Origin of the sequence: Bradyrhizobium jicamae (genome assembly GCF_001440395.1) — a bacterium.
Lineage (GTDB): Bacteria > Pseudomonadota > Alphaproteobacteria > Rhizobiales > Xanthobacteraceae > Bradyrhizobium > Bradyrhizobium jicamae.
The window spans coordinates 1-40,560 of record NZ_LLXZ01000161.1; the positions used below are offsets into that span (position 1 = coordinate 1).

At 64.4% G+C, this 40,560-nt stretch carries 39 protein-coding genes; 23 read left to right on the forward strand and 16 right to left on the reverse strand.

The window, feature by feature from the left end; genetic code table 11:
• The 7 genes from CQ12_RS26865 to CQ12_RS26895 all read left to right on the forward strand — a co-directional run.
• The coding region (locus CQ12_RS26865) for a chromosome segregation SMC family protein (protein WP_157088529.1) at nucleotides 1-1,256 on the forward strand (1,256 nt) is incomplete at its 5' end.
• Nucleotides 1,257-1,387: 131 nt separating this feature from the next.
• Nucleotides 1,388-2,356 (forward strand): small ribosomal subunit Rsm22 family protein, encoded by a 969-nt coding sequence (locus CQ12_RS26870; RefSeq protein WP_057838305.1) that lies wholly within the window; start codon nucleotides 1,388-1,390, stop codon nucleotides 2,354-2,356.
• 247 nt (nucleotides 2,357-2,603) lie between these two features.
• A complete protein-coding gene (locus CQ12_RS26875) occupies nucleotides 2,604-3,164 on the forward strand; it encodes a LemA family protein (protein ID WP_057838306.1) in 561 nt (186 codons plus the stop codon).
• Nucleotides 3,165-3,194: 30 nt separating this feature from the next.
• Nucleotides 3,195-4,379, forward strand: coding sequence for a M48 family metallopeptidase (locus tag CQ12_RS26880; RefSeq protein ID WP_057838307.1), 1,185 nt, complete (start codon nucleotides 3,195-3,197; stop codon nucleotides 4,377-4,379).
• Nucleotides 4,380-4,544: 165 nt separating this feature from the next.
• Nucleotides 4,545-5,294: a P-loop NTPase family protein gene (locus CQ12_RS26885; RefSeq protein ID WP_057838308.1), complete on the forward strand. Its 750-nt coding sequence runs from the start codon at nucleotides 4,545-4,547 to the stop codon at nucleotides 5,292-5,294.
• A gap of 59 nt (nucleotides 5,295-5,353) precedes the next feature.
• Complete coding sequence (locus tag CQ12_RS26890) at nucleotides 5,354-6,022, forward strand: P-loop NTPase family protein (protein WP_057838309.1); 669 nt, start codon at nucleotides 5,354-5,356, stop codon at nucleotides 6,020-6,022.
• A gap of 90 nt (nucleotides 6,023-6,112) precedes the next feature.
• Nucleotides 6,113-6,445, forward strand: coding sequence for a GIY-YIG nuclease family protein (locus tag CQ12_RS26895; protein WP_057838310.1), 333 nt, complete (start codon nucleotides 6,113-6,115; stop codon nucleotides 6,443-6,445).
• A 237-nt stretch (nucleotides 6,446-6,682) separates the two neighbouring features.
• On the opposite strand, the gene CQ12_RS26900 is transcribed toward CQ12_RS26895, so the two are convergent.
• Nucleotides 6,683-7,222, reverse strand: a complete 540-nt coding sequence (locus CQ12_RS26900; RefSeq protein WP_057838311.1) for an adenine phosphoribosyltransferase — start codon at nucleotides 7,220-7,222, stop codon at nucleotides 6,683-6,685.
• A gap of 16 nt (nucleotides 7,223-7,238) precedes the next feature.
• Entirely contained in the window at nucleotides 7,239-9,401 is a 2,163-nt protein-coding gene (locus CQ12_RS26905) for an anthranilate synthase component I (RefSeq protein ID WP_057838312.1), read from the reverse strand.
• 344 nt (nucleotides 9,402-9,745) lie between these two features.
• Here CQ12_RS26905 and CQ12_RS26910 point away from each other — a divergent pair, with 344 nt between their 5' ends.
• Complete coding sequence (locus tag CQ12_RS26910; protein ID WP_057838313.1) at nucleotides 9,746-10,747, forward strand: VOC family protein; 1,002 nt, start codon at nucleotides 9,746-9,748, stop codon at nucleotides 10,745-10,747.
• Between the two features lie 177 nt (nucleotides 10,748-10,924).
• On the opposite strand, the gene CQ12_RS26915 is transcribed toward CQ12_RS26910, so the two are convergent.
• From CQ12_RS26915 to petA, 4 genes are all read right to left on the reverse strand, one after another.
• Nucleotides 10,925-11,827, reverse strand: a complete 903-nt coding sequence (locus tag CQ12_RS26915) for an NAD-dependent epimerase/dehydratase family protein (RefSeq protein ID WP_057838314.1) — start codon at nucleotides 11,825-11,827, stop codon at nucleotides 10,925-10,927.
• Nucleotides 11,828-11,973: 146 nt separating this feature from the next.
• A complete protein-coding gene (locus tag CQ12_RS26920; protein ID WP_057838315.1) occupies nucleotides 11,974-12,648 on the reverse strand; it encodes a dienelactone hydrolase family protein in 675 nt (224 codons plus the stop codon).
• Nucleotides 12,649-12,815: 167 nt separating this feature from the next.
• A complete protein-coding gene (locus CQ12_RS26925) occupies nucleotides 12,816-14,888 on the reverse strand; it encodes a cytochrome c1 (protein WP_057838316.1) in 2,073 nt (690 codons plus the stop codon).
• A 66-nt stretch (nucleotides 14,889-14,954) separates the two neighbouring features.
• Nucleotides 14,955-15,485 (reverse strand): ubiquinol-cytochrome c reductase iron-sulfur subunit, encoded by a 531-nt coding sequence (gene petA, locus CQ12_RS26930; protein ID WP_057838347.1) that lies wholly within the window; start codon nucleotides 15,483-15,485, stop codon nucleotides 14,955-14,957.
• A gap of 279 nt (nucleotides 15,486-15,764) precedes the next feature.
• On the opposite strand from petA, the gene CQ12_RS26935 reads away from it, so the two are divergent.
• From CQ12_RS26935 to CQ12_RS26965, 7 genes are all read left to right on the forward strand, one after another.
• On the forward strand, nucleotides 15,765-16,250 hold the full coding sequence (locus tag CQ12_RS26935) for a tRNA (cytidine(34)-2'-O)-methyltransferase (protein ID WP_057838317.1): 486 nt from the start codon (nucleotides 15,765-15,767) through the stop codon (nucleotides 16,248-16,250).
• Nucleotides 16,247-16,879 (forward strand): 7-carboxy-7-deazaguanine synthase, encoded by a 633-nt coding sequence (queE, locus tag CQ12_RS26940; RefSeq protein ID WP_057838318.1) that lies wholly within the window; start codon nucleotides 16,247-16,249, stop codon nucleotides 16,877-16,879. The genes CQ12_RS26935 and queE overlap by 4 nt, the downstream gene beginning before the upstream one ends.
• 31 nt (nucleotides 16,880-16,910) lie before the next feature.
• The gene (locus CQ12_RS26945) at nucleotides 16,911-17,276 is read left to right on the forward strand and encodes a 6-carboxytetrahydropterin synthase (protein WP_057838319.1); all 366 of its coding nucleotides are present in this window, start codon (nucleotides 16,911-16,913) and stop codon (nucleotides 17,274-17,276) included.
• A gap of 111 nt (nucleotides 17,277-17,387) precedes the next feature.
• Nucleotides 17,388-18,275: an oxygen-dependent coproporphyrinogen oxidase gene (hemF, locus tag CQ12_RS26950; RefSeq protein ID WP_057838348.1), complete on the forward strand. Its 888-nt coding sequence runs from the start codon at nucleotides 17,388-17,390 to the stop codon at nucleotides 18,273-18,275.
• A 67-nt stretch (nucleotides 18,276-18,342) separates the two neighbouring features.
• On the forward strand, nucleotides 18,343-18,618 hold the full coding sequence (locus CQ12_RS26955) for a YodC family protein (RefSeq protein WP_057838349.1): 276 nt from the start codon (nucleotides 18,343-18,345) through the stop codon (nucleotides 18,616-18,618).
• Nucleotides 18,619-18,759: 141 nt separating this feature from the next.
• Nucleotides 18,760-19,488, forward strand: a complete 729-nt coding sequence (locus CQ12_RS26960; protein ID WP_057838320.1) for an HAD family hydrolase — start codon at nucleotides 18,760-18,762, stop codon at nucleotides 19,486-19,488.
• A 162-nt stretch (nucleotides 19,489-19,650) separates the two neighbouring features.
• Nucleotides 19,651-20,712 carry a hypothetical protein gene (locus CQ12_RS26965; protein ID WP_057838321.1) on the forward strand — a complete coding sequence of 354 codons (1,062 nt, stop codon included), beginning with the start codon at nucleotides 19,651-19,653 and terminating at the stop codon, nucleotides 20,710-20,712.
• Nucleotides 20,713-20,818: 106 nt separating this feature from the next.
• Here the strand turns inward: CQ12_RS26965 and CQ12_RS26970 are convergent, their stop codons facing one another.
• From CQ12_RS26970 to CQ12_RS26990, 5 genes are read right to left on the reverse strand one after another with little or no spacing between them, the layout of a single operon-like run.
• The gene (locus CQ12_RS26970) at nucleotides 20,819-21,580 is read right to left on the reverse strand and encodes a sulfite exporter TauE/SafE family protein (RefSeq protein WP_057838322.1); all 762 of its coding nucleotides are present in this window, start codon (nucleotides 21,578-21,580) and stop codon (nucleotides 20,819-20,821) included.
• The gene (locus tag CQ12_RS26975) at nucleotides 21,577-22,836 is read right to left on the reverse strand and encodes a CCA tRNA nucleotidyltransferase (protein WP_057838323.1); all 1,260 of its coding nucleotides are present in this window, start codon (nucleotides 22,834-22,836) and stop codon (nucleotides 21,577-21,579) included. Before CQ12_RS26975 ends, CQ12_RS26970 begins: the two co-directional genes overlap by 4 nt.
• Nucleotides 22,833-23,096, reverse strand: a complete 264-nt coding sequence (locus CQ12_RS26980; RefSeq protein WP_057838324.1) for a DUF6111 family protein — start codon at nucleotides 23,094-23,096, stop codon at nucleotides 22,833-22,835. Before CQ12_RS26980 ends, CQ12_RS26975 begins: the two co-directional genes overlap by 4 nt.
• A complete protein-coding gene (locus CQ12_RS26985; protein WP_430642279.1) occupies nucleotides 23,093-23,755 on the reverse strand; it encodes a CoA pyrophosphatase in 663 nt (220 codons plus the stop codon). Before CQ12_RS26985 ends, CQ12_RS26980 begins: the two co-directional genes overlap by 4 nt.
• 8 nt (nucleotides 23,756-23,763) lie before the next feature.
• On the reverse strand, nucleotides 23,764-24,375 hold the full coding sequence (locus tag CQ12_RS26990; RefSeq protein ID WP_057838326.1) for a DUF1285 domain-containing protein: 612 nt from the start codon (nucleotides 24,373-24,375) through the stop codon (nucleotides 23,764-23,766).
• Nucleotides 24,376-24,632: 257 nt separating this feature from the next.
• Here CQ12_RS26990 and CQ12_RS26995 point away from each other — a divergent pair, with 257 nt between their 5' ends.
• From CQ12_RS26995 to CQ12_RS27025, 7 genes are all read left to right on the forward strand, one after another.
• The gene (locus CQ12_RS26995; protein ID WP_057838327.1) at nucleotides 24,633-25,634 is read left to right on the forward strand and encodes an AAA family ATPase; all 1,002 of its coding nucleotides are present in this window, start codon (nucleotides 24,633-24,635) and stop codon (nucleotides 25,632-25,634) included.
• Entirely contained in the window at nucleotides 25,634-26,578 is a 945-nt protein-coding gene (locus tag CQ12_RS27000; protein ID WP_057838328.1) for a DUF58 domain-containing protein, read from the forward strand. Before CQ12_RS26995 ends, CQ12_RS27000 begins: the two co-directional genes overlap by 1 nt.
• Nucleotides 26,578-29,388 (forward strand): DUF4159 domain-containing protein, encoded by a 2,811-nt coding sequence (locus CQ12_RS27005; RefSeq protein ID WP_057838350.1) that lies wholly within the window; start codon nucleotides 26,578-26,580, stop codon nucleotides 29,386-29,388. The genes CQ12_RS27000 and CQ12_RS27005 overlap by 1 nt, the downstream gene beginning before the upstream one ends.
• 3 nt (nucleotides 29,389-29,391) lie before the next feature.
• Nucleotides 29,392-31,455 carry a hypothetical protein gene (locus CQ12_RS27010; RefSeq protein WP_057838329.1) on the forward strand — a complete coding sequence of 688 codons (2,064 nt, stop codon included), beginning with the start codon at nucleotides 29,392-29,394 and terminating at the stop codon, nucleotides 31,453-31,455.
• Nucleotides 31,456-31,624: 169 nt separating this feature from the next.
• Entirely contained in the window at nucleotides 31,625-32,050 is a 426-nt protein-coding gene (locus CQ12_RS27015) for a DUF2946 family protein (protein WP_057838330.1), read from the forward strand.
• A 106-nt stretch (nucleotides 32,051-32,156) separates the two neighbouring features.
• On the forward strand, nucleotides 32,157-34,529 hold the full coding sequence (locus CQ12_RS27020; RefSeq protein WP_057838351.1) for a TonB-dependent receptor: 2,373 nt from the start codon (nucleotides 32,157-32,159) through the stop codon (nucleotides 34,527-34,529).
• Nucleotides 34,530-34,659: 130 nt separating this feature from the next.
• Complete coding sequence (locus CQ12_RS27025; RefSeq protein ID WP_057838331.1) at nucleotides 34,660-36,459, forward strand: cation:proton antiporter domain-containing protein; 1,800 nt, start codon at nucleotides 34,660-34,662, stop codon at nucleotides 36,457-36,459.
• A gap of 39 nt (nucleotides 36,460-36,498) precedes the next feature.
• On the opposite strand, the gene CQ12_RS27030 is transcribed toward CQ12_RS27025, so the two are convergent.
• From CQ12_RS27030 to CQ12_RS27045, 5 genes are all read right to left on the reverse strand, one after another.
• Entirely contained in the window at nucleotides 36,499-37,011 is a 513-nt protein-coding gene (locus CQ12_RS27030) for a GNAT family N-acetyltransferase (RefSeq protein ID WP_057838352.1), read from the reverse strand.
• A gap of 73 nt (nucleotides 37,012-37,084) precedes the next feature.
• Nucleotides 37,085-38,020: a glycosyltransferase family 2 protein gene (locus CQ12_RS27035; protein ID WP_057838332.1), complete on the reverse strand. Its 936-nt coding sequence runs from the start codon at nucleotides 38,018-38,020 to the stop codon at nucleotides 37,085-37,087.
• A 46-nt stretch (nucleotides 38,021-38,066) separates the two neighbouring features.
• Entirely contained in the window at nucleotides 38,067-38,432 is a 366-nt protein-coding gene (locus CQ12_RS46750; RefSeq protein ID WP_245310180.1) for a hypothetical protein, read from the reverse strand.
• Nucleotides 38,433-38,461: 29 nt separating this feature from the next.
• The gene (locus CQ12_RS27040; protein ID WP_245310181.1) at nucleotides 38,462-39,217 is read right to left on the reverse strand and encodes a hypothetical protein; all 756 of its coding nucleotides are present in this window, start codon (nucleotides 39,215-39,217) and stop codon (nucleotides 38,462-38,464) included.
• Nucleotides 39,218-39,280: 63 nt separating this feature from the next.
• Complete coding sequence (locus CQ12_RS27045; RefSeq protein WP_083519503.1) at nucleotides 39,281-39,697, reverse strand: NUDIX domain-containing protein; 417 nt, start codon at nucleotides 39,695-39,697, stop codon at nucleotides 39,281-39,283.
• A gap of 167 nt (nucleotides 39,698-39,864) precedes the next feature.
• Here CQ12_RS27045 and CQ12_RS27050 point away from each other — a divergent pair.
• On the forward strand, nucleotides 39,865-40,560 hold a 696-nt coding region (locus tag CQ12_RS27050), incomplete at its 3' end, for a metallophosphoesterase family protein (RefSeq protein WP_057838353.1).

Below are 40,560 nucleotides of genomic sequence, written 5' to 3' on the forward strand. Positions count from 1 at the left end.
ACCTGCCGCCGACGGACGAGGCGGAAGCCAGACTGAACACCGTTCGCACCGACATCGAGGGCCATCGCCGCTTCGCCGCGCAGGTGCGCGCCGAGGCCCAGGCGCTGGCGCGCGAAGCCGAGCTGGCCGACCGCCGGGTGCAGGCCATCATCGCCGAGCGCACCGAATGGCAGAACCGCAAGCAGAGCTCGGCCTCGCAGGTCGCCACCGTCGAGGCGCGCATCACCGAAGTGACCGCCGAGCGCGCCGAGCTTGACAACGCGCCTGCCGTGTTCGCCGAGAAGCGCCGCTCGCTGATCAACGAGATCGAGTCCGCCGAGAGCGCCCGCCGCGTCGCGGCCGACGCGCTCGCCGCCGCCGAAAGCGTGATGGCGCAAACCGACCGTGAAGCCAAGGCTTCGCTCGAAGCGCTCTCCTCCGCCCGCGAAGCCTGCGGCCGCGCCGAGGAGCGCATGGAAGGCACCAAGCGCCGGCTTGCCGACATCGAGCGCGAAATCCACGACATGCTCGAAGTCGAACCGCACGCGGTTGCTGCTCTCGCCGAGATCGAGCCGGGCGCGGAACTGCCGCCGCTCGGCGAGATCGAGGAAAGCCTCGAAAAGCTGCGCCGCGACCGCGAGCGGCTTGGCGCCGTCAATCTGCGCGCTGAGGAAGAACTGAAAGAGGTCGAGACCCAGCATACGGCACTGACGACCGAGCGCGACGATCTGGTCGAAGCCATCAAGCGGCTGCGCCAGGGCATCCAGAGCCTCAACAAGGAGGCGCGCGAGCGGCTGCTCGTCTCGTTCGAAACCGTCAACGCGCACTTCAAGCGACTGTTCACCGAACTGTTCGGCGGCGGCGAAGCGGCGCTTCATTTGATCGAAAGCGACGATCCGCTGGAAGCCGGCCTCGAAATCATTGCAAAGCCGCCCGGCAAGAAGCCGCAGACGCTGTCGCTGCTCTCCGGCGGCGAGCAGGCGCTGACGGCACTGGCGCTGATCTTCGCGGTGTTCCTCACCAACCCGTCGCCGATCTGCGTGCTGGACGAAGTCGACGCGCCGCTGGACGACCACAACGTCGAGCGCTTCTGCAACCTGCTCCACGAGATGACCTCGTCGACGGAAACCCGCTTCATCATCATCACGCACAACCCGATCACGATGGCGCGGATGAACCGGCTGTTCGGCGTCACCATGGCCGAACGCGGCGTCTCGCAACTGGTCTCGGTCGGCCTCGACGACGCGGTGAAGATTTTGGATCAGCACGTGGCGTGATACTTGGTCCGTCATTCCGGGGCGATGCGAAGCATCGAACCCGGAATCTCGTGATTCCCCGATGCGCAATTGCGCATCTGAGGTCTGGTCCTTCGGACCATCCCGGAATGACGTGTAGGACGGACGGATAGATGACCTCACCCGACCTCCCCGCTGAGCTGAAAGCCGCGCTCGACGGCAAGCTGCGCGGCTTTTCCCGCAGCGACGCCGCGGGCCGTGCGGCTTCAATCTCGAAGACCTATCGCGGCGGCGGCAACTCCGGCGCAATCCGTTCGGAAACGGACGCACTCGCCTATGCGCTGGCGCGGATGCCTGCGACCTATGCTGCTGTGACAGCCAGCCTCAACGCGCTCGTCGAGATCAGGCCGGACTTCGCTCCCAACAGCTTGCTCGATGTCGGCGCGGGGCCGGGCACGGCGACCTGGGCGGCGGCGGAAGCATTCCCGTCTCTGCAACGCTTTACTCTGCTCGACTCCAACGACGCATTGCGCACGCTGGCGCTCGACCTCATCGCCGACGGCTTTCGCCTGCGTGACGCAAGCTACCAGCGCGGCGAGGCGCGCGCTGCGCTGGTGAATGCGGAGACGGCCGACCTCGTCGTGGCGAGCTACATGATCGGCGAGATCGGCGACGCCGAACAGCGCGCACTTGCCGAACTCATGTGGCAGAAGACCCGCGACACGCTGCTCGTGATCGAACCCGGCACGCCCGCCGGCTATGCCCGGATCATCGCGCTGCGTGCGCAGCTGATTGCGCTCGGCGCGCATGTCGCTGCCCCCTGCCCGCATGACGGCCCATGCCCGCTGCTGCCGCCGGACTGGTGCCATTTCACCCAGCGCCTGCAGCGCTCGCGCGCGCACAAGCAGGTCAAGGGCGCGGAGCTGCCGTTCGAGGACGAGAAGTTCAGCTATGTCGCGCTGACCCATGCGCCGGTCGATCAACGCTTGTCCCGGGTACTGGCGCAGCCGATCGTCACCAAGGTGGAAGTAACGGCCAAACTCTGCACGCCGGAAGGTCTCTCCCTGACAAAGGTTCCCCGCCGCGCCAAGGCAGATTACGCCAATGCCCGGCGCTGGAGATGGGGCGATGCTGTTAATTGAGCCCGTCATTCCGGGCTGGTGCGCTAGCACCAGACCTCAGATGCGCAATTGCGCATCGGGGAATCTCGAGATTCCGGGTCGATGCTTCGCATCGCCCGGAATGACGGCGGAGTGCTCTTGAACTTATCCCGCCCCATTCCCGACTAAAGCCAAGCCCCAAGTTTCCTCCCACCTCGCGGGCGGGCTGCCGCACGCCCCGGTTTTCGTCTAGATTCGCTGTCTTTCGTCCCATTAGGAGTTGTCCGTCATGTCGACCGGCTGGATCGTTCTCGGCGTCATCGTCATCATCGTGCTGTTTGCGTTCGGCGCGTATAACCGCCTGGTCGCGCTCAGCCAGCGCGTCAGCCAGGCCTTTGCCGACATCGACGTGCAGCTCAAGCAGCGCCACGACCTGATCCCGAACCTGGTCGAGACCGTGAAGGGCTATGCCCAGCACGAACGCGGCACGCTCGACGACGTCATCAAGGCCCGCAATTCGGCGATGTCGGCGCAGGGGCCGGCGCAGGTGTCGGCGGCGGAAAACCAGCTCAGCGGCGCGCTCGGCCGCCTGATCGCGCTGTCGGAGGCCTATCCGGACCTCAAGGCCAACGCCAATTTCCAGCAACTCGCCGGCGAACTCTCCGACCTCGAGAACAAGATCGCGGCGAGCCGCCGCTTCTTCAACAATGCCGTCCAGGAATACAACACCGGCATCCAGCAGCTTCCCGCGGCGCTGTTCGCCGGCATGTTCGGCTTCACTCGCAAGGAATTCTTCGACCTCGGCGCCAGCCGCGCCGAAGTCGAGACGGTGCCGAGCGTGAAGTTCTAAAGCTTCAGGGACTCGGCAGAGCAGCCCATCATGGCCGCGTACGGTCTCTACACGCATATCGCATCGAACAAGTTTCGTTCGATGCTGCTGCTCGCCGGCCTGTTCCTGCTGATCTACGTGCTGGTATTTGCCGGCGCGCTGGTGGCGGAAGTGGTGCTCAACAGCGGAGCGTCGCTGAACTATTACCTGACACGCGCCTCGCGCGACCTGATCGCGGCCTTGCCCTACGCCACGATCGTCGCCGCCGTGTGGATCGTGATCGCCTATTTCTTCCACCAGAACATGATCGACGCCGTGACCGGCGGCGAAAGCGTGACGCGGCAACAGCAGCCGCGGCTCTATAATCTGCTGGAAAACCTCTGCATCTCGCGCGGCATCCCGATGCCGAAGCTGAAGGTGATGGACAGCCCGGCGCTGAACGCCTTCGCCAGCGGCCTCAACCGGCGGCAATATTCCATCACGGTGACGTCGGGCCTCCTCAAGGCGCTCAACGACCAGGAGATCGAGGCCGTGCTCGGCCACGAGCTCACCCATATCCGCAATGGCGACGTGCAGTTGATGGTGGTCGCCGTGATCATCGCCGGCGTAGTCGGCTTTTTCGGCGAATTGTTCTTTCGCATGTTCACCAACCTGTCGTGGAATTCCAGCGGCAGCGGCTGGTCGTCGTCGCGTTCATCGTCCTCCTCGTCCGATCGCGACAGCAAGGGAGGCGGCGGCGCGGTCCTCGCCATCATCATCGCGGTGGCGCTGATCCTGCTGGCGTGGCTGTTGTCGCAGGTGGTCAAGCTGGCGTTGTCGCGCTCGCGCGAACTGCTGGCCGATGCCGGCTCGGTCGAACTGACCAAGAATCCCGACGCCATGATCACGGCGCTGCGCAAGATCGAGAACCGCGGCGAGCTCGAAGGCGCGACGTCGGCGGTGATGGAGCTCTGTGTCGACAATCCGCGCGAAGGCTTTGCCGACCTGTTCGCGACCCATCCCTCGGTCGATGCCCGCGTCAAGGCCCTGGTGCAGTTTGCCGGCGGCCGAGATCCCGGCCCGTTGGCCCTGCCGTCCGAGACGGCGAGCGAAGCCGATGAGATCCAGGAATCAGCCAGCGAGCAGCTTCCGCCGCCGCCGGTTCCCCGCGGCCCCTGGAGCGACGCCGGCGCGCCTGCCGGCGTCCCGGGCACCCGTTCGGCCCCCTCGGACGGCCCGTGGGGCCCGCACCGGTAGGCAGCCGCCCCTTTCGCCCGCCGGATTAACGAATTCGGTATGAATAATGGCGATGGCTGTCCAAGAGATTGAATTATCCCTTGTTTCTGCCATGTTCGCGCCCAAAGCAGGGATTGGGGCCTCCCGGTCGCTCCCGCGATCGGAACTGCTGTTCAAGGGAATTTCATGGGAAAGCCAGTCGTGATTGTGGTGGGCGCGGACAAGGGCGGGGTCGGCAAGACGACCGTGTCACGGACGCTCCTGGATTACTTCAGCGCCAACAACGTGCCGACCCGGGCATTCGATACCGAATCGCCGCGCGGCACCCTGAAGCGCTTCCACCCTGACATTACCGAGATCGTCGACATGACGACGACATCGGACCAGATGAAGATCTTCGATACGCTGAGCGCCGGACCTTCGGTGACCGTGATCGACGTCCGCGCCGGACTGCTGTCGCCGGCGCTCGCTTCGCTGCGCGACATCGGTTTCCTCGATGCGGCGAAGGCCGGACAGATCACCTTTGCCGTGTTCCATATCCTGGGACCCTCGATCGCCTCGCTGGACGAAATCGCCGAGACCTCGGGTTTCATGCAGGGCGCCAAATATTTCCTGGTGAAGAACTTCATCAATGACACCCAGTTCTTCCAATGGGACCAGGCGACCTACAACTCCTACTTTCACCGTATCAAGGACGCCACCGACCTCACGATCCCCAAGCTCAACGAAATGGCCTATGAGCAGGTCGAGGTTTCCTCGGTGCCGTTCCTCAAATTCGTCGCCAACAAGGGCAAGGATGATGAGGCCGCGAACTATTCGTTCGTGCTGCGCGGCTACGTCCGGCACTGGCTCGCCAATGTCTGGAGCGAGTTCGACCGCATCAAGCTGACCGATCTCGTCGGCGCCAAATCGACCACGCGCGGCGGCGAAAAATAGTGGCGCAGCCAGCGCGACAGGGCTGGATTAGCCGAGAAATTCCTTTGATATAGCAGGTGATGAGCGCCACACCTGTCTACATCATCTGCTCGCCCCGGCCCCTCGTCGGCAAGACGTTGCTCGCACGACTGTTGAGCGAGTTCCTGCTGCTGAAGAATGGTTCGGTGTGCTCCTTCGACATCAATCTGAAGGAACCATCGCTGCTCGAATATCTGCCGCGCCTCACCGAGACGGCCGATGTCATGGACACCTATGGCAAGATGCAGCTGATGGACCGCCTGATCGTCAACGACGATATCGCCAAGGTCGTCGACCTCGGCTTTCATGCGTTCGACGAGTTCTTCAAGATGATTCACGAGATCGGTTTCCTGAAGGAGGCCGCGCGGCGGGGCGTGGCGCCGACCGTCCTGTTCATGGCCGATACCGACCGCGTTTCCGCCCGCAGCTATCCGACGTTGCGGGAGCAGATCCCGCTGAAAGCGCTGATTACGATCGACAACGAGTATGTGGTGCGCGGCGAACTGCCCGAGGCGATGAGCTTCGGGCGGGTGCTGCGAATATCGGCGCTACCCTCGTTCCTGAAGACCTATGTCGACCGGGTGACCTTTTCCTTCACCGACTATCTGCGCAACGAGCGGGATTCCTCGACCGAGTTGCACCAATGGATCCGCCGGAACTACACCAGCTTTCGCGAGCTGGAGTTCAGCCTGCTCACGCAGTGGCCGTGACGCCGGCTTTATTTTACCCGGATAATATTGACGACGGGGACCCGGTCTGTTAGAGGGCACTTCAGACCCTGAACATTCCCGCGAGGTCCCGTGACATCAGCCAGAAAGGCCGCCATCGCCGCCTACAAGGAGCGGAAGACCTTCGCCGGGATATTCCTGATCCGCTGCAAGGCGACCGCCGAGACATGGGTCGGCCAGACGCCCAATCTCGAAAAAATCCAGAACCGGATCTGGTTCTCGCTGCGCCAGGGCAGCCACCCCTGCCGCAGCCTGCAGACGGCATGGACCGCGCATGGGGTGGACAGCTTCACGTTCGCGGAGTGCGAGCGGCTGGAAGAGGAAGAGACGCCGTATGTCCGCGACGGGCTGTTGAAGGAGCGAGCAGTGCATTGGCGGGAGACGCTCAACGCAGAAGCGGTGTGACGAAGGTCTTCACCCGCCCCTTGAGGCGGCGGGTCGGCTCACATGGAGCGCAGCGCAATGTGAGGCGGGGTGGGATGATCTCTCAACACGGGCACTGTCAGATGCGGAAAGACCGTCACCCCACCTCGGTTCGCATTCATGCGAACCGATCCACGAGCGAGCTTCGCTCGTCTCGGACCCCTCCAGGGGAGGATGAAGGAAACGCACGCCGCTGCACTCATTTGGGCTACGAATATCTCAATGCCCCTCGAACGACATCAGCGTACGTACCGGCACTTCCATCGCGCGCAGCTTGGCGGCGCCGCCCAGATCCGGGAGGTCGATGATGAAGCAGGCGGCGACCACGTTGGCGCCGATCTGGCGCAGCAGTTTTACAGCGCCTTCCGCGGTGCCGCCGGTGGCGATGAGGTCGTCGACCAGGATGACGCGCTCGCCGGGCTGGATCGCGTCGACATGCATTTCCATTTCATCGATGCCGTATTCCAGCGAATAGGCGATCCGCACGGTGGTGTGCGGCAGCTTGCCTTTTTTCCGGATCGGCACGAAGCCGGCGGAGACCTGATGCGCCACGGCGCCGCCGAGGATGAATCCCCGCGCCTCGATGCCGGCAACCTTGTCGATCTTCAATCCCGCCCAAGGCTGCACCAGTTCGTCGACCGCGCGGCGGAAGGCACGCGCGTCCGCCAAGAGCGTGGTGATGTCGCGAAACAGGATGCCCTTCTTCGGGTAGTCCGGAATGGTGCGGACGGTGGCCTTGATGTCGTGATCGAATGTCATCGGTATCTCGCAATCCTCAATTGACTGGTGCATTCAGCCGAAACGCATTCTCGACGATCCGCAGCCCCACCTCGCCACCGAGTGACATCAGCGACTCCGGATGAAACTGCACGCCGCCGACCGGCAGGGTCTTGTGCTCGATCGCCATCGCGACGCCGTCCTCGGTGGTCGCGGTGACTTCGAGTACATCGGGCACGCTGTCGCGCTCGACATAGAGCGAATGATAGCGGCCGATCACGATCTCGTTCGGCAGGTTCTGCATCAAGCGCCCGCCGCGCACCTGGATCCGCGACGGGCGACCGTGCGCGGGCTGGGTGAGCTGGCCGAGCTGGCCACCAAAATATTCGCCGATCGCCTGCACGCCAAGGCAGACGCCGAAGATCGGTAGATTTCGGTCGAGCGCCGTCCCGATGGTCCTGGAGATTGCAAAATCCTCCGGCCGGCCCGGGCCCGGCGAGAGCACCAGCAGATCCCAGTTCTTCTTCAGCATCTCCTGCGCATGCACGTGGCGGACCACGGTGACGTTGGCGCCGACCTGTCGGAAATAATCCGCCAGCATATGCACAAAGCTGTCGTCGTGATCGATCAGGAGCACCTTCCGGCCCGAGCCGGTTGCGTCGGGCGCAAACGTCGAGAGTGGTTTTGGCGCGTCGCCGCGCAGCGCCTGGAACAGCGCGGCAGCCTTGACCTGGCACTCGCGGTCTTCCGCAGCAGGATCCGAATCGAAAAGACAGGTGGCGCCGACGCGCACTTCGGCCAGTCCATCCTTCATGCGGATGGTGCGGATGGTGAGCCCGGTATTGATGTTGCCGTCGAAGTTCACCGCACCGATCGCGCCGGCGTACCAGCGCCGCGACGAGCGCTCATTGTCCTCGACGAACTGCATCGCCCACAATTTCGGCGCGCCCGTTACCGTCACCGCCCAGGCGTGGGTGAGGAAGGCATCGAGTGCATCGAAGCCGGGGCGCAGCATGCCCTCGACGTGATCGACGGTATGGAACAGTTTCGAATAGGTCTCGATCTGCCGCCGCGCGAGGACCTTGATGGTGCCGGGGACGCAGACGCGCGCCTTGTCGTTGCGGTCGACGTCGGTGCACATATTGAGTTCGAACTCGTCCTTTTCCGAGTTCAGCAACTGCCGGATCTGCTCGGCGTCGCCGATCGCATCGACGCCGCGCGCGATCGTGCCCGAGATCGGGCAGGTCTCTACCCGGCGGCCGTCGGAGCGCACGAACATTTCCGGCGAGGCCGACACCAGAAACTCGCCGTCGCCGAGATTCATCAGCGCGCCATAGGGCGACGGGTTGATGCGGCACAGCCGCTGGAACACTTCCGCCGGCGAACGCTCGCAGGGCTCGGCGAACAACTGCCCGGGCACGGCCTCGAACAGATCGCCGCGCGCAAACGCCGCGCGCGCGACCTCCACCGTCGCCTGATATTCGCCGGGCGCGTGATCGGCAAAACCCTGCCGCGGCGTTTTGGCGTAGACGCTCTCGGCGGTGTCGCGCGGCAGACCTTGCGTGGATTTTCCCTTCCAGGAGAAATCATAGCTCAGCACCACGCCGCGGCCGGTGGCGCGGTCGTAAGCCAAGAGGCGATCCGGCACATAGAGCACGATGTCGCGCTGGTCGGCTTCGCGGGCGCGCTTCTGCACGAGGTCCTCGATCTGGAACACGAGATCGTAGGCAAAGGCGCCGAACAGGCCGAGCAGCGGATCGTCATTGGCCGACAAGGCAGCGATGAGATCGCGCACCAGCGACATCACGCTGGCACGTCGGGTGCGCTGATCTTCCTCGACCGGCGCGGCGCCGCGGATGATATGGCCGGCGAGCCGCGTCGGGCTTTTTTCGGAGATGACGACGCAGGGCTCGCGCAGCACGTCGCCCAGGAACGCGATCAGCACCTCGCCGCGCGCGTTCAGCGCGGTCAGCGAGAAGTTCGCGCCGACGGTTTCCAGCACCAGCGGCGGATCGGCAAAGCCGAGGTCGAAACTCTCGTAGCGGCCCGGCACCGTGGTGCCCGAGGACAGCACGACACCACGGCGGCGATCGAGCAGTTCGATCAAATCGTCGAGGCGCTTGGCATTGCCGGTGAACTGCTCGACGACGCGCGAAATCGCCAGGCCGCCGCTGGTCCGGTATTCGCTGTGCTCGGGCAGGGAGAAGGCTGTCCTGTTCATGTGATCCTCTTACGAAACCTCGCCAGGGGGCGCCACACAGGACAAACGAAGGGCAAATAAACAAACCATCGGTCGCACTGCGATGGCGACCTTCGACGATTGAAAAAATGAAATCGCACCGGCCACCTCTTTAGGAGGTGCGCCACCAGAGACGGGAGGGGGTAATGACGGTGCTCATGGGAACCTAATCACCATCCGGCGGGGACGATGTCAAGGGAGGAGCGGGTCGGGCTACCCGCCCCGGGGTCCATCTTTGGGTGTCGGATGGCGTCAAACTTGCGTAGGATTTGAGCAAAGCAGCGGCGCATTTGATGCGCAATGATTGCAGATGGCGGAGGCAAGCGATGGCATTGCTGGGTCTGGGATATGCCGGCTTCGGATCAGCGGACCTCGAGGACTGGCGGCAGTTCGGCACGGGCCTTGTCGGCCTGCAGGCGGTCGAGCGCGGCAATTCGCTGCTGGCGTTCCGGATGGACGACCGCAAGCAGCGCATCGTCATCGACCGCGCGATGGGCGAAGGCACGCGTTTCTTCGGCTGGGAGGTCGCAGACGCTGCCGCACTGGATGCGCTGGCGGCGCGGCTGGAAGCGGCCGGCGTGCATGTCGTGGCCGAGCCGCAGACGCTGGCCGATGCCAGGCGCGTGCGCCGCCTGATTTCGTTCCACGATCCCGCCGGCAACCGGCTGGAGGCATTTTACGACGCCGAGATCGACGACATGCCGTTCGTGCCGGGCCGCTCGATCTCGGGCTTCCGCACCGGTCCGCTGGGGCTTGGGCATGCCGTGCTGACGGTCGAGAATATCGAGCCGGTCATGGCGTTCTATGTCGGCGTGCTCGGCTTCGGTCTCTCCGACTACATCTCAAAACCGTTTCGCGCCTACTTCTTCCACGTCAATGCGCGGCACCACAGCCTCGCACTGATCGAGACCGGCAAAAACGGCATGCATCATCTGATGGTGGAGCTGTTCTCGCTCGACGATGTCGGCCAGTGCTACGACATCGCGCAGACGGAGGAAGGCCGCGTCGGCGTCACGCTCGGCCGCCACACCAACGATTTCATGACCTCGTTCTACGCTCACACGCCGTCGTCCTTCATGATCGAATGCGGCTGGGGCGGCCGCGAGATCGATCCCGCGACGTGGCAGCCGGTGGAGATGCATGACGGGCCCAGCCTGTGGGGCCATGAGCGCGTCTGGCTGCCGCCGGAAGACCGCGCAGTCGCCCGCGAGATGCGGATGCGTGCAGCGGCCTCGGGCCTGCGCGCGCCGGTGCAGGTGATGGAGGGGAATTACAAGCTGATGTCGGGCACGTGCGCGTGGTGGGATGGGGTGCGCGGCCAGGGTTAGTCAGAAGTGTCGCCCAACAACCGGCGTCGTCCCTGCGAACGCAGGGACCCATAACCACAGGGGTTGTTGTTGCGCGAGGTTGTCGAACAGCCTTAAACGATAAGCCGCGGCGTATGGGTCCCTGCGTTCGCAGGGACGACGGCGCCGCAAGCATATGGGACCAAACGAACAGCTCACCTACTCCCGATAACACTCCTGCTCGATCTCCTCGATCAGACCACGCGCCTTCGGCTGCCAGCCGAGTTCGTCTCGCGCACGCTTGGCACGCACGCGGCTGTTGGAAGCCATCGTGTCTTCGGTCGTCCCCTCGCCCCATTCGGCGGCGGCCTCCTGTATCGACATCGCCGTTGGCGGCCCCGCGAAACCCAGCATGCGGTTGATGGCCACGCACGCCTCGCGCATCGAGTTCTCGCCATTCTCGGCGAAATAGAAGCTGCCTGCCGGCGCCTTCTCGATCGCCAGCGCGTAGAGCGTCACGAGATCGTCGATATGCACGTTCGACCAGATGTTCTCGCCGGGTCCGGCATGCGCCGCGTTGCCGCGCTTTCTGGCGAGCTTGATCAGCAGCGGCACCTGGACGCTGTCGCGCCCTGCCCCGTGACCGATGCCGTAGATCAGGCTCGGGCAGACGATGACCGGGCGGCAGCCCTCGTCACGGTATGAAAGGATGAACTCGTTCAGCGCGACCCGCGCCGCGCGCGCGGGCGACGGCGTAACCGGCGTGTCCTCGTCGAACACCGCATCGGTGCGTTCGCCGCGGGCACGGGTGCCGACGATGCTCGATCCCGATGTATGGATCAGCGGCTTGCCGCTTCCGCTGAGCGCATCGAGCAGCGCGACGACGGCGTCCCTATGATCGGCGCTCGCAGCGTTGACCACGATATCGGCGGCCCATGCCGCTTGCGTCAGGACTTCTCCGTCGTCGAGTGTTCCCAGCAAGGGCTGGATACCTCGCGCGCGAACCGCCTCGGCCTTTTCAGGCGAACGAACCAAGCCCGTCACTTGGTGACCGGCGGCCACAAGATGCGCGGCAACCGACCCGCCGATATAGCCCGATGCGCCCGTGCAGAAGATTTTCATTTTACCATTCCTTACCCGCCGTCATTGCGAGCGAAGCGAAGCAATCCATCGCACCACGAGCGGAGACATGGATTGCTTTGTCGCTTCGCTCCCTTGCGCAAACGCTTCGCGTTTGTCGCAGGCAATGACGAGAAAAGCTCTTCAGCCTAACCCAGATGCTTCTTGAAGAATTCCGTCGCCCTTCCCCAGGCCAGCTCGGCGGCCTGACGGTCGTGCACCGATTGGCGCTGCTCGTTGACGAAGGCGTGCTCGGCGTCATAGCGGAAAATCTCGAGCGATTTGCCGGCGGCCTTCATGCCCTGCTCGAAGGCATTGACCACCTCCGGCGTGCACCAGTCGTCCTTGTTGGCGAAATGCGCCTGCAGCGGAATCTTCACGTCCGCGGGCTTCGCCGCCTGCTCCGGCGGAATACCGTAGAACACCACGCCGGCCGCAAGCTCCGGAATTTTGGTGGCGCCGATGATCGTCACCGCGCCGCCGAGACAGAAGCCGGTAAGCCCCACCTTGGCGCCGTTGCGCGACAGATATTGCGCCGCGCCGCGCACCGTCTGCGTGGTGGCGTCCATGAAATCCAGCGAGTTCATCTCCCGGCCGGCCGCATCCGTGTCGTGATACGGCACCACCGTGCCCTTGTAGAGATCCGGCGCCAGCGCATCGAAGCCCGCCACCGCAAAGCGGTCGCACAGACCCTTGATCTGGTCCTGCAGGCCCCACCATTCCTGGATCACGACCACGCCCGGCGCATTGCCGCGCGCCGCATTGGCGAGATAGCCGCTGGCTTCCTTGCCGTCCGGGCGCTTGAAGGTGATGCTGGTACCCATGAGTTCCTCCGCAATGATGTTGGGCCGATTTGGCGGCCATCTTGTCCGCTGTGAGGTCAGGAAGCAATCGGCTGCGCCGCCGGCCGCACGCCCATTTGAAGACAACAAAAAAGCCCCCGCAGGGGCTTTTCCGAAAACGCATGCACCATGAGATCAATGGGCGGAGATCAGTGGGCGTTGGCCCAGACCTTCTTCTTGGTGAAGTACAGGAGCACGGTGAGCAGGATCAGGAACACGAACACCTGCAGGCCGAGCTGCTTGCGCGCCTCCATGTGCGGCTCCGCAGCCCACATCAGGAACGTGGTGACGTCCTTGGCATACTGCGCGACCGTGGCCGGCGCGCCGTCGTCATAGGTGACCTGGCCGTCGCTCAGCGGCTTCGGCATCTTGATGGCGTGGCCGGGGAAGTAGTTGTTGTAGAAGGAACCCGACGGCAGATTGAAGCCAGCCGGCGGCTTGTCCTCATAGCCCTGCAGCAGCGCGACAATGTAGTCCGGGCCTTGCTCCTGATACTGGGTGAAGAAGTCGATCAGGAACTGCGGGAAGCCGCGGCCATAGCTGCGCGCCTTGGTGATCAGCGAGAGGTCAGGCGGAAAGGCACCGCCATTGGCCGCGCGGGCCGCCTGCTCGTTCGGGAACGGCGACGGGAAATAATCGGCGGGCCGACCCGGACGCTCGAACATTTCGCCCTGGTCGTTCGGGCCGTCCTTGACCTTGTAGTCCGACGCGAACGCCTGGGCCTGCGCCACCGAGTAGCCGGGTCCGCCGGCCTCGGCGAGGTTGCGGAAGGCGACAAACGACAGGCCGTGACAGGCCGCGCAGACCTCCTTGTAGACCTTGAGGCCGCGCTGCATTGCGCCGCGATCGAACTTGCCGAACGGGCCTGAAAACGACCACGTCTGCGCCGGCGGCTTGGTGCCGCCTTCGGCAGCGCGGGCGCTGTCAGCACCGCCGAACAGCAGGCCAGCGGCCACCATCAGCGCGATCACGCTCGACACCATCGGCACAGCCTTGCCGCCTGACTTCGCCAGCACGTCGTCGGCGATCGAGTTCGGCACCGGACGGGGCTTCTCGATCCGAGACAGCAAGGGCAGCAAGATCAGGAAATAGGCGAAGTAGAGCACGGTCAGGATACGGCCGACGATGACGTAGATGCCTTCCGGCGGTTGCGCGCCGAGATAGCCGAGGCCGATGCAGACGAGGACGAAGATCCAGAAGAACTGCTTGGCCAGCGGGCGATACTTCGACGAACGCGTCTTGGCGTTATCGAGCCAGGGCAGGAACGCCAGCACGACGATCGCACCGAACATCGCCACGACGCCGGCAAGCTTGTTCGGGATCGAGCGCAGGATCGCGTAGAACGGCAGGTAATACCATTCCGGCACGATATGCGCAGGCGTCACGGCGGGATTGGCCGGGATGTAGTTCTCGGGATCGCCGAGATAGTTCGGCATGTAGAAGATGAACCAGGCGAAGAACAGCAGGAAGCAGGAGACGCCGAACATGTCCTTGATGGTCGCGTAGGGCGTGAACGGCACCGTGTCCTTTTCCGTCTTCGCCTCGACGCCGGCCGGATTGTTCTGACCGGCGACATGCAGCGCCCAGACGTGCAGCACTACCACGCCGGCGATCACGAATGGCAGCAGGTAGTGCAGAGAGAAGAAGCGGTTCAGCGTCGGGTTGCCGACGGCATAGCCGCCCCACAGCAGCGTCACGATGCTCTCGCCGAAATAGGGCACGGCCGAGAACAGGTTGGTGATGACGGTGGCGCCCCAGAAGCTCATCTGGCCCCACGGCAGCACGTAGCCCATGAAGCCGGTCGCCATCATCAGGAGGTAGATGATGACGCCGAGAATCCACAGCACCTCGCGCGGTTCCTTGTACGACCCGTAATAGAGGCCGCGGAACATGTGGATGTAGACGGCGAAGAAGAACATCGAGGCGCCGCAGGCGTGGACGTTGCGCAGCAGCCAGCCGTAGTTGACGTCGCGGACGATGAGCTCGACCGACTTGAACGCCATATCGGCGTGCGGCGTGTAATGCATCGCCAGGATCACGCCGGTCAGGATCTGCACGCCCAGCATGAACGAAAGGATGGCGCCGAAGGTCCACCAGTAGTTCAGGTTACGCGGCGTCGGATACGCCACGAACGAGGAATGCATAAGTCCCATGATCGGGAGGCGCCGTTCGATCCACTTCAAGGCGGGATTGGTCGGCTGGAAATCGGATGGTCCGCTCATTGATGCGATCCTGAGGAAGTAAGACGACGCGACGGATTAAGGGGTCTCGGACTGGCGTCCGAGCCCTTAGCCGATCTGGATTTTGGTGTCGGAAACGAATGTGTAGGGCGGAACCGGCAGGTTGCTCGGCGCGGGTCCCTGACGGATGCGGCCCGAGGTGTCGTAAACCGAACCGTGGCACGGGCAGAAGAAGCCGTCATAGGCTCCCTCATGGGCGATCGGGATGCAGCCGAGATGGGTGCAGATGCCGACCACGACCAGCCACTGGTCATGGCCCGCCTTGACCCGGGACTCATCGCTCTGCGGATCGGGCAGGCTCGCTACCGGCACCTTGCGGGCCTCTTCGATCTGCTTCTTGGTTCGGTGGCTGATGTAGATCGGCTTGCCGCGCCAGAACACCTTGATGTCCTGTCCTTCGGCGATCGGGGTCAGGTCGACCTCAATCGGCGCACCGGCCGCGATCGTCGAGGCATCCGGGTTCATCTGGGAAACCAGCGGCCACACCGTGGCAGCGGCGCCTACGGCGGCGACGGCTCCCGTTGCAACATAGAGGAAATCACGGCGTGTCGGATGGTCCGCCGAAGACGCTGTCGTCACGATTCCAAGCCCTTTCTTGTCTGCAGCCGGCGGAACCGCCCCGGACACGCGAAAGCACGCCCTGAAGGAGGCTGCCGGCGCCCGCGGCCCCCGCGGCGGCAGAAAAACCGCTTTTCCTCCCCCAATCCGGCGGAACAAGCAGTCCAGAATCGTTCTATTGGCACCCTTGCCGTGAGAGCGCAAGCCCGCTATCGGCTCGCAAGCGTGCAATGCACTAAATCCGCGCCCGGCCGTGATTTATTCGAGACATTTCGTTCGCGCCAGCAAAGCCCCGACCCCATGCAGATTGCGCTTTTTCAGCCTGATATTCCCCAGAACACGGGAACGATTCTGCGCCTGTGTGCCTGCCTGGGCGTGGCCGCCCACATTATCGAGCCGGCCGGATTTCCGATCTCCGACCGGCATTTCCGCCGGGCGGGAATGGACTATCTTGATCATGTCGCCCTCACCCGCCACGACTCATGGTCAAAATTCGCGCAATGGCGTAACGAGGCGGGTTGCCGGCTGGTGCTGTTTACCACCAAGGCGGCTGGTTCCTATCTGGATTTCCGCTACGAGAAGGACGACGTCCTGCTGTTCGGGCGGGAATCGGCCGGGGTTACCGACGAGGTCGCCGCCGCGGCCGATGCGCGGCTGCTGATCCCGATCCGACCGGACTTGCGCTCGCTCAATGTCGCCATGGCGGCTGCCATGGCATTGGGTGAGGCAGTGCGGCAGACCGGTTCCGCGATCCAGGCCGATGCGGTTCTCAAGGAGAGAAGGTGAGTTACGCGGTCAAAGAGATATTCCTGACCCTGCAGGGCGAAGGCGCACATGCCGGCCGCGCGGCAGTGTTCTGCCGTTTTGCCGGGTGCAATCTCTGGACCGGCCGCGAACAGGACCGCGCGACCGCCACCTGCCAGTTCTGCGATACCGATTTCGTCGGCACCGACGGCACGCTGGGCGGCCGCTACGCCACGGCGGATGACCTCGCCGACACCATCGCCGGGCAATGGACCGGGGACAATACCAACCGCTATGTCGTGCTGACCGGCGGCGAGCCGCTGCTGCAGGTGGACAGCGCCTTCATCGACGCGCTGCATGCGCGCGGCTTTTCGATCGGCATCGAGACCAACGGCACGATCGAGCCGCCCGCGGGGATGGACTGGGTCTGCGTCAGCCCGAAGGCCGGCGCCGGCCTCGTGGTGCGTCGCGGCCACGAGTTGAAGCTGGTCTATCCGCAGGCAGGCGCTGTGCCGGAAGACTTCGCAGGCCTCGACTTCGAGCGCTTCTCGCTGCAGCCGATGGACGGCCCCGACGTGCTCGACAACACCGCACGCGCGGTCGACTACTGCCTGCGCCATCCGCAATGGCGGCTCAGCCTGCAAACGCACAAGACACTCGGTATCAGATAATTTGGCATCAGACGGGACCTAGACGTTCAAGATGTGGGAACTGACGAAATCATTTCGCTTCGAGGCCGCGCATTCGCTGAAGGGGACGACCTTCGGCGCGGACAGCGAGGAAATTCACGGCCACTCGTTTCGCGCCGAGGTGAGCGTGCGCGGCACGCCCGATCCGGAAACCGGCATGGTGCTCGATCTCGGCCTGCTCGAACGCAGCATGGAAGAGGTCCGGAAGGCGCTCGACCACCGGCTCCTCAACAAGGTCGAGGCGCTGGGGATGCCGACGCTGGAAAACATCTCGCGCTACATCTTCGAGCGGGTCCAGCACGCCGGCAAGATCACCCGCGTCAGCGTCCACCGCGACAGTTGCAACGAGAGCTGCACTTACTTTGGGCCGCAGGGCTAGACTTCACCGTCATTGCGAGGAGCGAAGCGACGAAGCAATCCATTCTTTTCTCGTTGCGCGATGGATTGCTTCGCTGCGCTCGCAATGACGCCGGAAAACTCGGAATTGCATATGGACGTATCCGTCATCGACGATCGCAAGAGGCGCGCAAGAACCTGGTTCGAAACGCTGCGCAACAACATCTGCGCGGCGTTCGAACGGCTGGAGGACGATGCGCCCCCTGCCCTCTATCCCGGCGACGCCGGACGTTTCGTGCGGACGCCATGGGACCGCACCGACCATACCGGCAAGCCCGGCGGCGGCGGCGTGATGTCGATCATGCGCGGGCGGTTGTTCGAGAAGGTCGGCGTGCATTGCTCGACCGTGCATGGCGAATTCGCGCCAGAGTTCCGCGCGCAGATTCCGGGCGCGGCCGACGATCCCAGGTTCTGGGCCTCGGGCATTTCGCTGATCGCACATATGCACAATCCGCATGTGCCGGCGGTGCACATGAACACCCGCTTCGTCGTCACCACCAAGGCCTGGTTCGGCGGCGGCGCCGATCTGACGCCGGTGCTCGACCGCCGGCGCACCCAGCAAGACCCCGATACGCTGGCTTTCCATCAGGCGATGAAGGAAGCCTGCGGCGGATCGAGCAGCGTGGCCGATTACGACAAATACAAGAAATGGTGCGACGAATATTTCTACCTGCCGCACCGCCAGGAAGCGCGCGGCATCGGCGGGATCTTCTACGACTGGCATGACTCGGGCGACTGGGATGCCGACCTCGCCTTCACGCAGGAGGTCGGCCGCGCCTTCCTGAAAATCTATCCCGACCTCGTCCGGCGCAATTTTGCGCTGCCGTGGAACGCCGCCGACCGCGAGGAGCAATTGATCCGGCGCGGGCGCTACGTCGAGTTCAACCTGCTCTACGACCGCGGCACGATCTTTGGGCTGAAAACCGGCGGTAATGTCGATTCCATCCTCTCGTCGATGCCGCCGGAGGTAAAGTGGCCATGATCGCATGATCAGCTTGTCATGACGGATCGCTAGGGTGCGATTCGTCATGCAATCCAAGGAGCAGATCATGGACTTGAAACCGGGCGACGTCGTCATTCTTAAGTCGGGCGGCCATCCTCTCACCGTGGTGGAGGTCAAGGACGGCAACGTCGTGTGTGTATGGATGGGCAATGAAGGCGATCTGTTTCGCGAGACGCTGCCGCTTGCCGTCCTGGAACTCGCCGAGACCGATATGTCCGACGATGAGGATGAAGACGAGGACGACGAGGAAGAGGAAGACGAGGACGACGAAGAGGAAGACGAGGAAGAGGACGAGGGCGACCGCCGCAACAAGGTTGCGTAAGTAATTGACGCCGCCCGGCATTCATGGCCCGGCGGCGTCGTTTTTGCGGGATTGGACCCGGTGCGGCTGATCTGATATTCGCGGCAGATCGGCCACGGTTTCCGGCGGCCATGAGCCTTATGTGAGAACACCGCGAAAACGATGACCGAACTCCCCCGCGCGATGCTGATCGACATGGACGACACCATCCTGTCGGCCTATGGCCGCCCGGAAATCGCCTGGCACAACGTCGCATCCGAATTTGCCGCCGAGTTCGGGCCGCTGACCTCGCAGCAGGTCGCCACTGCCGTTCTGGATTCCGCGCGCAAGTTCTGGGCGGTTGCCGAGGCCGAATGGCGGCTCAAGCTGGACGAGGCGCGGCGCATCACCGTCAGGAACGGATTTACCGCACTTGCTGCAGGCGGCCACGCATTGCCGGAGGAACTGGCAATACGGTTCGCCGACCGCTTCACCGCCTACCGTGAAGAGGAAATGTTCGTCTTCCCTGGCGCGCATGACGCCATCGACGCGTTGAAGGCGCGCGGCGTGAAACTGGCGCTGGTGACGAACGGCGCCGCCGGCACCCAGCGCGCCAAGGTCGAGCGCTTCGCGCTGTCGCACCGCTTCGATCATATCCAGATCGAGGGCGAGCACGGTTTCGGCAAGCCGGACGAGCGCGCCTATCTGCACGCCATGCAGACGCTCGGCGTCACCGCGTCCGACACCTGGATGATCGGCGACAATCTGGAATGGGAAGTCGTGGCGCCGCAGCGGCTCGGCATCTACGCCATCTGGATCGACGTGCATGGCGACGGCCTGCCACCGGACTCCACCATCAAGCCCAACCGCATCATCCGCTCCTTGACGGAACTGCTGCCCCGCGAGCGCTGACAGAGTGCCTGAAGTTCGCCTGAAGTTCGCCTGAAGTTTCCCGGGCGGGAGGCTTCCACACGATCGCGTGTAGTGTGAGCTGGCTCACAGTGCGAAGGCTGGCAATCCCAGATTGTGCCGACGTTGGTTCAAGGTTGAAGTCCGAGGTTGGGGAGTTCACCGATGCCGAACGACGACACGCACAAGCCGCCGTCTGAGGCGGACGACACTGCACCGAAATCCGCCCCGCAGAGGTGGTTCTGGACCACCGTCAAAGGGCTGTCACTGTTCACCGTGCTGAGCGGCCTGTTCACCGTGCTGAGCAGTCTCGCGGTCGGCTATTTCCAGTATCTCAACGCCTATCAGGAGAAGGTGAGCAGCCAGGCCAAGGAAGACATGACTTTGGCGGCGGCAACTTTCACCGATATCTCACACCCGTTCTCCGAAGTGCATGCACTGCAGCAGACGCTTTATGCGGATTTCGCGCGGGCCGTCGGCGAGAAATCCGAGGCGAGTAACAAGACGCTGACCACCAGGAACGCGCTGGCGATTTCGGAGCGTTATGAGAAAGCGCGGATCGAGCTCCGGGAAAATATCGACCTGCTGACGCGAAAGGCCGAAATCTACATCGACTGGGCGAGCGATACCTATCGCGATCCTGCCGAGAAGCGGAACGTCGACGGCGATCCGCTGTCACGACGGGTGTTGCGCGACTACGCCTTCGACTGTTCCGACAAGTTCAATTTTCCGGCCTTCGGAAACGTGCATGCGCCGAACGGCAGCATGCGGCCCAAGGAAGTCGCCGACGACAAATATTGCGCGATCGCCGAGAAACGCGGCGTTGACGAGATGACCAAACCGGAAGACGCGTTCATCCGGATCTGCGCCGGCCCCAACGACAAGGCAGCCAAGAGAATCAACTGGTACAGCGCCAAACATCACGTCCTGACGATGCACTACTGCCTTGAGGCCGCACACAACAAGCTGGCGGCGGCACGGCAATGGGCCGCCGGGAGCGACCGCGAAGCCGCGAGGGAAAGCGATCTCCAGGGAGAGAAGGAGATCAACGCTCAATTGGATGATCTGGCCGGCCGGCTCAACGCATTCAACAGTCTGGCGCTGTACCGGATGGAGCAAATTCGGGTAAAATATCGCCCGGCCGGCCTTTGGTGCAAAGTGCCGTTTGTCTGGAACCTACGAAGCTTGAATTGCTTCCCGATCCGCACGGCATCGCTCACTCGTTGACCGGCTATAGCGTTTTCGAGCGAAGTGGGTACCGGTTCGCGTGAAGAAAACGCGTCAAAACAAGAATCTGGAGCTTCGGTTCTGATTCAATCAGAACCGATAAGCTTCAGTGCCGCAGCGCCGCGGTGATCATGACGAGGCCGCCGACCATCACGGCGGCATCGAGGATCGCGGTGTGGATATGCACCGGCATGCGCTCGACGAAAGCCTTGGCGAAGAACGCGCCGGGGATCGCGATGGCGCCGATCAGGAGGGCAAGGGCCAGCACCTGCGCCGTGACGACGCCGGCCATGCCGAACACGGAAATCTTGATGAGACCGGTCACGACCGAGATCACCGCGTCGGTGGCGATCACCGCGGCGCCCTCGAGGCCGGACGCCATGAGCAGGGACAGCAGGATCACGCCGGAGCCTGACGTGCCGCCGACCAGCACGCCATAACCGAGCGCGCTGACACCGAGACCGGTATCGCCGATCCTGACCTCGCGGCGTTTGGCCAGCCGGCGCAGCGGCACGCTCAGGATCAGCATGCTGCCGATCACGAGCGCCGCGCCGGCGCTGGTCAGCCGCGTGTAACCATAGGCGCCGAGCGCGGTGGTCAGCATGGCGGCGCCGATCACGATCAGCGCGCGGCGTCGATCGGCGTAGCGAAAATACGCCACGAAGCGGCTGATATTGGTGAAGATCGCGGAGATCGCGATGATCGGCACCACCGGCTCGGCACCGACCATCGGCACCAGCACCAGCGGCATCAGCGCGCCGGTGCCGTAGCCGGCCAGGCCGCCGATGACGGAGGCCAGCAGCGCCATGCCGCCAACCAGCACGAGCTGGCCGAGCGAAATGTCAGCGAAGCCGGCGAGAATGTTCACAGCCGGTGATCTCGGGTGAAACGCGCGGCGGCCTGATCGGCGATCGCGGCCAGCGCAGATGGTTCAAGCGGAAAATCCGCGGCCAGCCAGGCGTCTTCCGCCAGCGTCAGCACGTGGCCGAGCGCAGGACCTTCAGCAATGCCGCGCGAGATGAAATCGGCTGCCTTCAGCGGAAATTTCGGCGCGCTCCAGCGCTGCGGCAAGGTGGCGAGGTCATGCCAGGGTGTTGCGCCATTGCCGATGCCGCCGGCCCGCGCCCACGCCAGCATCAGCCGGTCGCGATAAGGATCCTCGCCGAGCCGATAGAGAAGCTGCCGGGCTCGCGCCTCATCCTTGCTGGCGAACCGCCACCAGCGATGGCCCATCGAGTCCAGCGCCTTGGTTTCCGCGTTGGACAGCCGAAGCCGCGTCGAGAGACGCCTGGCGTCCTCGGTGACCGCGACCGTGAGCGCGGCGAGCCGGCGCACGGCGTTCGGCGGCAGATCGAGCGCCCGTTCAGCCGCGATCATCGCCGCGAACGTTCTCGTGTAGGCGACGCCGCCGAAGATCGCCAGCAGCAGTCCGGCATCCGCCATCGCCTGCACCGCGACCGCGGCCCCCTCCGCGACCACCAGCTTCAGCATCTCCATACGCACGCGTTCGGCGGAGAGGCTCGAAAGCCCGGCGCGTCCGTCGATGCAGGCGAGATAGCCGGCACGATCCGGCTCGCCCGCGCCATAGGCGGCATGGATGCGAAAGAAACGCAGGATGCGCAGGTAATCCTCGGCGATGCGCTGGCTGGCATCGCCGATGAAGCGCACGCGCCTGGCTTCGATATCGGCAAGCCCGCCGACATGATCGTGCACCACACCGCCGGCATCGACGGACAGCCCGTTGATGGTGAAGTCGCGCCGTTCGGCGTCGCGGACCCAGTCACGCCCGAACGCAACCTTGGCCTTGCGGCCGAAGGTCTCGGTATCCTCGCGCAGCGTCGTGACCTCGAAGGGGTGGGATTCGACGACCAGCGTGACCGTGCCGTGGTCGATCCCGGTCGGCACGCTCTTGATGCCGGCCGCCTTGGCGCGGCGAACGACCTCGTCGGGCAGCGCCGTGGTCGCAATGTCGATATCGCCGAGGGGAATTTTCAGAAGCGCATTGCGCACAGCGCCGCCGATCACGCGGGCTTCCTCGCCATCGCCGTTGAGCAACGCGAGCACGCGCGCGGCCGGGCCTGACCTGAGCCAGGGCGCGTCCGACAGCACGCGGGCCTGGCTCATTTCTCGACTCCCTGCACCAGCTTGCCGTCTTCGATATGCGCGGGAATGTAGGTCGAATTCGGCGGCGCACCGGAGAACTCCGCCAGCAGGACGAAGCTGATCGCGACGAGGAGCAGCGATCCCAGCGCCAGCTTGGCGACGAGGTGCGCCGGCCAGGAGGAGGACGCGAGCACACCGGAACGGGTGGCAATCAGGAACAGTGCATAGACCGCGAACGGGATCAGGAAAATTCCGACTTCGGTCAGAATCGGACGGATCATGCGAGATATATCCGCTCATAGAGCACGCGCAGAATTCCTGCTGTCGCGCCCCAGATGTAACGCTCGGCGAACGGCATGGCGTAGTAGGAGCGCTCCATGCCGCGGAATTCCTTGGAATGGACCTGATGGTTCTCGGGATTCATCAGGAACGCCAGCGGCACCTCGAAGGCATCGACCACTTCGCCTTCGTTGATCGTAAGCTTGAAGCCGGGCTTCACGCGCGCCACCGTCGGCAGGATGCGAAAGCCGAAGGCGGTGCCGTAAAGATCGAGATAGCCGATCGGCTCGATGAACTCGCGCTTGAGGCCGACTTCCTCTTCCGCCTCGCGCAAGGCAGCGTCGAGCGGCGATTCATCGGTCGCGTCGATCTTGCCGCCTGGAAAGGAAATCTGGCCGGCATGGCTCGACAGATGCGGCGAACGCTGCGTCAGCAACACGGTCGGCTCGCGGTGATCGACCACCGGGATCAAGACCGCCGCCGGGCGCACCGGCTGCTCTTGCGCCACGATTTCAAGCATGCGGTCGTTGCCCGCGTCGCCGGTCCTCGGAACGATATTGGGATCGACCAGGCCGGGCGGGACGTCGAAGTTCAACCGGGTCTTGCTCCGTGCGAAGAACTCCGCCGAATTGATCGGCACAGCCTCCATCTTTTTCAGCATCGGCTCGTTCAAACCGCGTCCCTCACCTGCTTCGCATCCGCCATCGCAAAGAACTCGCCGCCCGACTCGACGCCGAACATCGGCTGGCCATCGACCATCCGCTCTTCGCCCATGTCAACCAGATCGTAATAGAGCGCGCGCGTCACCTTCGCCCACAGATCGGCACGGACATGCAGGTAAGGCGTCAGCCCGCCATCGGCGGCCATCTCGAACCGCAGGCGATGGTCGGAATCGCATGGCACCCAGTCGTCAACGTTGGTGCGAAAGCGCAGCAGCCGGCCATGATCGCCGACCTCCTTTTGCATCTCGACCGCCAGAAACGGCGCATCATCGACGCGGATGCCGACCTTCTCGACGGGGGTCACGAGAAAGTGCTTGCCGTCCTCGCGCTTGAGGATGGTCGAGAACAGCCGCACCAACGCCGGCCGCCCGATGGGCGTCCCCAAATAGAACCACGTACCATCGCCGGCGATTCGCATGTCGAGATCGCCGCAGAACGGCGGATTCCACAGATGGACCGGAGGTAGCCCCTTCCCAGCCGGGGCGGCGTTGGCGGCTTCCCTCGCCGCGACAGTTAGTCCTTCGAGGCCCTGAGCGCCGGTTTGCCCTTGCTTCGCCATTGTTTGCCCTGAGTCTAGCGCTCGATCTGGCACGATTGGTGCACGCATACCGAGATATGTGTTCCCGACGATTTGCGTCCGTACTAATGCGGATCAAGTCGCCATATCGTGATGCCGTTCATACCCCAAAGTATCGATAATGTGGGGATAGTTTAATTCAGCGAATGCATGGCCTTTGCACAGGTTTAGCATGGGTTCGTGGCATGACGACGCAACCAGCGGTGTCATGAGCGGTTAGAGGGTTGAAGGAGAAAGACATGGCGAGTGCAGACGGTGTCGAGAAACTCGAGGACGCGATCGTCCGGTCGGCGGAGCAGGTCGCCGGCCAGATTCGCACCGCGAAAGAGGCTATCTCCACCGTCATTTTCGGCCAGGACCGGGTGATTGAAAATACCCTGGTAACGATCCTGTCCGGCGGCCACGCCCTTCTGATCGGTGTTCCCGGCCTCGCCAAGACGAAGCTGGTCGAAACCCTGGGCATCACGCTCGGGCTGGACGCCAAGCGCATCCAGTTCACGCCGGACCTGATGCCGTCGGACATTCTCGGCGCCGAGGTGCTGGATGAGAGCCAATCCGGCAAGCGGTCGTTCCGCTTCATCTCCGGGCCGGTGTTCGCCCAACTGCTGATGGCCGACGAAATCAACCGCGCCAGCCCGCGTACGCAATCGGCGCTGCTGCAAGCCATGCAGGAACAGCACATCACCGTTGCAGGCGCACGGCATGATCTTCCAAAACCGTTCCACGTGCTCGCCACGCAAAACCCGCTGGAGCAGGAAGGCACCTATCCGCTGCCCGAAGCGCAGCTCGACCGCTTCCTGATGGAAATCGACGTCGACTATCCCGACCGAGACGCCGAGCGCCGCATCCTGTTCGAAACCACCGGCGCTGAAGAGACGCTCGCCAAGGCCGCGATGGACGCGGAAATCCTGATCGCGGCGCAGCGCCTGGTGCGGCGCCTGCCGGTCGGCGACAGCGTGGTCGAGGCGATCCTGTCGCTGGTGCGCGCCGCGCGTCCCAATCCGGAAGACGGCAACGACAAGCTGATCGCCTGGGGACCGGGGCCGCGCGCCAGCCAGTCGCTGATGCTGGCGGTTCGCGCCCGTGCGCTGCTCGACGGCCGCCTCGCGCCCTCGATCGACGACGTGCTCGATCTCGCCGAGCCCATTCTCAAGCACCGCATGGCGCTGACGTTCTCGGCGCGCGCGGAAGGCCGCACCATTCCCGATGTAATCAGACAGTTGAAGACGCGGATCGGTTGATGGCCGCAGAGACCAGTCACGAGACCAGGGAGCTTCTAGCGATACGACGTGCCGATGGCGAAAGCCGAACGCTCGCCGCTTCGCTCCCCCGTCTCGTGCTCGAAGCCCGTCGCATCGCTGCCAACGTCATCCATGGGCTGCATGGCAGGCGCCGCGCCGGCGCCGGCGAGAGTTTTTGGCAATACCGCCGCTTCGTCTCCGGCGAGCCGTCGCAGAACGTCGACTGGCGCCGCTCGGCGCGCGACGATCATCTTTATGTCCGCGAGCAGGAATGGGAGGCTGCACATACGGTGTGGGTGTGGCCCGACCGTTCGCCTTCGATGGCGTTCGCTTCCAAGGGCGCGCGCGACAGCAAGCTGGAGCGCGGCCTGATCGTGACATTTGCGCTGGCCGAACTTTTGGTCTCAGGCGGCGAGCGCGTCGGCATTCCCGGGCTGATGAACCCGACCGCGAGCCGCAACGTGATCGACAAGATGGCGCAGGTGATGCTGCACGACGATACGGCACGCGCCAGCCTGCCGCCATCCTTCGTGCCGTCGGCGCTGGCCGAAATTGTCGTGCTGTCCGACTTCTGGTCGCCGATGAGCGAGATCAGGACGATGCTTGCAGGGCTGTCCTCCTCCGGCGCACATGGCACGCTGATCCAGGTCGTCGATCCCGCCGAGGAAACCTTTCCCTATGCCGGCCGGGTCGAATTCGTCGAGCCGGAAGGTTTTGGCGTCATCACCGCCGGCCGCGCCGAGAGCTGGGCCAGCGACTATGTCGCACGCGTCGCGCTCCATCGCGACGAGATCCGCACCGAGACCAACCGGCTCGACTGGCTGTTCTCGACCCACACCACCAGCCGTTCCGCCGCCGAGCTCCTGCTGTTCCTGCATTCGGGCATGATGGCAGCCAAGGGCAACGTGCGGGGCTCAACCGTCAAGGCGGGGCGTAGCGCATGATCGCAGGGCTCCCCCTAACCTTTGCGCAACCGCTGCTGCTGCTGGGCCTGTTGAGCCTGCCGGTACTGTGGTGGCTGCTGCGCGTGATGCCGCCGCGGCCACGGCGGATCGAGTTTCCGCCGACGCGGCTGTTGTTCGACATCAAGCCGAAGGAAGAGACGCCTTCGCGGACGCCATGGTGGCTGACCTTGCTGCGCCTCGCCGCGGCCGCGCTGGTCATCCTTGCCGCCGCTGGCCCGATCTGGAATCCGCAGACCGGGGTCGGCGGCAGCAACGCGCCACTGGTGATCCTGCTCGATGACGGCTGGAGCGCGGCGGCAAGCTGGGACACGCGGGTCAAGGCCGCTGACGAGCTGATCGCCAACGCCGACAACGATCGCCGCGGCGTGGCGCTGGTTCCGCTTTCCGAGCCCGCGCGCGACATCACACTGATGCCGGCCGGTACCGCGCGCGTCGCGCTGCGCCAGATTTCGCCAAAGCCCTATTCGGTCGACCGCGTCGACACACTCGCCTCGCTTGACCGTTTCCTGAAGGCCACGGGCGACGCCGAAATCGCGTGGCTGTCCGACGGCGTCGATACCGGGCGCGGCAGCGAGTTCGTCGAAAATCTCGCCAAGACGCTCGGCGATCGCAAGCTGACGGTGTTCGAGGGTGGCGCGGCGCCGGCGCAGGCGCTGGTTGCCGCTGAAAACGCCGCGGCGAAGATGACGGTGAAGGTGCTGCGCACCACGGGCGGCGTCGCAAGCGGCGTGGTTCGCGCGATCGACGCCAAGGGCTCGCCGATCGGCGAGGCACGCTATGCTTTCGGCATGCAGGATCGCGAGAGCGAAGCGGCGTTCGATCTGCCGGTTGAGCTGCGCAACGACATTTCGCGGCTGGAAATTTCGGGCGAGCGATCGGCCGGCGCGGTGCAACTGCTCGACAAGCGTTGGCGGCGGCGTGCCGTCGGCGTCGTCACCGGCGCGACCAGCGATACCGCCCAGCCGCTATTGGCATCGACCTTCTATCTGACGCGCGCGCTGTCGCCGTTCGCCGACGTGCGGCTGGGCGACCGCGGCGCGGCGCAACAGGTGATCGCGCAATTCCTCGATCAGCGGCTGCCGATGATCGTGCTCGCCGATGTCGGCACGCTGTCGCCGGAAATCCGCGAGCGGCTGAACGCGTGGGTCGACCAGGGCGGCGTGCTGGTGCGTTTCGCAGGCCCCCGCCTGGCGCAGGCCGATGACGATCTGGTGCCGGTGAAACTGCGCCGCGGCGGCCGTATCCTGGGCGGCAGCCTAACCTGGGAGAAACCGCAGCATCTGGCGTCCTTCGCCGCCGATGGACCGTTCGCTGGCCTCGCCGTCCCGAAGGACATCACCGTGAACCGGCAGGTTCTGGCCGAGCCGGATGCCGTGCTCGCCACCAAGACCTGGGCGTCGCTGGAAGACGGCACGCCGCTGGTGACCGGCGAGCATCGCGGCAGGGGTATCGTCAGCCTGTTCCATGTCGGCGCCGACTCGCGCTGGTCGGACCTGCCGATGTCCGGCAGCTTCGTCGAAATGCTGCGGCGGCTGGTCGACATGTCCGGCTATACATCGAAGCCCGGTGCGGGCGTGGCAAGCGAGGCGACCAATGTCGAGACGGTGGCGCCGCTGCGCACCCTCGACGGTTTCGGCGCCTTCGGACCGCCGCCCTCGACAGCGAAACCGATGCCGGCGGATTATCGCGACCGCGCCACGGCAGAGCACCCGCCGGGCTTCTACGGCCCGGCCGACGGCCCGGTCGCCGTCAACACGCTGGCTTCGGCCGATCGCATCGCGCCGCTCGATACAGCTTCCTTGCGCGCGCAACGGGCCAGCTACACCAACGCCGAACCGCGCGATCTGCGCGGCATCCTGCTGTCGTCGTCGCTGGTGCTGTTCCTGATCGACGCGGTCGTGGTCGCGATGCTGGGCGCAGGCCTTGCCGCGCTGTGGCGGCGGCGCACGGCGGCTGCCACGGTTCTGCTGGCCGCGATCCTGGCCGCAGCCCCGATCGCGCCTTCGCCGACGCGCGCCCAGGGCAACGATGAATTCGCCATCAAGTCGGTGTCGCAGACGCGCCTTGCCTACGTCGTCACCGGAAATGCCGACGTCGATTCCATCGTCAAGGCCGGCATGGCCGGGCTGACGCTGTTCCTGGCGCAGCGCACCGCGCTGGAGGCCGGCGATCCCGTCGGCGTCGATCCCGCGCGCGATGAACTGGCGTTCTTTCCGCTGATCTACTGGCCGGTGGTGCCGGGCGCGCCGAAGCCGCCGCAGGACGCCATCAACCGCATCGACGCCTACATGAAGCAGGGCGGCACGGTGCTGTTCGACACCCGTGATGCCGTCGAGGCGCCGCCCGGCGAAAACGGCGCGTCGCAGACGCCGGGCATGCGCACCTTGCGCGAGATTCTCTCCTCCCTCGACGTCCCCGAGCTCGAGCCGGTGCCGCGCGAGCACGTCTTGACCAAGACGTTTTACCTGCTGCGCGACTTCCCCGGCCGCTTCACCTCGGGCCAGACCTGGGTTGAGACCCTGCCGCGCGAGGATGACGACGATGCGGCCTCGCGCCCGGCGCGCGGTGGCGACGGCGTGTCGCCCATCATCATCACCTCGAACGATCTCGCCGGCGCCTGGGCGCATCGCCCCGACGGGCAGGCCATGCTGCCGCTGACGCCGAACGAGCCGCGGCAGCGCGAATTCGCCTTCCGCTCCGGCGTCAACATCGTGATGTACACACTGACCGGCAACTACAAGGCCGATCAGGTCCATGCGCCCGCTCTGATCGAACGGTTGGGGCAATAGGGCATGAATTACGGCATCGCGTTCACCCCTCTCGTTCCGACCATCGTGCTCTGGGTCGCGCTGGCCGCGATCGTCGCGATCGCGGCGCTGTTGCTGCTCGGCCGCGCGCGCGGCGCCGCGGTGCGCGTGGCGGCACTGGCGCTGATCCTGCTCGCGCTCGCCAATCCCTCCTTCACGCGCGAGGAACGCGAGCCGCTGTCATCGGTGGCCGCCGTCGTGGTCGACAAGAGCCCGAGCCAGAACTTTGGCACCCGCAACCAGGAGACCGCGAAGGCGCAGGAAGCCCTCGTCGACACGCTCAAGAAGATCAAGGGCCTCGAAGTACGCGTCGTCGACGCCGGACAGGCCGACGGCGAGACCGACGGCACCAAATTGTTCGGCGCGCTCTCCTCGGCGCTGTCGGACGTTCCGGTCGACCGCGTCGCCGGCGCGTTCCTGATCACCGATGGCCGCGTGCATGACATTCCCGCCAACGCCGCCGCGCTCGGCTTCCAGGCGCCGGTGCATGCGCTCGTCACCGGGCGCAAGGACGAGCGCGATCGCCGCATCGCGATCTCGGCCGCGCCGCGCTTCGGCATCGTCGGACAGCCCCAGACCATCACCTACCGGCTCGACGACCAGGGGGTCACCGGCCAGCGCGCGAAGATCGTGGTGCGCCGCGATGGCGAGGTGATCAACGAGCGCAATCTCGTCAGCGGCCAGACCGCCAATGTCGAAGTCGACATCAAGCATGCCGGGGCGAACATCGTCGAGATCGAAGCGTCGCCGCTCGATAACGAATTGACGCTGGTCAATAACCGCGCCGTGGTCGCGATCGAAGGCGTGCGCGACAAGCTCCGCGTGCTGCTGGTATCCGGCGAGCCGCATTCCGGCGAACGGACCTGGCGCAATCTCCTGAAGTCGGATGCCAGCATCGATCTCGTGCATTTCACGATCCTGCGCCCGCCGGAGAAACAGGACGGCACGCCGATCAACGAATTGTCGCTGATCGCGTTTCCGACCCGCGAACTGTTCCAGCAGAAGATCAACGAATTCCAGCTGATCATCTTCGACCGTTACGCCCGCCAGGGCGTGCTGCCGATCGCCTATTTCGACAATATCGCGCGCTATGTCCGCTCCGGCGGCGCGGTACTGGTGTCGGCCGGCCCCGATTACGCTTCCACGACCAGCATCTGGCGTACACCGCTGGACACGGTGCTGCCGGCCGAGCCGGTCGGCGTCACCGAAAAACCGTTCTACGCCCACTTGAGCGACGCCGGTAAGCGCCATCCGGTAACGCGCGGCCTCGAAGGCTCCGCCAGTGAACCGCCGCGCTGGAGCCGCTTTTTCCGTACCGTCGATACGCGCAACGCGATCGGCGCGCCCGTGATGACTGGCGCCGACGGCAAGCCACTGCTGCTGCTGTCGCGCTTCGGCGAAGGCCGCGTCGCGCTGCTGCTGTCGGATCACATCTGGCTGTGGGCGCGTGGTTTTGAAGGCGGCGGACCGCATCTGGATCTGTTGCGGCGGACCTCGCACTGGCTGATGAAGCAGCCGGATCTGGACGAGGAAGCGCTGCGGCTGCAGATCCAGGGCAAGGACCTCGTGGTGCTGCGCCAGACCATGGCCGACAACGTGCCGCCGGTGACGGTGACTTCGCCGAGCGGCGCCACGAAGGAACTCACGCTGACGGCCAGCGAGCCCGGCACCTGGCGCTCCACCCTTCCCGCCAACGAGCTCGGCCTGTGGCAGGCAACCGACGGCGCGCTGAAAGCGCTGATCAATGTCGGGCCGACCAACCCGAAGGAATTTTCGGAAGTCACCTCGACCACCGAGATGCTCAAGCCGCTGACGCAGGCGACCGGCGGCGATGCGCGCCGCGTGGCCGACGGCGGGAACGTCGATCTCCCCCGCGTCGTGCCGGTCCGCGCCTCCAGCATCTTCCACGGCGACGGCTGGATGGGCGTCAAGATGCGCGACGCCAGCGTCGTCAAAGGCGTCGGCGTGCTGCCGATGTTCGCTGGCCTGGTCGGGCTATTGCTGCTGCTCGGTGCGTTCGCGGCGACCTGGATCCGCGAGGGGCGGTAAGCGCCCATCGCGGGCTGCATCGTTGCATCAATCACACAATGGTCGTCGTTTCGCGGAGGCCCGCCCGCACCTGCGGTTGACATCGCCTGATCCTTCCGATGTTATAATATAACATTGGGCGGCCGAGACACCTTGGGGAAGGCTTGGCCGCTCGGGGAAGGCGCACGTCTTGAACTGGTTCCGGAAACACCTCAAGCACGGCTCGCGGCTGGCGCTGTTTGCGCTCGCGATCCAGTTTGCGCTGTCGTTCGGGCATTTTCACGGGACGGCCGCCGCGCAGGCGGCACCGGCCGTTCAGAGCGGGCTGGCCGACGCCGATCTTGCGATCGCCGCGACCCTCGCTGCACAACATGCGCAACATTCCGAATCTACGCAGCCGCAACAGCCTGCGGGCCATGATGACGACCAGCACACGGCCAATGTCTGCGCGGTCTGCGCCGTCCTTTCGCTGGCCAATAATTTCCTGTTCGCCTCGTCGCCGCTGCTGAAACTGCCCGACGCGGTCGAGCTGCTGCACCTGACCACCGGCGCCGAGTTCGCGCATCTCGGCGCGCTTCATCCCGCGTTCCGGTCCCGCGCGCCTCCCGCCTCCTGACTTCGATTGATTGACGCTCCCGAAGGGACTGCCGCACGCGCGGTCGGTTCGCCTTTGGGAAATCGGAATCGATCCGTCGCACATCGACGGGATCAGGATCGGGACAATGACATCAAAGAAGACACGAGCGCTCTACCTCGGTGGAGCAAGCTGGCTATTGCTGTGCACGATAGCCGACGGGGCGCTGGCCCAGGCCACGCCACCGGCGTCGACGCCGCTGCCTGAAATCACCGTGACGGCGCCGAGCCCGATCGTGCGGCGCAAGCCGGTAATACCTTCACGAACGCCGGCACGCGTCGCTCGTGCAGCGCCCGGCCAAAACCGGCAACCCGCACCGGAACCGCCGGCCGCCCCCGCCGCGCCCGCGCCCCAACAAGGCGTGCTGCCTGTCGTCACCGACCAGTTCGCGACCGTTACCGTCGTGCCGAACGAGGAAATCCGCCGCTCCAGCGCCGCGACGCTCGGCGATCTCCTGTTCTCGAAGCCCGGCATCACCGGCTCCAGCTTTGCGCCAGGCGCCTCCAGCCGGCCGATCGTCCGGGGACTCGACGTCAACCGCGTCGGCATCGTCGAGAACGGAATCGGCAGCAACGGCGCGTCGGATCTCGGCGAGGATCACTTCGTTCCGATCGATCCGCTGTCGACCAACCAGGTCGAGGTCATCCGCGGACCGGCGACGCTGCGCTACGGCTCCACCGCGATCGGCGGCGTGGTCAGCGGAACCAACAATCGCATTCCGGATGCCTTGCCGTCCTGCGCGGCGCCGTTTCCGACCTACGGACTCCCAACCAAGGCGCCACTGGCAAATGTCGGATCGCCGGGCTGCGTCACTGCCGAAACGCGGACCGCAGTGAACTCGGTCGATCGCGGCGTCGATGGTGCCGTGCTGCTCGATGCGGGCGGAGGAAACTTCGCGGTGCATGCCGACGCCTTCGGCCGCAAGGCCGGCGACTACTCTATCCCGAGCTATCCGTATCTGACCGACCCGACGTTGCCGTTCAACGGACGCCAGCCGAATTCCGCATCGCAGGCCTACGGCGGATCGGTCGGCGGCTCCTACATTTTCAATGGCGGCTTCATTGGCGCTGCGATTGCGCAGCACAACGCGCTCTACCACATTCCCGGCATCGACGGCGCCGAACACCTGACCCGGATCGACGGAGAACAGACAAAGTTCACCACCAAGGGCGAATATCGGCCGGACAATGCGGCGATCGACGCGATCCGGTTCTGGGCCGGGGCGACCGACTACAGGCACAACGAAATCGGGCTCGCCGACCCTGCCGACCTGACGACGCTCGGCGTGCGGCAGATTTTTACCAACAAGGAACAGGAAGGCCGCGTCGAGGTGCAGCTTGCGCCGTTCAACGTCCGCTTTGCTGCGCTGACCACCGCTGTCGGCGTTCAGGCATCGCACCAGAAGCTGACCGCGCCGAGCCCCGACGATCCCGGCAGCCCGGTCAACGGGTTGTTCGATCCGAACAAGAACACGAAGGTCGCCGGCTACATCTTCAACGAGTTCAGGTTCAGCGACGTCACCAAGGCGCAAGTCGCCGGACGAATCGAGAACGCCAGCCTGAGCGGAACGGCGCCAGCCTTTGTCCCCGACGCGTTCGACCTCAACGTCGATCCCAACGCCATCGGCCCCGCGACGGCATTCAACCGCAACTTCACCCCGAAGAGCGGCAGCATCGGCCTGATCCAGAACCTGCCATGGAATCTGGTCGCCAGCATCACCGGGCAGTATGTCGAGCGCGCGCCAAAGCCGGCGGAACTGTTTTCGCGCGGCGGCCACGATGCCACCGCTACTTTCGACATCGGCAATCCGAATCTCGGAATCGAAACCGCAAAGTCGATAGAGGCGGGATTGCGGAGGGCGACGGGACCGTTCCGGTTCGAGCTCACCGGCTACTACACAAAGTTCAACGGCTTTATTTTCCGTCGCCTGACCGGCAATACCTGCGAGGACGGTGTGTGCCAGCTTGGTCCAGGCCTAGAACTGAACCAGGCGATCTACTCCCAGCGCGACGCGACGTTTCGCGGCGCCGAGTTCCAGTTCCAGTACGACGTGATGCCGGTCTGGAACGGCCTTTGGGGAATCGAAGGTCAATATGACATCGTTCGCGCGACGTTCGACGACGGCACCAATGTGCCCCGCATTCCGCCGCAGCGGCTGGGCGGCGGCGTCTACTACCGCGACACAATCTGGTTCGCGCGCGTCAACCTGTTGCACGCCTTCGCACAGAACGATGTGGCTGTGATCGCCGAGACCCCGACGGCCGGCTACAATCTCCTGAGGGCCGAAATAAGCTACAACACGAAGCTCGATCCAACCTGGTTCGGCGCGCGGGAAATGACGGTCGGTCTCGTCGGCAACAATTTGCTGAACGAGGACATCCGCAATTCGGTGTCCTACACCAAGGATCAGGTTCTGCTGCCGGGCCTTGGCGTGCGTGCGTTTGCCAATCTGAAGTTTTAGGACGCGGATACAGTGTGCTCCATGGGGTAGCGTTAGCTGGGGGTACCAGCTAACGTTCGACCGCGAGGGCGGATACCAGATCTGCCGTCAGACCTCCTCTCCCCTCTGGAAGCGGATGCACATCGACTAGATGACTTCGACCATCAATGTTCACGTCTATAGCGACGCGCTGGTTCTGCTCGGCACCGCGGGCGTCGTCATTCCATTGGTGCGGCGGTTCGGCTTCAACCCTGTTCTCGGCTATCTCGGAGCCGGCGCGATCCTGGGACCTCTCGGGCTGGGATCGTTCATCGACAGGTTTCCGTCTCTCTACTGGTTTACCGTCGTCGACCCCGCAAACGTCTCGGGCATTGCGAACCTCGGCGTCGTGTTCCTGCTCTTCCTCATCGGCATGGAGTTGTCCTACGACCGATTGAGGGCGATGCACCGCCTGATTTTCGGGTTGGGCAGCCTGCAGATCATCCTCTCGACGGTGGTGATCGGCCTCGTTGCCGCGCTGGCGGGCAGCAAGGCCCCGGTAGCGCTCATCCTCGGTGTATGTCTCGCCCTATCCTCGACCGCCATCGTCGTCGAGATTCTTTCCAGGCAGAAGCGGCTCAATACCAGCGCGGGACGGGCAAGCTTCGCGGTTCTTCTGGCGCAGGACCTGGCAGTCGTCCCTCTTCTGCTTTTCATCACGATCTTTGGCGCGGGAGACTCCGGCTCGGTCATCGCCACGCTGGCGCTCGCGCTCACCAACGCCGCCATCGCGCTCGGCGTGATCGTCGTCGTTGGCCGCGTGGTGATGCGTCCCCTGTTCCGTCTTGTGGCATCGGTCGGCATGAGCGACCTGTTCGTGGCCACCACGCTGTTCGTGATCGTCGCGACCGGGGTAGCCGCCGCCCTGGCCGGCATCTCCATGGCGCTGGGCGCCTTCGTCGCGGGCCTGCTGCTGGCCGAGACGGAATTCCGTAAGGCGATCGAGACTGCAATCGATCCCTTCAAGGGTCTCCTGCTCGGCCTGTTCTTCTTCACGGTCGGCATGAACATCGATTTTGGTCAGATTGCGCGCGATCCGGTCTGGCTGATTGCGGGGGCGACCGGGCTGATTGCCGTAAAGTCCAGCATCCTCGTTTTCCTGGCCCGGATGTTTCGCCTCTCCTGGCCGGCTTCGATCGAAGTCGGGCTGCTGCTTGGTCCTGGCGGCGAGTTCGCCTTTGTCGGCATCGGGATGGCGACGACGCTTGGCCTGATCGACGCCAACGTATCCAGCTTCGCTGTCGCGCTGACCACGCTGACGATGATGCTCACCCCTGCGCTTGCTCATGTCGCACGGCAACTGGCGCCGATAGTACGCGAGGACAAACCGCTTGATCCGGAGCTCTCCGTCACGCCGAGTGGCGGCAGTGGCCATGCCATTGTCGTCGGACACGGCCGGGTTGGACAAGTCGTCTGCGCGATGCTCGATCGCCATCAGTTCAAGTACACTGCCGTCGACAACGATGCCGCGGCCGTTCCGGAGCAGCGCAGGCAGGGTCGTACCGTCTTCTACGGTGATGCGACAAACCCCGAATTCCTGAAGAGCTGCGGCCTCATGGAGGCTGCCGCCGTTATTGTCACGATCAACGAAGCGAGGGGCATCGACGAAATCGTCGCGCAGGTTCGCGCGCTGCGGAAAGACGTGCTGATCGTTTCTCGCGCGCGCGACGCCGACCACGCGCGACATCTCTACGGAATTGGCGTTACCGACGCAGTCCCGGAAACCATCGAGGCGAGCCTGCTGTTATCAGAAGCAGCCCTGATCGGCCTGGGAGTGGCGATGGGGCACGTCGTTGCTTCCATCCACGAGAAGCGCGAGGAGTTTCGGCACGAACTGCAGCAGGCCGCCGGAAGCGCGGGGTCCGCGTCGAAGCCGGTGGCCGGCACCAAACGGCGGCGACTTCTTCGATAGCGACGAGGCCGCGGAACCACGCCTTCGCCAGCGGCGGCGCTATCGCGCCTTGCTCCAGTCGGGACGGATTTCGCCGGAGACGCCCTCGAAGGCGCCCTCGACGAGTTCGGCCACCAGGAGGCGGCTGTAGTCGACGGGGCCCGGCATGGTCGCCCGTCCCTTCGGTATGACCTTGAAGCCGACGCGGCTGTAATAGGGCTCGTCGCCAACCAGAACGACAAGGCGATGGCCCTTGGCCTTGGCGTCCTGCAGCGAGCGGTCGAGCAGCATGCGGCCGACGCCGCGCTTCCGGAACGGCGGCTCGACCGTCAACGGCCCGAGCATCAGGGCCGGCGTGTCGCCGATGCTGATCGGCAACTGGCGCACCGAACCGACCAGCAACGTGCCGATCCGCGCCGTGAACGACAGGTCGAGCAGGTGGTCGACATGCTCGCGCAGGCGGTAGGCGCTGAGCACGAAGCGGCCAGGTCCGAAGGTGCGCTCGTGCAGGCGTTCGATCGCTTGCGCGTCCTTTGGTGTTTCGGCCAGGATGGTGACGTCAAGTTCGCTCATGATGGGCGCGGGATAGCATCTGGCGGCGGCGCGGTCCATCGCTGGAAGCGGCAATCGCCGTATTGCCTCAATCTCAATCCTTGCCGATGGCGGGCTGGGACAAATAGGCCAGAAGCTTCATTTCGCGGCGGCCGCGCGTCACCGTATCCAGCACCAGCCCCGACGACACCGACAGCACCGCCACGATCATCAGCCCCATCGACAGCACGGCGGTCGGCAGCCGGGGCACGACGCCTTCTTCGAGAAAGGTGATGATGATGGGAATCGCGAGGCCGATCGAGACCAGCATCAGGAAGATGCCGATCAGCGTGAAGAACCGCAGCGGCTTTTCCGACCGGTAGAGCTTCAGGATGGTGCCGAGAATCCGAAAACCGTCGCGCCAGGTGTTGAGCTTGCTGACCGATCCCTCGGGGCGGGCATAATACGGCGTCTCGACTTCCGTCACCGGCAGCGCCAGTTCGAGCGCGTGCACGCTGAGCTCGGTTTCGATCTCGAAACCGTCGGACAGCACCGGAAACGATTTGACGAAGCGGCGCGAGAACACGCGGTAGCCGGACAGGATGTCCTTGAAAGCCTGGCCGAACACCACGGAGAGGAAGCTCGTCAGCATCCAGTTGCCGGTGCGATGGCCCGGCCGGTAGGCAGCGACCGACTGATCGACGCGAAAGCCCACCACCATGTCGAGGTGCTCGTTGATCAGCTTGTCGATCATACGCGGCGCGCTCGGCGCGTCATAGGTGGCGTCGCCATCGACCAGCACATAGACGTCGGCATCGATGTCGGCGAACATGCGCCGCACCACATGCCCCTTCCCCTGGCGCCGCTCGCTGCGCACGATGGCTCCGGCGGCGCGCGCGACCTCGATGGTGCGGTCCTTCGAATTGTTGTCGTAGACGAAAATCTCAGCGCTCGGCAGCGCGTTGCGGAAATCCGAGACCACGGCCGCAACCGCGGCCTCCTCATTGTAGCACGGCACCAGAACCGCAATCCGCAAGCCCGGTCCCGTCATCGCACGCTCACCGAGTTAAGTCCGTCCATGGCGCGTCATACCGCAATCAGGCATTGGTCGGTTGAGGGAAGGCCGCGCGATCAGCGGCCCGTTTGCCGGGCAGGTCGAGCGTTGCGAACAGCAAGGTCCACAGGGAAAGCATCTCGATGGGAATGATATAATATGGCGTAAATATCGGATGGGTCATGAAGAAAATCAGGTTTACCGCGAGGTTTACGGCGACCAGCAGGGCAATTCCTCTGGCGCGGCCCCGATCGGACCGCCACAACCAGGCGGTCCAGCCGACCGATATCGCCAGCAAGGTGAATTGAACGTCAACGAGATAGCTCAAGAGGACGCCGGCATTCAGTTCGGGCGGCACGGCATCGACGCTGCCATAGGTGGTCGAGAAAGGACTTCCTGCATTGATCACATTCGCGATCAGCGTCGGCGCAATCCCGATCAGGAACGGAACACCGAACGCGAGCCCTGCAGGAAAGTCTCCTTGCTGCGCGCCAGCAGGAACGCGCCGACAAGACACAGGCAATAGCCTGCCGCCAGAAACAGGTTCGGCAGGCGAAAGTTGACAGAGAGACCGATCAACAGGCCCACCAGCGCGATGACAAGAAGCCGACGCTGTTGCCGGACCACGAACAGCTTTGCAGTGAGAAAACCCACAAGTGCGCAGACCATCATAGTCGGCGCCACCGAATAGCTGGCCTTGGTTGGATTGATCATCAGATAGATCGCGACGTCGCCAAACGCAGCCACTAGCATCACTTGGTAGAGTGTGGACGCATAAGTCAGCGCGAGGAGTGAAAAACAGACGGCAACAACCGACGTCAACACGTAGAGGGGGATCAACTGAGATCCAGCCGGAAACAGTGACAGAATGAAACCGGTTCCGGGCGGATATTGCAGGACGTATTTGTCCGCAGGCGGAATGAAGGTGTGGCAGGGAACTCGCTTTGGATCATTCCAGTCCGCGAAGCCGATCGCCTTCAGCTTGTCCTTGAGATAGTGATCGTCGTCGAACGTAAGGTTGGTGTCGATACCGCGGAGACCGAACCTCTCGAACAGATGCGCCTGCCGAAGATAGCAGACGTCGTCATAAACTCCGCGGCTCTCGCTCCAGCGTGAGATCGTCGAGACGTTGCTGCCCAGCACCACCAGGAAGCCGATGGCGCAAAGCAGCTTCAGGACCCCTATCCTGCCCATGTAACCCCGCCCCTCGTTTCTCCGCTTCTATGCGTTGCAGGAGCGGGAAGCAACTGGCGGCCGTCAACGCCAGGTGGCGATCGGCACGGCCCCATCGAGCACTTCGGCGATCCGGAGCCGCGTACCTCTGGTCGTTTCCGCCGGCAGCGCATCTGCCGCATAGAACCCGCACTCGAGGATCTCATGGTTGGGCTCGGGCAAGCGGTCCTGTCGGAACTGCCTGACGACATAGACAGCGACATGGTCGCGGCGGGAGACGTGGTCGTTGAAAAACAGGCCGTGCAGCGCCGGCTCTCCGGTCAGTTCGATCCGCCCCTCTTCCACGAGCTCCCTTCTCAAGGCTTCGAGGAAGGTTTCGCCGACCTCGACCCCGCCACCCGGCAGGTGCCAGCCGGCGACATAGCTGTGCCTGACCAGGAACACCTTGTTATCGCCGTCGAGCACGATGCCGCGGACCCCGAGCGTCATGCCGCGGGCCATCCGCCAATACAGATGAAATACGCGCCGCAATTGCGGCCCCAGGCGTTTTCGCAGGTGATGCAGCGCTGTCACGCAAACCTCGGATGGACAGGTGTCACGTTTGATCCTTATATCGCCGACATGATCGTGCGACGGCTCTATATCACGGGGAACGCGGCGCAGCGCGCATGACCGATACCTTCACGCTGGCGCACCTGTCCGATCCGCATCTGCCGCCGCTGCCCGCGGCGCGGCTTCGCGATCTCGCGGGCAAGCGCGCGCTCGGTTATCTCAACTGGACCCGCAACCGCCACAAATATCACCGCCGCGAGGTGCTGGATGCGCTGGTCGCCGACATGCAGGCGCAACGGCCCGACCACATTGCGGTGACCGGCGATCTCGTCAACCTGGCGCTGGAAGCGGAATTCACCCCGGCCCAGGCCTGGCTCGAAAGCGTCGGCACGCCGCAGCAGGTGACCGTCGTTCCCGGCAATCACGACGCCTATGTGCGGGCGACGCGGCATCATTTCACCGGCGCGTTCGAGCAATATCTGCGCGGCGATGCCGCCGCCGACGGCGCGGCGTTTCCGTTCCTGCGCCGGCGCGGCCCGCTGGCGCTGATCGGCGTCTCCTCGGCGGTGCCGACGCTGCCCTTGATGGCGACCGGCCGGCTCGGTCGCGCGCAGCTCGATGCGCTCGACCGCGAGCTCGCGCAGTTGCCGCCGGACGAGGCATTCCGGGTACTGCTGGTTCATCACCCCCTGCACTCGACGTCGCGGATGAAGCGGCTGACCGACTCGAAGGCGCTGCGCGCCGTGCTGAAGCGGCGTGGCGCCGAACTGGTCCTGCACGGCCATGATCACATCCATTCGACGATGTGGCTC

What these genes read in the sequence shown, in the direction of transcription:
- CQ12_RS27030 (WP_057838352.1), bottom strand. Translation starts at nt 37,011, where the DNA reads ATGAGCGAACTTGACGTCACCATCCTGGCCGAAACACCAAAGGACGCG.
- CQ12_RS26980 (WP_057838324.1), bottom strand. Translation starts at nt 23,096, where the DNA reads ATGATCCGTCCGATTCTGACCGAAGTCGGAATTTTCCTGATCCCGTTC.
- CQ12_RS26975 (WP_057838323.1), bottom strand. Translation starts at nt 22,836, where the DNA reads ATGAGCCAGGCCCGCGTGCTGTCGGACGCGCCCTGGCTCAGGTCAGGC.
- CQ12_RS27000 (WP_057838328.1), top strand. Translation starts at nt 25,634, where the DNA reads ATGGCCGCAGAGACCAGTCACGAGACCAGGGAGCTTCTAGCGATACGA.
- CQ12_RS27020 (WP_057838351.1), top strand. Translation starts at nt 32,157, where the DNA reads ATGACATCAAAGAAGACACGAGCGCTCTACCTCGGTGGAGCAAGCTGG.
- CQ12_RS26985 (WP_430642279.1), bottom strand. Translation starts at nt 23,755, where the DNA reads ATGCTGAAAAAGATGGAGGCTGTGCCGATCAATTCGGCGGAGTTCTTC.
- CQ12_RS26915 (WP_057838314.1), bottom strand. Translation starts at nt 11,827, where the DNA reads ATGAAAATCTTCTGCACGGGCGCATCGGGCTATATCGGCGGGTCGGTT.
- CQ12_RS26990 (WP_057838326.1), bottom strand. Translation starts at nt 24,375, where the DNA reads ATGGCGAAGCAAGGGCAAACCGGCGCTCAGGGCCTCGAAGGACTAACT.
- CQ12_RS26910 (WP_057838313.1), top strand. Translation starts at nt 9,746, where the DNA reads ATGGCATTGCTGGGTCTGGGATATGCCGGCTTCGGATCAGCGGACCTC.
- CQ12_RS26945 (WP_057838319.1), top strand. Translation starts at nt 16,911, where the DNA reads ATGTGGGAACTGACGAAATCATTTCGCTTCGAGGCCGCGCATTCGCTG.
- CQ12_RS26925 (WP_057838316.1), bottom strand. Translation starts at nt 14,888, where the DNA reads ATGAGCGGACCATCCGATTTCCAGCCGACCAATCCCGCCTTGAAGTGG.
- CQ12_RS26890 (WP_057838309.1), top strand. Translation starts at nt 5,354, where the DNA reads ATGAGCGCCACACCTGTCTACATCATCTGCTCGCCCCGGCCCCTCGTC.
- CQ12_RS27040 (WP_245310181.1), bottom strand. Translation starts at nt 39,217, where the DNA reads ATGGGCAGGATAGGGGTCCTGAAGCTGCTTTGCGCCATCGGCTTCCTG.
- CQ12_RS26900 (WP_057838311.1), bottom strand. Translation starts at nt 7,222, where the DNA reads ATGACATTCGATCACGACATCAAGGCCACCGTCCGCACCATTCCGGAC.
- CQ12_RS26935 (WP_057838317.1), top strand. Translation starts at nt 15,765, where the DNA reads ATGCAGATTGCGCTTTTTCAGCCTGATATTCCCCAGAACACGGGAACG.
- CQ12_RS26960 (WP_057838320.1), top strand. Translation starts at nt 18,760, where the DNA reads ATGACCGAACTCCCCCGCGCGATGCTGATCGACATGGACGACACCATC.
- CQ12_RS26885 (WP_057838308.1), top strand. Translation starts at nt 4,545, where the DNA reads ATGGGAAAGCCAGTCGTGATTGTGGTGGGCGCGGACAAGGGCGGGGTC.
- CQ12_RS26995 (WP_057838327.1), top strand. Translation starts at nt 24,633, where the DNA reads ATGGCGAGTGCAGACGGTGTCGAGAAACTCGAGGACGCGATCGTCCGG.
- CQ12_RS26880 (WP_057838307.1), top strand. Translation starts at nt 3,195, where the DNA reads ATGGCCGCGTACGGTCTCTACACGCATATCGCATCGAACAAGTTTCGT.
- CQ12_RS27025 (WP_057838331.1), top strand. Translation starts at nt 34,660, where the DNA reads ATGACTTCGACCATCAATGTTCACGTCTATAGCGACGCGCTGGTTCTG.
- hemF (WP_057838348.1), top strand. Translation starts at nt 17,388, where the DNA reads ATGGACGTATCCGTCATCGACGATCGCAAGAGGCGCGCAAGAACCTGG.
- CQ12_RS27035 (WP_057838332.1), bottom strand. Translation starts at nt 38,020, where the DNA reads ATGACGGGACCGGGCTTGCGGATTGCGGTTCTGGTGCCGTGCTACAAT.
- CQ12_RS26965 (WP_057838321.1), top strand. Translation starts at nt 19,651, where the DNA reads ATGCCGAACGACGACACGCACAAGCCGCCGTCTGAGGCGGACGACACT.
- CQ12_RS26920 (WP_057838315.1), bottom strand. Translation starts at nt 12,648, where the DNA reads ATGGGTACCAGCATCACCTTCAAGCGCCCGGACGGCAAGGAAGCCAGC.
- CQ12_RS26905 (WP_057838312.1), bottom strand. Translation starts at nt 9,401, where the DNA reads ATGAACAGGACAGCCTTCTCCCTGCCCGAGCACAGCGAATACCGGACC.
- CQ12_RS26875 (WP_057838306.1), top strand. Translation starts at nt 2,604, where the DNA reads ATGTCGACCGGCTGGATCGTTCTCGGCGTCATCGTCATCATCGTGCTG.
- CQ12_RS26955 (WP_057838349.1), top strand. Translation starts at nt 18,343, where the DNA reads ATGGACTTGAAACCGGGCGACGTCGTCATTCTTAAGTCGGGCGGCCAT.
- CQ12_RS27045 (WP_083519503.1), bottom strand. Translation starts at nt 39,697, where the DNA reads ATGGCCCGCGGCATGACGCTCGGGGTCCGCGGCATCGTGCTCGACGGC.
- CQ12_RS26870 (WP_057838305.1), top strand. Translation starts at nt 1,388, where the DNA reads ATGACCTCACCCGACCTCCCCGCTGAGCTGAAAGCCGCGCTCGACGGC.
- CQ12_RS27010 (WP_057838329.1), top strand. Translation starts at nt 29,392, where the DNA reads ATGAATTACGGCATCGCGTTCACCCCTCTCGTTCCGACCATCGTGCTC.